This window comes from Clostridium beijerinckii, assembly GCF_018223745.1.
GTDB classification, from domain to species: Bacteria; Bacillota; Clostridia; order Clostridiales; family Clostridiaceae; genus Clostridium; species Clostridium beijerinckii.
In genome coordinates this window covers 4,390,001-4,447,671 of sequence record NZ_CP073653.1, presented here as the reverse complement: position 1 = coordinate 4,447,671, position 57,671 = coordinate 4,390,001, and the positions used below count along the sequence as shown (strand labels likewise).

The window sequence follows — 57,671 nt, the reverse complement described above, 5'->3', positions numbered from 1 at the left end:
AGAGAGTGAACAAGCTTGAAGATAGTGGTATTATAGAAGGCTATACAATTAGAATAAATAAGAAAAAGCTGGGATTATCAATTGATTGTATAATGAAGATTACAATGAAGAACGGAGAATATAACAAATTTAAAAATTTTATTAAAAATCATAAACGAAGTGAATGGGGATATAGGATAGCAGGGGATGGGTGTTTCTTAGTAAAATTATCTGTAAAGAATTTAGAAGAGATAGAAGAGTTTATAAATGATATATCAGAATATTCACTGACAACAACAATTATTGCATTTTCAGAAGTAGAAATAGATAATAACATAAATAAGTTTATGGAAGATATATAAATAAATAGTTATTAATAAATATGCATGAACTTACATATGAAGTTTTAATAATAGCTAGGAGATACAGTATGTATATAGCAAATAATAATATTATTCAAAAAGGGTTTAGTGGATTTTCTTTGAAGATAATCGCATTAGTATTAATGACAATGGATCATATGCATGAATTCTTAGCATCGACTGGAATTCCAATTTGGTTTAATTGGCTTGGGAGATTATCGGCTCCACTTTTTTTCTTTACAATGGCAGAAGGCTTTTTTTATACAGGGAATAGAAAAACTTATGTTAAAAGATTATATTTATTTTCAATAGTAATGTCTTTAGGAAAATTTATTTCATGGAAGATATCAGTTGATGATCCATCATATTTTCCAGTGAGTAATAATATATTCGAGACATTCTTTTTGATAGCATTAAATATATTACTAATTGAATATTTAAGAGATGAAAACAAAGATTTGTATAGGAAAATTTATATTATTTTTTTAGCGATAATGTTTGAAGTTGTATTACCAATAAGTACTTATTCAATATTTTCAAAAAACATAGCTGGAATTATTATATCCTTTTTACCCTGTCCATTGCTTTGTGAAGGAAGTGTTTCATTTGTTGCTCTCGGAATAATATTTTTTTATTTAAGAAATGACAGAAAAAAAATGATGATTGTTTATGCAATTTTTTCAGTATCGTTTTTTCCATTCGCTAGTTTTTCATTTAAGAATATATTTTATGGTTACAATCAGTGGATTATGATTTTCGCTATACCGCTAATGATGCTTTATAATGGAAAAAAGGGACGTGGATTAAAATATTTATTTTATTTTTATTATCCCGCCCATATATTCATATTATTTTTCTTGGGAGGAATTACACATATAAACTGAAGTTAAATAATGGCTTATGAAAATGCAAAATGGAGATCGTGTTCAAAAGAATAGGATCTTCATTTTGTTTTTTTTATATTTGTATAGTACATAAGCTAATATTTTTAAAAAGATATTTATTGATACTATGTGAAAAAGTTATTCAGGGCAATTAAAATACTCGTTAAAAAAAACACAAAGTATTCTTAATTTACTAAATATAAATTAAAGTTACTTAATATTTTAAATTTTCAGACAAAATGATATTATCTAGTTACACCAAACAACAGCAAAATATTAAATATCAAATGTAAATGTTTAAATATAGAGGGGATGTTTTAAATGAATTATTTTGAAGAAAGTTTAAAATTACATGAAGAAAAACAAGGAAAGATTTCAATCACATCTAAGGTTAAGGTTGAAACAAGAGATGATTTAAGTCTTGCATACACACCAGGAGTTGCAGAACCATGTAGAAAAATTCATGAAGACCAAGAAAACGTCTACAAATATACATCAAAAGGAAATCTGGTAGCAGTAGTAACAGATGGAAGTGCAGTGTTAGGACTAGGAGATATAGGGCCAATGGCAGGAATGCCTGTAATGGAAGGAAAGTCAATTTTATTTAAAGAATTTGCAGATGTTGATGCTTTCCCTGTATTAGTAGATTCTAACGATGTTGATGAGATAGTTAATACAGTTAGATTGATAGCGCCAACATTTGGTGGAATAAACTTAGAAGATATTGGAGCGCCAAGATGTTTTGAAGTTGAAGAAAAACTCAAAAAATTAATCGACATTCCAGTATTCCATGATGACCAACATGGAACTGCAATAGTTGTTCTTGCTGGTGTTATAAATGCACTTAAAGTAGTAGATAAGAAGCTTGAAGATATAAAAGTAGTAGTAAATGGAGCGGGGGCTGCAGGAACTGCAATAGCTAAGCTTTTATTATCATCAGGAGTAAAAAACTTAATTGCTTGCGATAAAGTAGGTATCTTATATAGAGGCATGGAAAAAATTGATGATGCTAAAGATGCTTTAGCGGAAATAACAAATCCAGATAATATAAAAGGCAACCTTGCAGATGCTTTAGTTGGTGCCGATGTATTTGTTGGAGTATCTGCTCCAGGAATATTGAAGCCTGAAATGGTTAGAGCAATGAATAAAGATGCAATAATCTTTGCAATGGCAAATCCAACACCGGAAATTATGCCAGATGAAGCAAAAGCAGCTGGAGCAAGAGTTATAGGAACAGGACGGTCAGATTTTCCAAATCAAGTGAACAATGTTCTAGCTTTCCCAGGTATTTTTAGAGGTGCCTTAGATGTTAGAGCAAAAGAAATAAATGAGGAAATGAAACTTGCTGCAGCATATGCCATAGCTGGATACATTAAAGATGAAGATTTAAATGAAAATAATGTAATTCCAAGTGCTTTAGATAAAAATGTTGCTACAAAGGTAGCAGAAGCAATTGCAAATGCGGCAAGAAAAAGTGGGGTCGCAAGAAAATAAGATAATTCAATTTGTACATGTTGCTAAAAGGTAAGAAATCAGAATTAATGCATTTGTGACATGTACAAATTATAAGTAAAACATAATTATAAATAATTGTATCCCACAAGATTATAAATTAGAGTTGTTTATATAAAAATTTATTATGAAAAATATGTAAATGTTTAAAAATAAAAAAACAAGATTTTAGGAGGTATATATATGCAAATCCCAATTAAGAAAACACTTGATAAAATACCAGGTGGTATGATGCTTGTTCCGCTTTTTTTAGGAGTACTAGTTAATACTTTTTGTCCGCAATTTCTTAAAATTGGTGGATATACAACAGCACTATTTAGTTCGACGGCATCATCAACAATTCTGGCTTGCTTTATGTTTTTAATTGGCTCACAAATTAATTTCAAATTAGCACCTAAAGCACTAAAAAAAGGTGCGCTATTAATATCTGGAAAATTTATAGTGGGTGCTGGTATCGGTATAATTGTAGGAAAAGTTTTTGGGCCAGCTGGTGTATTAGGTTTATCACCACTAGCGATTCTTTCAGCACTAACAAATTGCAACGGTGGGTTATATGCATCTCTAGCTTCACAATATGGGGATGAAACAGATGTAGGTGCTTATGCTTTATTATCTTTAAAAGATGGTCCATTTTTCACTTTGGTTGCATTAGGTGCATCAGGGCTTGCTCAAATTCCATTTATGTCGCTTGTTGCAGTGTTAATTCCAATAGGAATAGGAATGATTTTAGGAAACGCCGACCCTGATATGAGAAAGTTTCTTGGAAGCAGTAAGTTGTTATTAATTCCATTCTTCTCATTCCCATTAGGTGCAGGAATGAATCTTGATACAATTGTAAAAGCTGGAGGTCCTGGTATATTATTAGGAGTGATAGCTGCCTTTACTGGAATAGGAGCATATATACTTTTAAAATTATTTAGAGAAGAACCTATAATTGGACTTGCAACAGGATCAACAGCAGGAAATGCCGTAGCCACACCAGCAGCTGTTGCAGCGGCAGATCCAACATTGGCTGCAATAGCAACAATAGCAACAGCACAAGTTGCAGCGGCATGCGTAGTATCTGCTATTATTTGTCCATTCATTGTTTCTTATGTGTTTAAAATGCTTAGAGCAAATAAAGAAAAGAAATTAAGTAGAGAAGCAGTAGTACAATAAATAATTATTAGTATTGGGTTAAGAGCTTATAGTATGAATTAATAAAATTAATTTTAATATTGAAAAATACTTGCTAAAGCTGATACCTACAGAGTATAATTTAAAAACAGGTTTTGTATCTGTGTTGATAATAATAACAATAGATGCAAATACTATAATTAAATATAACGTAGGGGAGGAAAATGTGTGAGTCATAAATTATTAATTATAAACCCAGGTTCCACATCAACTAAAATAGCAGTATATGAAGGTGAAAAGGAAATTTTTGAGGAAACACTTAGACATTCATCAGAAGAGATAGGAAAGTTTAAGTACGTAGTTGATCAACAAAGCTTTAGAACAGATGTTATATTAAAAATACTAGAAGACAATAAAATAAATATAACTGAAATGGATGCAATAGTTGGAAGAGGTGGACTTTTAAAGCCTATAGTTAGTGGTACCTATAGTGTAAACGATAATATGTTAAAAGATTTAAAAGAAAATGTTCAAGGAGAGCATGCATCTAATCTTGGTGCTATAATTGCCAATGAAATTGCGAGGTCTATTAATAAACCTGCTTTTATAGTAGATCCAGTAGTTGTAGATGAAATGGAAGATATAGCAAGACTTTCAGGAGTGCCAGAACTTCCAAGAAAAAGTATATTTCATGCATTAAATCAAAAGGCAGTGGCTAAGAGGTATGCGCAAGAAAATATGAAGAGCTATGAAGATATAAATGTTATAGTTGCTCATATGGGAGGCGGTGTTTCGGTAGGCGCACATAAAAATGGAAGAATAATTGATGTAAATAATGCTCTTGATGGAGAAGGCGCATTTTCACCAGAAAGAAGTGGTGGTATACCATCTGGTGATTTAGCTAGAATGTGTTTTAGCGGAAAATATACTTTAGAAGAAATATTGAAGAAGATAACTGGAAAAGGCGGCTTTGTAGCATATCTTGATACAAACGATGGGAGAATAGTTAGACAGCTTGCATCAGAAGGAGACATGAAGGCAAAGTTAGTTTATGAAGCCATGGGATATCAAGTAGCAAAAGATATAGGTGCAGCAGCTGCGGTTTTATGCGGAAAAGTAGATGCGATAATTTTAACTGGAGGCATTGCCTACGAAAAAATGATGGTAGACATCATAAAAGAAAAAGTGGAATTTATTGCTCCAATAACTGTTTATCCAGGTGAAGATGAAATGCTTGCTTTAGCTCAAGGTGTACTAAGAGTTTTAAACGGACAAGAAGAAGTTAAAGAATATAAATAGACTTCTATATATACTAAAGATTAGAAAGTATTTGGAAAGATAGCATTTAGCATTACTATAATTATTGAGTATTGTTTACTGGCTTTAATAAATCATGAATTAAGAGCGGATTCCTAGGGATACGCTCTTAACTTTTTGTGGGAAATTGCTTTGATAAATAGCAAGTAAACGTATTACTAAAGAAGTTGTACCATTTTGTAATGAGGAATTATTTATATATAATGTAAGTAAACTAAAATTTAGAATTAGATAGAGGGGATAAAATGAAGCTAAAAGGAAAAATAATATCTCTTGTAATAGCTATCCTTGTAATTTCAATTGGAAGTATAACAATACTTTCTTTTATCGAAATGAAAAAGTTATTAAGAGATCAAATAGATAAAAATATGTTGAATATAGCGGATTCATTTGCATCAACCTATGAAGTTAAAGAATATTTGAAAGGAAATAAGGCAATTCCGATTGATCTGCTAAATAGTGAGATAGAGAAGGCCCGTATAAAGACAAATGTAGAGTTTATAGTAATTATGGATATGAATGGTATAAGATATTCTCACCCAGATAAAAGTAAAATAGGCGAAAGATTTGCTGGTGGAGATGAAGATAGGGTATTAAGCACAGGAGAGCAATATATATCAACAGGAAGCGGTACACTTGGTATTTCTGTAAGAGCATTTGCACCTATTTATGATGATAGTAATAAGCAGATAGGTGCAGTTGCTGTTGGTATGTTGTATAATAAATTTGATAACGAAGTCTATACGAAAATGTATAAATTTATTCCTATAATATTAATGGGATTAATATTGGGTATATCGGGAGCTATAGCTCTTTCTTATAATATAAAGAAGTCAATATTTGGACTTGAACCAGAAGAAATAGCCTTGGCTTTAAAGCAAAAAGAAACTGTAATTGAAAATATAAAGGAAGGTATAATAGCTTTAGATAATAATGGATGCATAACGCTATTTAACGGGCAAGCTAGTAAAATTTTACATTTGAAAGAAAATGATATAGGGAAGCCGATTACTGATTTTACTTACGAAAGTATGGCTCTAAAAGTTTTAAACAGCGGGAAATCTATGACTAATATTGAGATAAAAGTACGCCCTGGAGTAAACGTTATGTGTAAATACAGTATTATAAGAGGATTTAAAAAACAAATTCTTGGATTAGTTGTAACATTTGAAGATTTAAGTGAAGTTAGAAAAATGGCTGAGGAGTTAACTGGTATAAAGAAAATGGCATGGTCACTTAGAGCACAAAATCATGAATTTATGAATAAACTTCACACAATCTCAGGACTTATACAACTAGAAGAATATGATGAAGTAATTAAGTTTGTTAATGTAATAGTGGAAAGTAAAAAGAATATAACTACTATAATATCTGATAAAATAAAAAATGTATCTTTAGCAGCGTTAATACTATCTAAATACAGTAAGTGTGAAGAAGCTAGAATCAATTTCATAATAGATGATAGCTCAAGAGTAATTAAATTACCACAATATATGACATCAGAAGAGTTAGGATCTGTTGTAGGAAATCTAATAGAAAATTCTATTGATGCAGTTAAAAATGATGGGTCTGGTGAAATATATATGAAAATCTTTGAGGAAGATGATCAAATGAAAATTATGGTGAAGGATAATGGCTGTGGGATACCAGAGAATATCAGAAATTCTATTTACAACATTGGAATCACAAGTAAAGAAGGGGAACGAGGATTTGGAATGTATATAGTGAAAAAGATCATTGATGAAGCTAAAGGAGCTATTAAATTTAAAGTTGATGATGGTACTGAATGGGATATATCTATACCTATGAGGAGGAGTTGAATATATGATTAAAACTATGATTGTTGAAGATGATCCGATGGTAAGACAAATTAATTCTAAGTTTTTGAAAAAAATAGAGGGATTTTCACTGGAAAAAGCAGTTGCAAACCTTTCTGAAGCAAAAGAATTTTTGATGCAGAAGCAGGTGGATTTAATTTTATTAGATATTTTTCTTCCTAATGAAAATGGCATAGATTTGCTAAAGTGGTTAAGGCAAAATGAAATATTATCTGATGTTATATTAATTACTGCTGATAAGAGTGTAGAAAGAGTAAAGGATGCTTTTAGATATGGTGTTGTAGACTATTTGATAAAACCCTTTACATTTGAAAGGTTTAACGAATCTCTAAATATTTTTAGAGAAAGATTAAATAGCTTTAAAAATAACCAGACTATGGAACAAAGTGATTTAGATAAGTTTATTTTGAGTAATAAAAATAAGAAAACAAACGGTAGTGAAACAAAACCAAATCTAGAAAAGGGTTTGAATAAGTATACTTATAATTCAATTGCTAATGAGCTTAATAATACTAAAGAAGAGTATTTTACTACTGAAGACTTATCAGAAAAGTTAGGCATTGCAAAAGTTACTGTAAGGAAATACCTTGATTATATGAGCAAACAAGGCGAACTAGAGAAAATCATAGAGTATGGAAAGATTGGAAGACCATTGTATAAATATAAAATAAAAGGTCTATAATATTACGATTTATGAATTCACGGATACTCTAAAAATTAGTAATAGAGTATCCTTTCTATATTAAATTAAAAAAGGTTTTCTACTAGCTGCATTTATTTCAGAAATTGTTTGGTTTTTCCCATCATGTATGCAACTTTAATCATTGATTTTTCATCCTTAGTAAGTTCTCTATTATACATTTTTTCAAATTGTTTTAATAAAGCTTCAGTATCAATTACTTCTTTGGGTTCTGTAGTTCTTTTTGATGGCAAAGGAACGTAAGTTTCAGGTTTCATGTATTTGTTATAAATGCGCTTAAAAATTTCAGATGTATAGTAAGCATCATTAAGTGCATCATGGAATTCACCATAAATTGGTATATTTAAAATTTCAACGGCATTTCTTAAACCAATTCTAGAATTTTTAGGTGCTTTAAGGTATTTTGAAGCATACTTTTGAATGTCAATATATTTTGAAATATATGAAGTAGATAGATTATAAAATCCCAAGTTTCTATAGAGTTCTTTAATATCCCCAACTCCCCATACACAGAGTAGTACATCATCATTTCCAATGAATTCTAAAAAAGCTTTATGAACATTAATAAAGTTTTTGCAAGAAGAAACTTTATCGTAGGTTATTTTAGTTAAATTCTCAACATATGGATGGATGGTTTTATATAGAGTTGGTTTGACTAAGGAATTGAATGTAGATACTTCTTGAAAATTATTATCTAGTTTTATAGCGCCAATTTGAATTATTTCAAAAGGAATAATTGGTGTGTTAGTATCGTTATTAGATTCTGAAAGTTTAATAACATCCGAATTTTCAGAGGCACTACTTTTTTGATTAAATTCTAAATCATATATTACATAATACATACTTTCACCTGCTTTTTGGTTAAGAATAAGATACTATTTATATTATAGCCAATGAAGATGTGAATAATATAAACATAATAAAAAAGATTCAAAAATTTTTGAACCTTTTTAATATATTTATAATAATAATTTATATTTATCAAAGAATTTTATCTATTATTCCATAAGATAAAGCCTCTTCAGCAGACATAAAATAATCTCGTTCCATGTCTCTTTCGATTTTCTCTATTGGCTTTTTGGTTTTTTCACTATATATTTTATTTAGTTTATTTTTTGTTTTTAGCAGCCATTCAGTATGAATCCTAATATCTGTAGCTTGACCTTGAAAACCTCCATGTACAGATGGCTGATGGATTAAAATCTCACTATTTGGAAGAGCACATCGTTTTCCAGGTGCGCCTGCTGCAAGTAAAAACGAGCCCATACTTGCAGCTAATCCTAAACATATTGTTGATACGTCAGGCTTTATATATTGCATTGTATCATATATTGCCATTCCGGCTGTAATAGAACCACCGGGGCTATTTATATAAAAGTGAATATCAGCATCTGGATTTTCTGATTCAAGAAATAGTAATTGTGAAGTAATTATACTTGCGGTAGAATCGCTGACGTGATCGCTTAGCATAATGATTCTTTCTTTTAGCAATCTAGAATAGATATCATAAGAACGTTCGCCTCGACTTGTTTGTTCAATAACCATTGGTACATAGCTCATAAGATTCACTCCTTAAAAAATATTTTTGATGAATTCTAAGCAACCATAGAAAGGTAAGTTGTAGAATTCTTTCTTGAATGTATTGTTGTTAAATTTATTTTGTTTTTCCTAAATTCCTTAGGGGGGATTCCATAAAGCTTTTTAAAAGCCCTGGTAAATGACTCTTGATTACTAAATTGATATTTTAGCGCTATATCTATAATCTTATTTTCTGTAGTCAATAGTTCATTTGCAGCTTCCTCTAATCTTTTCTTACGTATATATTCAGCAACAGGTTCTCCAACCACTGAATGAAAAACCCTATGAAAGTGGTACTTTGATAAAAAGGCTTTATCTGCAAGTTCCTTTAGTTGTATTTTCTTATTTAGATTATTTTCTATATATTCAATAGACTTTTTTATACAAGCATCATAATTCATGTAAGAGAACCACCTCATTTAATCTTTTCCTATATTATATAGCAACATTTTATTTAAATCCTGTCTTTTTTTGCTCATTACATATGTAGGCAATGGAGCAAAATTGAGATTTCACGTTCACTTTTAAATAATGGTCTTCAACTGTTATGAAAAAATTAACTAATTAATAAACCAGATATAGTAATAATAAAAGAATATAAAAAGTAATTATAACTATAGAAATGAATAAAGTGGAGAAATATATGGGAAAGTCAAAAAAGGTTAATAGAATTGAAGGGGAAAACATCATACAAATAAATAAGAAAAAATGTATTGGATGTACGGCATGTGCTTTTACATGTGCTCAAGAAACTAAGATGGCTATATTAAAAGAAGTTGATTCGGGAAAGAAAACTGTGGAAACCAAAAATGGAAGCTTTGAGGATACGGGATGCTTATATTGTGGACAATGTACACTTGCTTGCCCGACAGAAGCTATAGACGTAAGGAATGACTTAGAATTAGTAAAAGATGCTTTGAATAGCGGAAAGTATTTAGTTTTAACAGCATCTCCGGCAGTAAAAGCAACATTAGGAGAAGAATTTAATCTTCCAATTGGCACTTATGTTGGAGGAAAAATTGCTCCATCTGCAAAGAGATTAGGGTTTCAAAAAGTATTTAATACTGATTTCGGAAATGATATGACGGTTGTAGAGGAGAGCAGTGAATTTATTAAGAGGATTGCAAATAAAGAAAAACTTCCTATGTTCACATCCTTTTGTCCTTCTTTTATACGTTATGCTGAGATGTTTCATCCAGAAATATTAGATAAAATATCTACGTCGAAATCTCCTCAACAGATGATGGGAGCGGGAATAAAAACATACTTTGCAGATGTATATAATATTTTACCTACCAATATAGTTATTGTATCTGTACAGCCATGTAGTGCTAAAAAATATGAATCTGAGAAAGAGGATATGGGGAGAGACGGTTATAAAGATATTGATATAGTCCTAACTGTGAGAGAATATGCAAATCTCTTAAAAGAGAAGGGAATAGATATAACTGCTATACCAGACGAAAAACCTGATGATTTTATGGGGGAATATACTGGGGCAGCAGCTCTTTTTGGTATGAGCCAAGGGGCAATGCAAGCAATTTTTAGAACTGTAATGAGTTATTTAAAGAGTGATATATCTGAGGCTGAAAATATGACATTAAAACCAGTAGAAGGGTATAAGGAAATAGAAGAAGCGTTGGTTACTTTAGGCAATAAAAATTGTAAAGTTGCAGTAATAAATGGTCTAAAAGAAATTGAAAAATTTTTAATCAGTAACAAATGGAAAGAATATTGTTTCATTGAAGTAGTGGCATGTAACGGCGGGTGCATAAATGGAGGAGGAACTCCTAGAATAGGTACAAAGTCTCAAATTAATGAAAATTTATGTATATCATGTGGTACTTGCATACAAAATTGCCCTGTTAATGCCATACAATATAATATTAGAGGAAGGGCAGAGGTTAAAGAAGAAGAGTGTGTTGGATGTAAATTGTGTAATAACGTCTGCAGAGCTAAAGCTGTACAGATAAAATATTATAGTAAAACCTCAAATGGGTTGTTAGGAAAAGATTATAAAATATTGAGAGCAGACACCCTAAGAAATATTGATAAAAAATCAATAAAAAGAGTGTCTGATGAAAATGAAAATCTTGAAAATATGTATAAAAGCTATATAGGAGATCCTAATGGTATAAAAGCAGAATCTTTATTTCATACTAGTTACGTTGATAAATCTAATGAATTTAGAAATAGTAATACAAAAAAGAGAAGAAGGCATTAACTGGATAAAGAAGAATGAATGTCGAAAAACAAATTAAGAAAAAATTAAAATATATGGCGTTTATTGTTGAAATATATTAATATATAGGTATACAAAAGATATAAACCCTCTCCCATTTATACCCACGGATAAGATAGATTATTCTTAAATGAGTAATCTATCTTATTTTTTTATAATATTTTATTTTATAGACAAGTTTTTGTTAGAAAATATTTAATGAATTTGTAAGTTGATTTTTTGGCTGAATTTTAATTCCATAATATATACTGTGATTGTTGAAATATGGGTTGAATTAATAATTAGTATATTACAGTTAGCCAATGCTATAAATAATACAAAGATAATAGAATGGCAAAATAAATATATAAAGTTAATGAAAGACATATGTATAATTTATGTTATAATTTATTAATTCAGATCAGGAATAATTTTGTTATTATATGTTTTTAGTAGGAGGGGAAAACAATGAATAGTGAAGAAGTCCAATATTGCATTAATAAAATATCTAAATTTCTAGCAGTTAGAGATATCAGTACGTTAGATTCTGAGGAATTAGAGAAAGTCTCTGGATTAAAAAGAGTTGATGTATTAATCTTATTAGGTAATTCTATCCCTTATACGGTACAGTGTGCTGCAAACGCATGGAAAAATAATATGTGTGATAAAATTTTAATTAGTGGTGGAATTGGCCATTCTACTCAATTACTAAGAGATGAGGTAAGGAAAAACTCGAAATTTAATTTGATTAGGGTTGATGATAGATCAGAAGCTGATATATTCTTTGATATAATTACTAAAATTTATGGTGTTAGCCCAGATAAAATTATCATAGAAAATAAATCTACGAATTGTGGAGATAATGCTAAAAAGACAATAGAGTTATTATGCAAATTAAACATAAAATATAGATCTTTAATTTTGATTCAAGATCCTACTATGCAGCTTAGAACTTTTGCTTCATTTTCTAAGTATACATATAGTGACAATGTCAAACTAGTAAACTATGCTCCATTCATTCCTAAGATTGATATAGATTTAAGATTAAGTAATGTTGGAACTAACGGAGTTTGGGATGAAAAAAGATATCTGGAACTTTTGATGGGAGAGATACCAAGATTAAGAGATGACGAAAATGGATATGGACCTAATGGAAAAGATTTTATAGTCCATGTAAATATACCAAGAGAAATAGAAGAAGCGTACAAGATTCTAAAGAGACAAATTAATGATGAAAATCTTTATAGTAGATGTGGATTATAGAAATTAAAATATAAAATATAGTAAATCATATATGGAAAGAGAGTTGTAAGTTTATGAATGATATTTTAAATGAGACCATGCTGCTTTGCCCTGTTTGTAAGGAAAAGTTAGTCAAGGATATTTCAAATAAGATGTACAGATGTAGTAACAAACATACATATGATATAGCAAAAGAAGGGTATGTAAATTTGTTAATAAGCAATCAGAAAAGAAGTAAGAATCCTGGTGATTCAAAAGAAATGGTTTTATCAAGAATAGATTTTTTATCTAGAGGATATTATAAAGCACTGTCTGATAAAATAAATGAAATAATAGTTGATGGGATGTCAGATAAAATCAGCAACAAATTGAATATTGTAGATCTAGGATGTGGCGAAGGGTATTACTTAACAAACCTAAAAGATTATATGAATAAGAAAAATATTGAAGCTAATTATTATGGCTTAGATGTTTCTAAAGAAGCTGTAAAATACGCAAGTAAACTAAACAAAGATTGTATTTGGGCGGTTGGAAACAATTTTAACATACCACTTGGGGATAAAACAGTGGATTGTATTATTTCAGTATTTAGTCCTATAGATATTGATGAGTGTAATAGAGTTTTAAAGGATGATGGAATATTTGTTAGAGTGTTACCTAGAACTAATCATTTAATACAACTTAGGAATATTATTTACTCTGAGGTTCATTTAAATGATAAAGTTTATAAAGCAAATGCAGAAGAAAATGATTATATAGAGGAAGCTAATGTAACATTCGATATAACATTAAATAAAGAAGAACTATTGAGCTTATTAAAGATGACACCCCATTATTGGAAGTCTACACCAGAGAATAAAGAGAAGTTAGAAGATTATGAATCCTTAGTTATAACTATAGATATGAGAATAGGTATATTTAAAAAGAAAATTTGATTGAGTAAAACTTAATCTAAATTTAATGTAAGCTTATATAGGCAGTGTTTGCCTTAGGAGTTTTATAACTAATATATTAAATTGATCCTTTTGTAGGCAAAGATATAGAAACTGTACAAAATAGGTATTATAATATATATTAATATGCATAATAATTTACTTATAATTCATAATTATTAGTTTTATTATGATGCATATTATTATTTGAAAATTAAAAAAGTAAATTTGATCACGGAGGAAACATGCCAGAAACAGTATTACTTACATTTTTTTTAGCAAAAATTAGAGGATACAAAATATGTCCGTTATTTAAATCATGGGCTATTTATCCGCTAATTGTATTTGAAATATTCACGTTTGTTGGACAAGTTGCTACTTTTTCTGGCAATTATGTGATTATAAGAACCATAGGGAGATTGACACCTATTTATTTAATTACATATTTGTTTTTAATATTAAAATATGAATTATACATAAGTTCGATAATTGGATCGCTTTTTATGATTTTAGGCGGCGCATTAAACGATATTGCAATAAAAACTAATTGTGGATTTATGCCAGTTTACCAATCATTATCACACCTTACAGGACGTTCATTAGAGAATTTTCACGGAATGAATGATATTCATATATTAGGAGATTCACAAACTAAATTAAAGATATTAACTGACTTTATAGACTTAGGATACACTATTCTTAGCGTAGGTGATATATTTATAAGAGTATTTGTGTTTATAGTAATTTATAGTGCTTTAAAGAAAATTAATAATCAAGGGAGAAAAGAAGATGTTGAGATTAACAGTATTTGAATTTATATTTAGGTTAGTTCCAGAAGCATTTGTATTGATACTAGCAATGATAGCGTTATCTAATGTAAAACTTAATTCAAAAAGATATATAATTTCGAGTTTATTATTAGCAGTATGCGAATATGGAATACGACTTCTGCCTATAAATTATGGAGTGCCAACCATACTTGATATATTTGTAATGATTATTATTATGTGGAGTATAAATAAAGCAGATATGGTTTTGTCTATAAAATCATCATTGATAACAACTATAGTTTTATTTATTATTGAAGGACTAAATATGTTACTATTAAGTTTTATTTTCAAGGATGAGTTAGGTGTAGCGATGTCAAATGTAGTAATAAAGATATTAGGTGGATTACCGTCGCTTATATGCTTTGCTGTAATTTCTATAATTTATTATTTAAGAAAGAAGAATGTTTAGAAAATGTTAAAGATAGGAAGTGTATGTACTAAAATTTCTAATTATATTGCCAAAGAATTAAATTTTGATGATGATAAAAAATCAGTAATAAATTATGGGATATTTGCATTTATTCATATGGGAATTTCCATAGCTTTAGTTATGGTGTTTGGATTGATCTTTAATGTGACTATTGAAGCACTCATAGTATCATTTACTATGAGTTTATTAAGAAAAAGTTCAGGGGGATCCCATTCAGGGTCTCCTGAACGATGTGCGGTCATAGGTACGGCCTCAAGCATCGGTATAGCGCTAATATGTAAATATATTAACATCAGTCTTAATGTAGCTGTATTGAGTGGATGCATTATTTTTGCATGGTCATATTATATTGTGAATAAGTTGGCACCTGTAGATAGTTTGGTAAAACCTATTAAAAGTATTGAAAAGAGAATAAGGTTTAGAAAAATCTCTATTAATATATTAAATATATATTTAATTATTGTAATAAGTAATATTTTATTCTATATGAATGTGGGGGATTTTAGATTATTGAACTATTCGCTATGTATTTATATGGGGGTATTATGGCAGGTTTTTTCTTTAACTAAAAGTGGACATTTTGTATTGGGAAAATTAGGTTAAGTTTTAGAGATTTTATTTTTTTAGATTTTAAGGAGGTGAGACTAATGAAAAATAGAATTTTAATGAGTATAGCAACATTAGCAACTGTTATTGCTTCAATAATGGCAACTTCAGCTTGTTATTGGGGACATTATCAGCCAGAAGAGCCAAAATGCTTAAGAGAAGATTAATTCAACGATGAGACCAATGCATTGGTCTCATCGCGACTATTATGAGGGATAGATAGTATGAAAAATGTAAAGAATAATAAACAAAAACAAATAAATGATATAGTATCTGTAGTGAAAATATCTATACTCTTACTTATAGGTATAATATTATTTCAAAATTTTATAAATAATAATTTGACGGTTTGGGTACCTGAAATGTATTATACAGTAATATGTTTATTCATACCATTAATGGTATCTGTTTTGATTTATTTAATATGGATTTTTTCGACTAAATATAGATTTAATAAAAGATATGTAGATATTATCAATAAAATCGAAATAGCAGTTTTTATAATAGTGTTTTCGATAATTATATTTATATGTGGAGTAAATGAAAGCCAATATAAATTTTTGTATTTGTTTATAATAATAACAACAACAATTCAATATGGAATGAAACAAGGTATTATAGTTTCCTGTATTTCATCTCTAATTATTTTAGCTATGGATATATTTATGGAACCTAATGTAATAGTAAATACATATTTTGAAAATGATTTAATCCTGGCAGGGGTATTTATTTTGACTGCATGGCCATTGGGATTCTATGTAAAGATAGAAGCAGAACATATTAAAAAGTTAGAAGAGTTAATAAATATTGATGGACTTACTGAACTTTATAATCATAGATATTTCTGTGACTCGTTAGCAGAGAAAGTTAAGAATGGAGATAGGAATAGCAAACCTGTATCCATGATTTTTATAGATATAGATTATTTTAAGCAATATAATGATACTCATGGCCATCAAAAAGGTGATTACGTCCTTAGAAAAATTGGTGAAATTATTAAAAGTAACATAGGAGAAGAAGATATTGCAGCAAGATATGGGGGTGAAGAATTCTCAATAATACTGCCTGGTGTAAATGAGGAAGAAGCAATTCAAGTGGCAGAAAATTTAAGAAAAAAAATAGAGTGTACACGTTTTTATGGGGAAGAAAGTCAGCCTAAGGGGAAAGTTACAGTTTCAATAGGTGTATCAGTTTATCCATATAAAGCGAGAAATGATATAGAATTAATAAAAAGCGCAGATGATGCACTATACAGAGCAAAATTTTTCAATAAGAATAGGGTCGAAGCATATACATCAATTCTAGATGAAATCAAAAAAAATATAGATGAAAAAGATATTGAACTTGTCGCTTCGATAAAAACCTTGATTAGTGTTATTAATGCTAAAGATAGATATACTTATGGTCATGTAGAAAGAGTTGTAGTGTATAGTAGAATGATTGCTGATAAACTCAAATTAAGCAAAAGAGAAAAAGAAATTTTAATTTATGGCGCTTACATGCATGATATTGGCAAGATTAACATCAATAAAGAAGTGTTAATGAAAAAAATGAGATTAACAGATGAAGAATGGGAATTATTAAAGCAACATCCTGCTAATGGAGTTGAAATTATAAAATCTGTAGATTCACTTAAAGATATCATACCTTTAATCATAAGCCATCATGAAAGGTATGATGGAAACGGATATCCTAATAAACTAAAGGGCAAAGAAATACCTTATCTAGCAAGAATTCTGACAGTTGTGGATAGTTTTGATGCAATGACATCAAATAGACCATATAATACTAGAAAAACTTATGAGGAAGCTGCAGAGGAACTTGAAAAATGCAGCGGGACACAATTTGATCCTGAGATTTCGGCAGCTTTCATTGAAATAGTGAGAAAGAATGATGGAGAGGCTTTTATAGAAGGCGTAAGCGATATAGGAGAAATACACATATAAATAAATCATAAATATCTATTTTAATCAAATTGCATGTTAATATTAGTTTTAGAAACTTAATAGTAGTAATTCACCTATTTGTTGTAAAAGAATAAGCTGTTTTTAGAAAGAAAGTTTATTGATGGAGGCAATTTTCATGGGTTACTATATTAAAGTAGAACCAGATGTTAAAGTTTATGTAGAAGATCTTAATGAAGAAGGAAGAAATACAATTGTATTTTTACATGGTTGGCCAGGAAGTCATAAATTATTTGAATACCAGTTTAATATCCTTCCTAAAATGGGATATAGGTGTATTGGGATAGATCAAAGAGGGTTTGGCGAATCAGATAAACCATGCAGGGGGTATGACTACGATAGATTAGCAGATGATGTTAGAAGAGTTGTGGAAGTGCTTAATTTAAAAAACTTTACATTGTTAGGTCATTCTACAGGTGGAGCAATCGCTATTAGATATATGTCAAGATATGATAATGACAAAGTTTCTAAGTTAGTTCTTTGTGCAGCAGCAGCACCAAGCCTTGTTCAAAGATCTTATTTTCCTCATGGGTTACAGAAACAAGCTGTTATTGATATAATTAAAGGAACATATAATGATCGGCCTAAAATGCTTCAAGATTTTGGAGATATTTTTTTCTATAAGCATATTACAGAGAGTTTTTCAAATTGGTTCTTTCAGCTTGGATTGCAGGCAGCAGGTTGGGCTACAGCAGAAGTTGCTAATACTTGGTTAGGTGAAGAAAGTTTGTTTTCGGATCTTGGAAAAATTAATGTTCAGACATTGATTCTTCATGGTATTCATGACCAAGTTTGTTTATTTGCTTTGGCTAAAGCTCAAAAGCAAATCATTAAGAATTCCAGAATTATACCATTCACTGATAGTGGACATGGATTATTCTACGATGAAAAAGAAAAATTTAATGAAGAGCTAACAAAATTCATTGAACAGTAATATTCATGAGAGGTAAGTGACTGTAATTAAGTGATATTTTGATTTTAAGTTGAAGATAGGAATATGATATAGAAATTATATTTTTTATAAGGTTACAAATTCTAAAGAATATATATTGTTTAGAATAGTACCTTATATTTTCTTTTATGATGATTAATATAACGTAAGTAAACTTGACTAATTCTTATTTTATTGGTAAGTTAAATAAATGGTTACTAAATTAATCTGTATATATATAGTAAAAGCAGAAATATTAATTATAATCTAGGAAGGATGATATGCTTTGGAAGAAAGTACTAAAATAGAAGAAAAAGGTAAGAAGAAAAGTAATTTTATTAAAGATTGGATAATACCAATATTTTGTGCTTTAGTAATAGCGTTTTTACTAAGACAGTTTGTATTTTTTAATGTATATGTGCCAACAGGATCAATGATTCCAACTATAAATTTAAATGATAAAATTTTAGTAACAAGAATACATAACTTTGATAATCTAAAAAGAGGAAACGTAATTGTATTTTATTCAGATGAACTTAAAGAAACTTTAGTAAAGAGATTAATAGGTTTGCCAGGAGATAAGATAGATATAAAAAATGGGATAGTATTTGTAAATGGAGAAAAATTGGAAGAAGATTATGTGAAAAATAAGGATGATTATAATGGATCGTTCGAAGTACCACAAGGAAAGTATTTTTTCTTAGGAGATAACAGACCTGTATCATTAGATGCAAGGTATTGGAAAGAACACTATATAGACAGCTCTAAAATAGAAGGAAAGGCTCAGTTTATATTTTATCCTTTTAAAGATTTTGGAATGCTAAAATAATTTAAGAAAACCACTCGAGAGAGTGGTTTTAACTTATACTTATAAAATTAGCAGCTATTTCTCCATTACCGATTATTGATACTATATCACCTTTAACCATAGGACCTAAGTTAATCGTTTCATTGACTGTATCGAATCTCTTAAAAAATTTTATATCTCCATCAGGATCTATAACAATTAAACTTGTAATGTTATTAGGAGTTATAAGTTTTGCAGTATAATTTTCCTTGCTGCTTTCAGAAATTTTATATATACCTTGCTTGTAAGTATTTGCTATTGTAATCGTTGCATTAGCATTGCTTATAGTAAAGATAAAAAATATTAAGAGAGTTGCTAAGAAGTTTTTTATTTTCATTATTTATACCTCGCTTTAATGCAGTTATAATTTTTTAAACGCAGCCAATAAAATACTGACTGCGTCTTTAATTAAGTTAATTAGAGGAATAGAGATTAATGCATTAAATATATTTTGCAAAATCGTTATTTATTATACTTAAATATTAAATTTATAAAAATATAATAAAAACAATAGAATATTTTGTCGGATTATGTTAATATATAAGTGTACAAAAGAGTATGTCTCAAATTATATAAAACCTTAATAATCTCATAATCTCATATAAATATAGATGCGGCTAAGTTGGGCCGCATCTTTTTTGGTACCTTCTTAATAAATACTAATGTCATGGTATAGTTTATAAGAAATTTTAATTTAACACTCACTAAAAATTATTTATATTATATTATCATAAGAAAAGTGGATTTTAAGGTCGGTATTTCATAATATGTGTTATAAAATAATATTGAAGGAAGTATATAATGTTAAAAGCAATTTTAAAGCCAGTGGAGAAGATTCTTACTAACAAATTTAATAAACCTGGATCGAAGGGGGAATTATCAAAACATCCAGATTATATTTCAAAAGCACGAGAAATTTGGGATATGATTGATGAGGATTTTGGAATTTCAAGTACAATTGAGAATGTTCTGAAATTAAAAATAGACAAGTTTGATAATACTTTAATATCTAAATTTCCAGAATTAAAAAAAGAGGATATTGAGGAATTAAAACAAAATATACTTGAGAATTTAAATCTAGGCAAAGATTTTACATTTGGTAATGCAAAAGTAATTAAGGAATTGAATGATATTAATTCTAAGTTACAAGAGGAAAATGAGAAACTAAAAAGTGAATTAAGGAAATTTGAATCACTACTTACTTCAAGTAGTAATTCGAATTTAAATGAAGCAGAAACAGCTGACAATAAAGATGAAAAATAATAAGTTTATAACTTAATTAAGAGTAGCCATTTGGCTACTCTTAATATCATATGAATGAGTGTATTAATAATTTCAAATTTATTCATTCTTTATATTCTCTGTAAGGCATTTCTACTACAAAGCCGGTTTCATTGAACTTATAGTTCGTATTACTAAGAGGTGGGCTATTATAAATTAAATTCATTCCAACTTTATAAAGAGCTTCTGCCATCTCAGATGGATCTTGGATAACAGTACCGAGCATAGAACCTTTTTTAATTAATTCTCTAGCCTCTGGTATTGCATCAGCACCAACAACTGGTATTGATTTATTACCTATATTATAACCATATTTTTGCAAAGCATTAATGGCTCCTATAGCTAAAGTATCATTATTTGCAATTATAGCTTCAATTTTATCACCATACTTTAGAAACGTCGACTCCATAATCATTTGAGCAGCTTCTTTAGTTCCTTCTGAAGATATTCTGGAAAGTTCCTCTGTTTTTATTCCAGATTTATTAATTGTTGATATAGAATACATTGTTCTTGCAGTAGTTAGTGTGTTATTGTTTTTATCTGTCAACATAATATATTGAAGAATATTGTCTTTGTTTTTATCCATAGCTGCTTTATTGCTTTTCCATGCATTAACGATTAAATCTCCTTGTAGAATTCCGGATTGTTCAGCTGATGTAGCTATTACAAGAGCTTTGGGATAGGATTTTATTGAAGTTGTTACAAATGGAACTATATTGAATAAAAGTACAGGAATATTTTTTGACTTTACTTTGTTAATAAATGAGTCTATATTATTTGCATCTAAATTAACTAAGTTAGCTAATAAAAGATCAAAATCTGTTGAAAGTGTTGAAGTTATAAGTTCGTTTTGTATGTCTGTATTATTCTTCCCATCAAGAAATATAAATTCTAGATTGTTAGCGTTTTCTTTTTGGATTCTTTCTAAGTTATCTTTAATCAAAGAAATATAAGCATCATTAAATGAAGAGAGAAGTACTACTATTTTTATAGTTTTTTCTGATTTAATTTGTGCGTTTGCATATATATTATTTTTTACTATATTTAATGATGTAACGATAAATAATGTTAATATAGTAGTAAAAATTATTATTTTTTTTAATACCTTCATTTGAAGCCTCCGGGTTCTTAATATAATTAATAGTTTTATGTTGTGTTTTAGTAAAAAAAATATACTCTATTTTGTTAATGCAATTTATTAGATATGATCTGTAAGAAGTGTATATGATAATAGTTATATAATTTTTATTTAATAAAAGAATTTTTGCTTTCTATAAAATATAAAAAAATTTCTGTAGGATCTAGGTTTAATTCTTTCGATAATTTTAAAATAAAATTAATATTAGGATTGCAAAGGGAGGGATGTTTTTCTAACTTAGATAAATAACTTTTGCTGATTCCTAATTTTTTTGCCAATTTCGACTGAGTTAAATTTAATTCTCTTCTTTTTCTCTTTAACATACTTATCACCTCATTTTATAGCTTCCGAAAAAAGTCGAAAGTTTCCTGGTAGTAAACAATATTTGTTATATAATGTAATTATTAATGGCTTTAAATACAATATATAGCTAAAAAGTATTTTATTGGAGGTACGGTATGGACAAAAAGAAAGAAATTGAAGAATTAAGGGATGAATTAAATAAAATAATTAGTGAAAGGCTGGACTATAATAAAATTTTAAAGTTAAGTCAGAAGTTGGATATTTATATAGTTGAAGCTATGAAAACAGATGTTGAAGGTATAGATAAAGAGTAGATAAAAATGAACTTAAATGGACAAACTAGATAAAAAGTCATTCCTCATAAGTGTATACAGATTTTGTTTTAGTGAGAAAAATAGTAGGGTTTAATTAATTGGAGAATGGAGAATATAAAATAAAATGAATTATTAATTGTTTATACTCTAACTTATTAAACAATATATGTTATAATGTTAATTAGTATTTAAAATAGTATTATATAGTAGTATACATACAATAAATTGGGAGGGAAACTATCAATATATGATTATAATATTAAATGTTATTATTGTAATTTTGCTTGTATTTATGAATGGTTTTTTTGTAGCAACAGAATTTGCAATGGTAAAGGTAAGAAAATCAAGGATAGAAACATTGGCAATGGAAGGGAACAGAAATGCAAAACATACATTAAAAGTTGTTAAAGATTTGAATTCGTATTTATCTGCATGTCAATTAGGAATAACTTTAGCGTCATTAGGACTTGGTTGGGTTGGAGAACCAGCATTTGCAGAGATGTTAAGACCTTTAATAAATCTATTTAATTTGCCGGAAATAACATTGCATTCAATTTCAGTGGTTTTAGGATTTTCAATTATAACTGGTCTTCATATTGTACTTGGAGAATTGGCACCTAAATCATTGGCAATTATAAACACGGAAAATATTGCAATGTATACAGCTTTGCCGCTTATAGCTTTTTATAGATTGACTTATCCGATAATGTGGACTTTTAACCATAGTACTAATTTGGTTTTAAAGATATTTGGAATTTCACAAATTAATGAGCAAGAAGCAGCTCATACGGATGAGGAAATAAAGCTTTTAGTTGAAGATAGCTATAAACATGGATTAATAGACCAAACGGAATTAACTTTTGTAGATAACATATTTGACTTTTCGGAAAAAACAGTAAGGGATATTATGATACCGCGTACTGATATGGCATGTATTTTTATTGAAGATACTTTTGATGAAATTATAAATTATGCTTTAGAGGAACAGCTGACTAGATATCCTGTATGTAGAGATAGTAAAGATAATGTAATTGGATTCATACATATTAAGGACTTATATAAACTTAAATTTGAAGGCAATGATAACATAGAAGGAATTATTAGAGAAATTAAATTTGTTCCCGAATCATTATCAATTAGTGAATTGTTTAAAACTTTCAAAAAGGAAAAAGCTCAAATGGCAATAATTATAGATGAGTTTGGTGGTACAGCAGGGCTTGTGACTACCGAAGATATCTTAGAAGAAATTGTTGGTGAAATTCAAGATGAATTTGATGATGACGGAGAAGAGGAAATAAGAGAGACTGATAATGGTAGCTATGTAGTTGATGGTAAAGTTTTAATCGGAGATATCAACGAACTTTTAGATACTAATATTGAAGCTGAAAATATTGATACTATTGGTGGATGGATTTACTCTCAATTGAAGTCATATCCAAAACCTAAAGAAAAGATAAATTATGACAAGTATGAATTTATAATTTTAAAATGCGATAGAAAAAGAATAAATCAAGTATTAATTAAAAATTTAAGTGAATAATTTAAAACAGTGCTTTTAGATATTTCTACATATCTGAGTGCTGTTTTTTTATTTGTTTGCTAAATTTTTCTTACATACGTTCAATAAGGAATAGGTATAAAAATATTCGTAACCAGAGCTGCATATCATCTTGTTTTCAAAGAATTAAAGCTATAAATTTATTTAAGGTTAAATTAAGAATTCAAGATGATTTTTATTCAGCAGTGAATAGGAAATGGTTAAATTTGTGAAAGAGTTTCAAGAAATAAATTGGATAAATATAATGTGTTCGAATCGTTTGGATATATTGAATGAAAGATAAAGACACCGCTAATGGTGCTTTATCTTTTATTGAATTATATTTTTGTGGATGATTTAAGAAAATCAGAATGCAATCGTTTTATATGACTTAAAAAGTATATATATGCAGTATCAAATATAAAACAGAAAATTCCTAAAGTAATGATTAATCCACTATGCAAAATAATGCTAGATGAGATTGTAGCTGCTAAGGTACCAATACATTTATTAATAGCTATAGTTAAACTTTGTCCCTTTATATCGGGTCTACCGACAAGCATTATTATGAATGATATAGACATTATGAGGTTTTGGATAAAAGCGGAATAGAATTTAGCTAAATCACCAAATTCTATGATAAAGAAATATTGGATAACAAAAGACATTATAAATATAATCAAAGTCCATGGCCAGAAGTATTCTTTATTTGTATGTTTTGGGAAATAGCGCTTCCCATATAATAGGTAAGTTAAGATGACTAAAATGTCTAAGCATAGCCAAATTAAAGTGATATAAGTTGTAATATTTAATATATTATCTTTTAAATCGAAATAAGAATTGACACTTTCCCAAGCAAAATTAAGAGCTAATGCAATAAATGGAATTCCGCAAGCTTTATATCTAAAACCTAAATGAATTAATTTTACATAAACAATCGACCAACAAAATCCACAAACTAATAACAAAAATAATACCATAAAATTGCTCCCCTATAATTATAAAAGTTAATTACATTGTTAATATATGATATTCAGAAGCTAAGAAAACTAGACTCGTATTTATTAATTTAAATTAGTAAATACGAGTCTAGTTTTCTCTTTTTAGATCTTCTATTGGCTGATATACATATAGCTCACAGTAATTGTCTTTGGACCTTGAATTGTCTATATATTCGAACCTGAAGGTGGCAGCAAATTTATAGCCGGACTTAAAAATCCATTTTCTATATAACTGGACTAATAAACGGCCTAAATGTCTTCCGTTAAGATCGTCAGGGCGAAAGAAACCAACAAAACGGAACACTACATATTTATGAGCTGGTATAGAAATACTAATCATTCCTTCAGGTATAGTATCTATATCAGAAACTTGGACACTTGGAATGTAATATATGAAGTCATCACTACCCCAATCTGTAAAACCAAAGTATTCATGTGGGTTTATCAAATTATTAATTTTATGCTTATGATTATAGAAGAAATCTCGACCATATGAATTTGCGCTTTTATCACCAGATTTGCTTAATATCTTATGCTTTATCCCAATCAAATTGAATTTTTGTTTAAAGACAAATTGAGGATTATATGTAATAGAATTACCTATGGATAAGATATCATTGCAATTAATTTTTTCTTTAAGTATTAAACTCAAAGAAATCTTATCGGATCTAATTTTAAGAGGCGTATGTCCAAAACATTTTTTAAATGCTCTAATATATGATTGTTCATAATCAAAACCGTACTCAAGAGCAATATCTATAATTCGCATAGTTGTATTAATTAATTCGTTAAGGCTAGATGTTAATTTTCGACCTTGAACATATTCCATAATAGATTCGCCGGTTAAAGATTTAAAGATTCTGTGTAGATAATATTTTGATATTCCTGTATGTAGTGAGATGTCAGCCAAAGAAATCTTATTATAGAGGTTATCTTCAATATAATCTACAGTTTCAATAATAGTTTCTTTTAAGTCTTTCATATTTTAAACACCTTTTCTAAAAAATAGTTATTGAGATAAATGAAAAATAATAAGGCAATAATTTTATGTAATATATTTGATGCTGAACAAAATTAAATATATCAATTTATTCATTTTGGAAATATATCGGACATTAAAAAAGCAATATCTGTTCATTTTAATTAACAATTTACATATAAAATCATATTGAAAGATGATTTTAAATTGTTTAGATTTATTATATCGATTAAAAGTTATAAAGTAAATACTTTGTAAATTAGAAAGAATTATACTGTATTGGTTACGGAAAGTAGGAGGTTTAGTATGAGTAGAAGAGTAGTTATTACAGGGATTGGAGCAGTTACATCACTTGGAATTGGAGCAGATAAGCTTTGGGACTCAATAAAGGATGGAAAGTCTGGAATTAGTATGATTGAGGGAATAGATGTTTCTGATTTACCTACCAAAGTTGCATCTCAAGTAAAAGATTTTGATCCAAGTAGCTTTATTGATAAAAAAGAAGTTAAAAGAATGGATAGATTTGCACAATTTGCTCTAGCATCAGCTCAAATGGCTATGGAAGATTCGGCACTTAATTTGGAAAAAATAAATAAAGAACGTATGGGAGTAATAATTGGTAGCGGCATAGGAGGAATTGGGACTTTAGAAAGTCAGTATGATGAATTGAAAGAAAGAGGTCCTAGAAGAGTAAGTCCGTTTTTAGTACCAATGATGATAGCTAATATGGCTTCAGGACTTGTTGCTATAAAATTTGGAGCTAAAGGTTATAATGAATGTACTGTTACAGCGTGTGCAACTTCAACAAATGCAGTTGGGAACGCATTTAAAGTAATTCAAAGAAATGATGCAGATATAATGATTGCTGGTGGAGCAGAGGCTTGTGTAACGAAACTAACTTTAGCGGGTTTTTGTGCAATTAAAGCTATGACAACAAATCATGATCCGGCTACTGCATCTAGGCCGTTTGATTCAGAAAGAAATGGATTTGTACTTGGAGAAGGTTCGGGTGTTCTTATACTTGAAGAATATGAGCATGCTTTAAATAGAGGAGCTAATATAATTGCCGAAATAGTTGGATATGGGTGCACTAATGATGCGTTCCATATAACTGCTCCGGCTGAAGGAGGGGAGGGGGCTGCAAGATGTATGAAAATTGCGCTTGGAGACGCAAAGATTACACCTTCCGATATAGGATATATAAACGCTCATGGAACATCAACAAAAGCAAATGACAAAAATGAAACTATGGCTGTAAAATCTGTTTTTGGGAAACATGCGTATGAACTTGCTATAAGCTCAACAAAATCAATGACGGGTCATCTGTTAGGAGCTTCAGGTGCTATAGAGGCGATTATAACAGCATGTGCTCTAAGAGAAGGATTTATCCCTCCAACAATAAATTACAAAAATCAAGATCCTGATTGTGATTTAAACTATGTACCTAATGAAGGAAAGAATCTGGAATTTACTTATGCTTTGAGTAATTCCTTCGGTTTTGGGGGACACAATGCAACTTTAGTTTTAAAGGCATTTAATTAGTTTAAGTGATATAACGGGTTGAGTTAGCTTGTCTTATTTAAAGAAGCTCTAGTAGCGACTTTTACATTAAAATTGTTGATAGTTCATTATTTTTGTGAGATTTTACAAATGCATAAGAAAATATGGATTATTTTGTTATAATATGATAATGTAGACATAAGCAAAACAATTCAAACATAATAATCTGAAAAACAGAATTAAAGATAGGTAGAGCGTTGCTCGACCTATCTTTAATTCTTTAAGAAAACTAGATTTAAGACTAGAGATATTAGGTCAGAGTTTTAAAGAACACAACCATATATGCTATAGTCTATAATGATATTATAGAGTATGGAGTTATACTGCTTTTTGAGTGACATGCTATGATTAAGCTAATTTTAGATAGCTATATATTTAAACTCGGATGATTGGAAAATTTTCTGTGAGCGTAAATTGCAAATATGCTTAAAAAAATTAACCCTAATAATCCTTCCCCATTAATAATTTTTACATTACCAATAATAAATCCATAAGAAACATTATTATAAGAGTAGCCAAGTGTGGCTATGTTTATATTATTCCATAATATGTGCATTATACTTGGTAAAATTACATTTGGTGACATTGTATAAAGATAAGTAAAGCAATAGTTCAACGCAAAAATAGCTGCACATTGCAAAACTACATATGTAACTGCGTTAGGTAAACCAAAATGCATATTTAGAATAAAGAATGCTGGAACATAGTATAATGACCAAATGATACCCATTATAAAATTTGTTCTTTTAATACTATATCTTTTTAAAAGACGAGGTAAAAGGTAACCTCTCCAACCATACTCTTCAAATAATCCAGCTATAAAAAGTGTTAAAGAGATCAAAGTAATCTTTATAGAATCGAGAAATATGTACGATATATTTTCTGATAATACACCTTGTTTAGTTAAATATGCAGATGACCCGCATAGAAAGATCACAATTAATGGAAATGCAATAGCGAAAATTAAGCCCTTCAATGTGATTTTGTAAGTAAAGGGATTTAGTAATACTTTTAATGACCTTGATTCCATTAATATCGAAATTATAGCAGCGAAAGCTGGAATAACCATTATAATAGTTAAGGCTCCAATAAAACCTTTCGGTAAAAGTATTATACTTATAAAATAAGTTAATAAAAAAGTGATTGATAGGAATATTTTTTCGTATTTCATTTTTAAGCTCCTTTTAAAAACATAATTGTTTTAGTTCTTCGATATAATTATATTTTGTTTCGTAAAATAAATAACTTTGATTAATTATTATATCATATAGTTTAGAATATTATGTGGCAATGTTGGAATATTATATGAAAAACATGAAATGTTGCATTAGAAACTATATTTTTTGAGTTTTATTATTAAGAAGCAAAAATTTTTTATAGTCAATGCACTAATGGTTATTGAATATATATGATAAAAAGGGTATATTTAACAATTAAGTGGATAGTGTTATTATAAATATGGGATCATAAAAGAAGTCATTCTAAAGATGTACCATATTAGTCCGTGTGAATTGGACATTATAAAAAGGAGAGAGCTATGAAGAAAAAAGTGATAATAATAAATGGAACTATGGGGGTTGGAAAAAGTGCAACCTGTAGAGAGTTAAATAAAAAGTTAAAAAATTCAGTATGGCTTGATGGGGATTGGTGCTGGATGATAAATCCTTTCGTAGTTAATGAGGAAAATAAGAAAATGGTTATAAATAATATAAATTATTTACTGAGAAGCTTTCTTACTAATTCATCATTAGAATATATTATTTTTAATTGGGTTATACATATGGAAGAAATTTTTGATGATATATTAGAACCGTTAAATGATTTGAATTTTGAGATTATCAAGATAACTTTAATTTGTGATGAAGATGCTCTAAAGAAGAGAATTTTAGGAGATGTAAAGTTAAAGTTAAGGGATGAAGAGTGCGTAAGTAGAAGTGTTGAACGTCTTGATTTATATAAAGAAATGTCAACTAAAAAGATTGATACAAGCAACATTTCTGTATTGGAAACTGTAGATAAAATAATGAAAATTATTTAAAAATAAATATTATTTATTTTTGATGACATGGAATATATTTAGGGAAAAAAATGTATACTGTGTAGATACCCCATTAACTAATACTTAACTTTCTTATATTAATATTTTATAGGTGGATTATCCACCTATATTTTTTTGTAAAACTATAAAATTTAAATATAGATAAATAATGTTAAAATTATTATAATAATTATGAATAAAATGTAAAAAACAAGGCTTTTGATTAACAATGTTTTTAATAATATTATGATATTTCGAAAAAATATATAGGGGGTAGTCCTTTGTAGAGTCAAGGTTTAGAGCATATAAGGGCGGACGGTAGAGTAAAAATAAGTAAAACAGAGGAAGTTACAGCTATTTTCTTTTTAAAGAGAATCTCTAAGGGAAAACATGTTGAATAATGTCGAAAAGATGATAGTATTAAGGCATGGACTTCGTTGAAAGAGTAAACAAGTGAAGCAATTAATAAAGAAAATGTTTACTTTAAAAATTCAGAAGACAAATAAAAAAACAAAGGAGAAAAACTAATGAAGAAAGCTTTTTTAAGAAAGATAGTGACGGCTGTTATTGCTGCTACAACAATGACTAGTATTGCACCATTAGGAGTATCTGCAGCGACTACTAATTCAATGTTTAACAATTATTACAATGTATTCTCTAATGGAGGATTACAAACTGGTTGGGTTAATAACAATGGTCAATGGTCATACTTTGATAATAGTGGAGCAATGCAAACTGGTGTTATTAAAGTTAATGGTGAGACTTATTGCCTAAATCAGAATGGTATAATGGAGATTGGAAAGGTTTTAATAAACAATAGAATATATACAACTTCTCAAAGTGGACAAGTTATAGGGACTAAAGCTCCATCAAGTGATAAGGTATTCGATTCTGGAAATAACGTAGTACAAGATAATAATAAAACATCTACAGTAAAACCTTCAAATACGACAAGTACAACAGGAGGTACAACTGGAACTGTAACAACAACTAAACCCGCAACAGGAAGTACGACTGGTACTGTAACTACAAAACCTACAACAGGAAATACAAATAGTACTGGCACAACAACAACTGGAAATACAACAAATTCAGGAAGTACAACAAATACTTCTACAAGTACAAGCTCGCTAGATGTTCAGGGGTTACCTAAGTTACCAGCTAATTATTCTGTAACTGTACAAGCTGCTGCTGAACAAAAGATTCTTGAATTAATGAATGCAAAAAGAACAGAAGCGGGTTTAAAACCGTTAACATTAGATAATACTTTATTACAAGTAGCTAGATATAAGAGTAATGATATGATCCAAAATAATTTCTTCGACCATACAAATCCAGATGGAACAAAGTGGACAAATTGGTTGCAAGCAGTAGGCTATAGATACACTACAACAGGTGAAAATATAGCATACAACACATATGATGCTGTTGAATTATTTACTCAATGGTGGAACTCACCAGGTCATAGAGCAAACATGATGAATTCTTCATATACTAAAGTTGGTGTAGGAGTTCTTTATGGAAATGGTAAATACATGGGAACACAAGAATTCTCAAACTAGTAAGCCATAATAATTACATGTGGCTTATCGAAATAAAGGACAATTATTTTTATGAAAGTCCTTTATTTCTAGTTTTTGATATTTGGTTTAATCATAGAGCTTAATTTAATTATACATAATCAATGGAATTGAAATGAGGAGAATATACCCTAAAAGGTAATGTCTAAAAGACTGTGCCGTTTAGGGTATATTTTTTATCTTAATTAGTACATATGTATATAATTTTAGGTTATCCTTATTATATAATGTGATTATAATATCTAGTAAAAAGTGCGATGTTTATGGCTAATTTCGAAAGAATTTTAGCATAATATTTTAATGAATTTTTGTAATTAAATAGGGAATTTATTTGGGATTTTTCGAGAAATTAAAATATGTATTATATAAGAAGTATTTTTAAGCTTTTTATAATCATTAATTTTATTTCTCGTATAAGTATTGTAATAATAAATCTATATTTAGAATTGAAGTAAATTAAATATTAAAATAAAATTAGAGTGTAGAAATTTGATTACGCTATGGTTATATAAAAAAATAAAATGTAAGGAGGAAGTTTTATGGCTTTTGGTAAAGATTTTTTATGGGGTGGTGCTGTTGCAGCTCATCAAGTTGAAGGTGGTTGGAATAAAGGAGGGAAAGGTCCCAGTGTTGCAGATGTAATGACCGCAGGAGCTCATGGAGTACCAAGAAGGATAACAGATGGAGTGATTAAGGGAGAAAATTATCCTAACCATGAAGCTATTGATTTTTATGGACATTATAAAGAAGATATTGCACTCTTTGCAGAAATCGGTTTTAAATGCTTTAGAACAAGTATTGCGTGGACGAGGATTTTCCCTAAAGGTGATGAATTTGAGCCTAATGAAGAAGGTTTGAAATTTTATGACAATATGTTTGATGAATTATTGAAGTATGGAATCCAACCCGTTATTACGTTAAGTCACTTTGAAATGCCTTATCATTTGGTCAAGAAGTATGGAGGGTGGAGTAATCGAGAAGTTATTGGATTTTTTGTACGTTATGCAACTACTGTAATGGAGCGCTATAAGAACAAAGTTAAGTATTGGATGACTTTTAATGAAATTAATAATCAGAAAAATACTATAAATTCTATATTTGCATGGACTTGTTCAGGGATCCAGTTTAAAGAAGGTGAAAATAGAGAAGAGGTAATGTATCAGGCTGTTCATCATGAATTAGTTGCTAGTGCATTAGTAGTTAAGAAAGGGCACGAAATAAATCCTGACTTTCAAATTGGATGTATGTGTTCATTTGTTCCTATATATCCTTTCTCCTGCAATCCAGATGATATGATGCTTCAAGTTGAATCGATGCATGATCGTTATTTGTTTGCTGATGTACATTGCAGAGGTCATTATCCTTCTTATGCATTAAAAGAATGGAGTAGAAAAGGGTATGATATCAAGATGGAACTAGAAGATGCTAAAATTTTAGCTGAGGGGACTGTAGATTATTTAGGATTTAGTTATTATATGTCTGATGTAGTTAAATCAGGAGTTAATGAAGTTAATAAGGATTCGGTAAATGGAGGATCAAGTGCAAGTGTTAGGAATCCACATGTAAAAGCCTCAGATTGGGGATGGCAAATTGATCCTGTTGGTTTAAGATATTCTTTAAATTTATTATATGAAAGATATGAACTTCCATTATTTATAGTGGAAAATGGATTTGGTGCTATTGATGTTAAGGCGGCAGATGGTTCATGTAATGATAATTATAGAATAGATTATTTAAGAGAACATATAAAAGAAATGAAAAAAGCCATTGAATTAGATGGTGTTGATTTGCTTGGATACACTCCGTGGGGATGTATTGATTGTATTTCATTTACTACAGGAGAAATGAAGAAACGTTATGGATTTATATATGTGGATAAAGATAATGAAGGAAATGGAACGTTAGAGAGATCGAAGAAGAAATCATTTGATTGGTATAAGAAAGTAATTTCATCTAATGGCGAAGAAGTTTAAATAATGGACAGAGGTAGGAAGGATTAAGTTTAAAATACTGAGATCATATTAATGGTGCAATTAGAAGAACAACTGTAATTACTTAGATTAGTTAACAGAAGAAAAATATTTTTATGGTTTATATTAATAATCCATATATGATATCCTTTATAAATTTCCTATAATAAGACATTTGCAAAAATATAAATGAATTAAGAAGATTTACTTTATTGGGAATTTAAACTTATTCTTAGAATGAAATATAACGAAAGAATAATGCAGAAAAATTCAAAATAATTTAAATTAAGAAAATTTAGGAGTAGAAATATACAAAATACTGTGGTAAAATATTACTTATTTTGTTGCATATGCTAATGATAATGGATAGCTTAGGAGGATACTATTATGGAAGATAGAAGGTACCTTGAGTGCATAGAAGAGATTTCTTATATATTATTAAAAAATCATAAGGTTTTTAAGGTGAGTCAACAGTTTGCAGAAATTACGGAATATACAACTGCTGACTTGCTTGGAAAAAGTATCGCAGAGATATTTAAAATTCTAAGAGTCGGCCCAAGCGTTGATATAAAAAACATCGCTGAAAAGGCCGACTATTTTTTATTTACTAAATCTCTTGAATTTAGATCAATTTCAATAGAAATAATTAAGGAAGAAGGTAGTCAATTATTTATTATTAGAGAAAAACCAAATTCAAGACTTGAAGCTAAACATACATATTTATCGGAATTATGTAAATCAAACTTCGTGGGAGTAGCTGTTTATAGTGTTCCTGATATGATACTTATCAAGGCGAATCAGCAATATTTAGATTTCTTAGAACCTCCGTTTAATAAATCATATTATAGTATAGGAAAAAATATAGATAAGATTATATTAGGATGGAGCGGAAGTAAGGTAGAAAAGTTTTGGAAGGAAGCTATACTTACAGGAAAAGCAGTTCAAGTAAAAGAATATGAACATATTGGATATGAAAGAGGAATTACATATTGGGATTCAATAATTATTCCAGTTACAGAAGGTGAAAGTATAAAATATGTGGTAAGTAATACATATGAAGTTACAGAAAAGGTACTTAATAGAAAGAAAGTTGAAGAACAAATTGATGCCATTAACCTTCAAAACAAAGAAATGGAGGCTGTATTTGAAAGTATTCCAAATGGAGTATTCGTTAGATCAAAAGAAGGAGATATACTTCAGCAAAATGAGATATCGAGAAAATTGATTGAACACTCTAATGAGTCAAAGACTTCATATGGAAAAAATAGTGAAGCTAAATACTTTAATGAATCAGGAAAAGAAATTGATATTGAAGACATGCCATCGTTTCGCGCTTTAAAAGGTGAGAAAATTAAAAATCAACGTATTACAGTTGTAGATAACGGTAAAGAAAGTGTTTTAGATATGAGTTCTTCACCTATTTATGATAAAGAAAATACTGTGTTAATGTCAGTTACCGCCTTTGATGATATTACAGAACTTGTAAGTAATGAGAAAAAAATTAGAAATAATAGAGAGCAATTAAAAGCAATTATTGATAACATGTCTGATGGAGTTGTAGCTATAGGAAAATGCGGCAATCTGGTTATGCTTAATAAAGCAGCAGAGAAACATTTTAATGTTATAAAAATAATTGAAGGAAGAAATAAAAATGATAGTGAAATAGAATATTTTGATGTTAATATGAAGGAATTGAGGGAGGGGAGTCTTCCGTCAGATAGAATTTTAAGAGGAGAAATAATTACTGAGTATAGAATAATTATAAAGAGATATAGCGAAAATATATATATGTGTATAAGTGGTAGTCCTGTATATGATGATAGTGGTAATTTCTTATTTGGAATGATGTGTATGAAAGATATAACGGAAAAAGTTAAGCAGGAAAGGATCATAAAATCTCAACATGATTCAGTTTTGCAGGCGGAATTTGAAAGGAATGAAGCATTAGAAAAAACAATAGCTATGAAGGATGAATTTCTTTCCATAATATCTCATGAATTCAGAACACCACTAAATGTAATTAATTCAGCAGTACAAGCTATGGAGTATATTTGTTTTAATGAGTTATCAAATAATACTAAAAAATATTTGGGGATGATAAAACTTAATACATTTAGACAATTAAGGCTAGTAAACAATATTCTTGATATAACTAGTTCAAATTTGAAGAGTACTAAGATAAATAAAAAGAATATAGATATTGTTTTTTTTATAGATGCGATTGTTGAGTCTGTAAGATCATATGCTAATAAAAAAGAAATTGATTTGATATTAGAAACATCATATAAAGAATTTGTGGTCGCTATTGATAGTGAAAAATTCGAAAGGATACTTTTAAATCTTCTCTCTAATGCCATTAAATTTACTTCTAATAATAAGAAAATAACTGTACGCTTTAATACTTTAAAAGAAAATATATTTATAGAAGTAAGTGATGAAGGTATAGGTATTCCAAGTGATAAAATAGATACAATTTTTGAGCAGTTTGGGCAGGTAGATAGTTCTCTATCTCGTCAAGTGGAGGGAACAGGATTAGGATTATCATTAGTTAAGAAATTTGTTGAGGATCTAGGTGGGAGAATTTTTGTAAATAGTAAAGTTAGCAAAGGGAGCGCTTTTATAGTAATGCTACCAAATGAAAAGGTTACCGAAACATATGAGTACAGATCATCAAAGGAGTTTTTTTATAATCACATTTTAGAATCAACTAGGGTGGAATTCTCTGATATTTATCTATGATCATAAAAGAATTGCAGTAAAATTAATGGAGGAGATTTTTATGTTTATGTATGCATTTTCTATTATAATTGTTGTTGTATCAAATATGATTTATCATATTTGCTCAAAATCAGTTCCGGAGAAGGCTAACCCTTTCTCTTCTTTATTCATTACTTATTTAACTGGAGTAATTGTAGCCGCTATAGCATTTAGATTTTATAAATCAGATAAAGGATTTTTCGAATCCTTTGATGATCTGAATTGGGCAAGTATATTACTAGGGTTCGCTATTGTTGGTCTTGAATTTGGATATATAATGGTATATAGGTCCGGCTGGGATATAAGTATAGGATCTCTAGTATCTAATATTCTTCTTGCACTCATACTAATTCCAGTAGGTATAATTTTTTATAAGGAAGGTTTTAATATAAATAAATTACTAGGAATAATATTATGCATTATTGGACTAATATTTATAAATAAAAAGTAAAAATCAATCACTACAATCTTGTAGTGATTGATTTTTTTGTACTGATTAATATTTGTATAAATAGGATGGTCTAATTGTAGTGCTTATTCACATTAAAATTCATAAATATATTTTATATATACGTTGCAAAAACAATTCTTCATCATAATTCTAAAAAGATTACAAGGATTTTAGCCGCAATTGTGAATTTTGAAATGTGCATTGTGAATTGCAATATATATTTGATAAAAATTTTAATGTGCTAAGGTTATAATTTAAAAAAAGTAATCATATTAAAATACTATGAATTGAAATTTGAAAAATATATTCCTAGAATTTGCGTTGGAAAGTATTTTAATAAAATCAATACCTTAAGTTATACGAATCAAAATGAAGTTATGAAAGAGAGGAATATTTATGTTTCTGAGAAAAAATAAAATATTAGCTGGTATGCTCTCGATGTTACTATCTATATTGCTATTAAACGGTTGTGGAAGTACATCTGCAGAAATACCAACTAATTCATCAGCAGATAATCAATCATCAAGTGGTGAATCTGTATTAAGATATGCTGTAGAATCTTCACCTAAAGGTTTGTTTAGCCCATTATTATCAAATACAACGTATGATAATAATGTAAATAGCTTGGTATATTCACCATTGATTTTATTGGATGAGAATAATGATTTTAAGTCTGGACTTGCAGATAAATATGAATTTTCAGGTGATAATCTTACTGTGACATTCAATTTAAGAAAAGATGTGAAATGGCATGATGGAGAAGATTTTACAGCAGATGATGTTGCATTTACATTTACTAGTATGGCTGATCCAAAGTATACAGGATCAAGATTCAATGAAATTTCCAAAATAGTTGGTGCGCAGGATTATCACGATGGTAAAGCAGATTCTATAAGTGGAATTAAGGTTATTGATAAATATACCATAAGCTTTACATATTCTAAAGTTTATGCACCAGCATTATCAAATTTTTCACAGCGTGGAATAATTCCGAAGCATATTTGGAGTAAAGTAAATGTTGCTGATTGGGACAAACAAAGTGATTTACTTAACAAGCCTGTAGGAACCGGACCATATAAGCTTATAGATTTTAAACCAGACCAATATGTTGAATTAGCTAAAAACGATAGTTATTTTGGAGGGGCTCCTAAAATAGATAAATTTATTTTTAAGGTTGCTAATACAGAAACAGAGCTTTCAGAGTTAGCAAAGGGGGATCTTGATATTGTTGAACTTTCAAGCACAAAAGAAGAAGATTTAAAGATGTTAAAAGATGCAGGTATAAAAATAGAGGAGAAACCAAGTGCTAATTATCAATTTATGACTATGAATGGCAATAGAGATTTCTTTAAAGATAAAAGAGTACGTCAAGCAATCACTTATGCGATAAACAGAAAAGGCATAGTTGATAGTTTACTAGGTGAACATGGACAAGTAATAAATGCACCTATATCTCTAGCTGGATGGGCTTATCCTAAGTCAGGACTTAATACCTATGATTATAATGCGGATAAGGCTAAAGAATTACTAAAAGAAGCTGGATGGATTGAAAATAATGGAGTTCTTGAAAAGGATGGTAAGAAATTTGAAGTGGATTTAATGGTTCCGACAGGAAATAAGGTTCGTGAACAAAGTGCTCCAATTATTCAGCAAAATTTAAAGGATGTAGGTATCATAGTAAATATCAGCACTATGGATGTTGCTTCTGCTATGGCAAAAACTAAAGGACAAGGAGATTATGACATGGGATTATTAGGATTCACCTTAGAAGTTGATCCAGGTGATGCCGATCGTTATTGGTCTTCAAGCATTGCAAATAATTCTCAATTTAATTTTTCTAATTTTATAAATGCTAAAAGTGATGAATTTATAGAAAAGGCTGCAACTACTATTGATCGTAATGAACGTAAAGAAGTTTATGCAAAATGGGGACAATTATTGAATGATGAAGCACCATATGTATTTTTATATTCACAAAATGCTATTCGTGCTCATAATCCTAAATTGCAAGGATATAAGTACTCAGCATATTCTGTATTTCCAGACATACAAAACTGGACGATTTCAAAATAGGAAGTTACTGCGCAAGAGAAGAGCGATATAGAAGTGAAAGATAAAAATTAAAAATTTGATGTATTGGTTAGGGTAAAAGTCCTAACCGATATAATTTTATAGGGGGAGGTGATCGTTCTGAAAAAATATGTATTTAGGCGTTTAATACAAACAATACCTGTATTAATTGGAATTTCTATAATTGTTTTTATGCTTGTAAAGCTACAACCAGGAGATCCATTTTCATCTATGATGGATCCTAATCTTTCACAAGAAATGAAAGAAAAAATGTTGGAACAATTGGGATACAATGATCCCATATTAATTCAGTATTTTAAGTGGCTAATGCAAGCTTTACAAGGAAATCTTGGATATTCTATTCAATTTAAACAGCCAGTTCTAAATGTTATAGGCAGCAGGCTGGGCAATACAGTTATCTTATCTATATGTTCAATGATTCTTAGTATTTTGATAGCGATTCCATGTGGAGTTATAAGCGCCACAAAACAGTTTACTAAAACTGACTACATTGTTACAGTATTTGCATTTATAGGATTATCTATTCCATCCTTTTTCTTTGGTATGATTTTGATTAAAGTGTTTTCTGTAAATCTAGGATGGCTTCCTATATCGGGTATGGTGACTACAGGCGTTAATTTAACTGGCTTGGCATTCGTAATAGATGTTGCAAAGCATATGTTATTGCCGATGATAGTTCTTGCACTAATGAATACGGCTAGTTTAATGCGTTATACACGTTCTGATATGATTGAAATTCTAAAAACAGATTATATACGTACAGCACGTTCAAAAGGAGTTAGGAAGAGGAATGTTATATACCAGCATGCCTTAAAAAATGAACTACTGACTTTAATTACAGTAGTAACTATGCAGATACCATCATTATTATCAGGCGCTCTTCTTACAGAGACAATTTTTGTTTGGCCAGGGATTGGAAGGCTGAATTACAATGCTGTTATTAGCAGGGATTATCCACTTATTATGGGCATAGTTATGATGGTTGCAATAATAAGTTTATTTACGAATTTATTGGCAGATATACTTTATGCAGCTGTAGATAAACGTATAGAATTTGATTAAAGGAGGGAAAGTGTGCTAAAACATGTAATTTTAACGAGGTTTCTAAAGAATAAGCTGGCCGCAATTGGCTTTTGTCTTTTAAGTATATTTGTATTAGCAGCGATTTTTGCACCCTTTTTGTCAAGTTATGGGAGAGACTCGATAGATTTATTGAATATAGAAAGTCAACCAAGTTTAAGGCATTTATTTGGAACAGATGAACTTGGAAGAGATGTATTTACTAGATTATTATATGGTGGACGTATTTCATTGGGGATTGCAGTAAGTGCAACTGTTTTGCAGCTGCTAATAGGAGTTACGTTAGGATGCATTAGCGGATTTTATGGAGGCTGGATTGATAATGCAATCATGCGTATAGTCGATACAATTATGTGTTTTCCTTTCTTTGTGATAGCAATTACAGTTGCTGCGCTAGCTGGACCTAGTGTTTGGAACGTAATTTTGATTATAGGTCTTTTACAATGGACGGGAGTTGCTAGAATTGTAAGAGCTGAAATTCTTTCTATTAAACAAAGTGAATTTATTGAAGCTGCACGAGCTATGGGGCTTAACAGTTTTGAGATTATTATTAATCATTTGTTACCAAATACATTATCACCAGTTATAGTGAATGCTACGTTGGCTGTTGCACAAGGGATTTTAATGGAAGCTGGTTTAAGCTTCCTAGGATTAGGAGTAAAACAGCCCGAGCCAAGCTGGGGGAATATATTATCAGCAGCTCAAAGTATGCGTGTATTGCAATATGAATGGTGGCTTTGGATTCCCGCAGGAGTATTGGTATTCTTATCAGTTCTATCAATTAATTTTGTAGGGGATGGACTTAGGGATGCTCTTGATCCCAAAATGAATATATAGGAGGGGGGGCAAATATGGATAAACAAATTCTCTGTATTAATAATCTATCTGTTAGTTTCGGGGAAGGAAAAGATAAAGTAATAGCTGTAGATGATGTAAGCTTTGCTTTTGAAAATGGCAGAATACTAGGAATTATAGGGGAATCTGGTTGTGGTAAGAGTACTTTAGCTTTATCTATCATGGGATTGTTACCAGATAAGATAAGTAATATTGAAAATGGAGAAATATTATTTAATGGAAATGATTTAAGTAAGTTTACAGAAAAACAATTTGAATATATTCGTGGAAATGAAATTTCTATGATATTTCAGGAACCAATGACTTCACTAAATCCAGTATTTAAAATAGGAAGGCAAATAGCAGAGCCGCTAAAGATACATAAAAGTTTGTATGGGAGAGCGCTTAAGGAGAAGGTAATTGAGATTCTTAGAGCAGTCCATATTCCAAATCCAGAAAAAGTTTATAATTCTTATCCACACAACTTGAGTGGAGGGATGCGTCAGAGAGTAATGATTGCAATGGCTCTAAGCTGTGAACCAGAAATATTAATCGCAGATGAACCTACAACAGCGCTAGATGTAACTATTCAGGCTCAAATTCTATTTCTATTAAAAGAATTAAATAATAAAGTTAAAACATCTATTTTGTTTATTACCCATGATTTATCGGTAGTTGCTGAAGTCTGTGATGAAGTTATGGTATTGTACGGAGGAAAGGTGGTTGAGCAATGTAATGTATATGAGTTGTTCGATAATGCTAAACATCCTTATACTCTTGGATTATTGGATTCGCAACCACATAGATGTGAAAGTGGAAAACCTCTAAAAAGTATTGAAGGAATAGTGCCATCTTTATCAGATATGCCCTCAGGGTGCCGATTTAGTAATAGATGCTCTAAAAAGTTTTGCATAAAATGCGAAAGCGATATTCCACCATTATTTAATATTAGAGATAATCATAAAGTAGCATGTTGGTTATATGAGGAGGGAAAGGATTTTGATTGACACTATTTTAGAAGTAGATCGGATTAGAAAGAAATATGTAATTGAAAAAAGCTTTTTGGGAAGAGAAAAGATTGTTTTAGATGCGGTAAATGATATTTCATTCTCAATAAAAAAGGGAGAATGTTTTGCTTTGGTAGGAGAATCAGGATGTGGAAAGTCTACAACAGCCAGAACTATATTGAAATTAATAGATGCTGATGGTGGAAAAGTAATATTTGAAGATAAGACTTTATTTGATGTCGAAAATAAGAAATCAATTAGTAACAAGGAAATGTGTAGATTAAGAAAAGATATGCAGATTATTTTTCAAGATCCATTTGCTAGTTTAGATAAAAGAATGAAAGTTGGACAAATTATAGCAGAAGGAATTAAGAAACATAGATTGATACATGGGAAAGATGCATTTAATATAGCAGAAGAATACTTAAGGATTTGCGGTATGGATAAAGAAGCTATAAATCGATATCCTCATGAATTTAGTGGTGGTCAACGTCAACGAATAGGAATTGCTAGAGCTTTGGCTGTTCAGCCTAAATTTGTGGTTGCAGACGAACCAGTAGCTTCATTAGATGTTTCTATTCAAGCACAGATTATAAATTTACTGAATGAATTAAAAACACGATATCTACTAACTTTTCTGTTTATATCTCATGACTTAGGCGTTGTAAAATATTTCTGTGATAGAATTGCAGTTATGTATTTAGGGAACATTGTTGAGCTGGCTGAAAAAAAAGATTTATTTGATAATCCAATGCATCCATATACAAAAATGTTACTTGAATCTATGCCGGTTAGTCATCCAAAATTGAGGAAGCAGAGGCTTAGTATAAAAGAATCAGAGATGACATTGAAAGATAGAGAAAATGGGTGTAAATTTTGTAATCGCTGCCTATATGCATATGAGCGATGCAAAAATGAAATTCCTGTTTTTAAAGAAATTGAAGGTGATCATTTTATTGCATGCCATTTATATGATTGATTGGTAAACTTAATATATTAATCCATTAATTTTATGAATTATTACACCATTTGAAATAGAGGAATTTGAATATTTTTGTGGAAATATAGAATTTATGAAATATATTAAATTTAAAGAAAAAGTTTTTTATACTAATATGCTGAATTTTCTTGGTTTACAGAATGAAAACGCTGCTTAAACATAAAAATTAGCAATAATATATTCAGATTATTATACAAGAGAGTGAGGTGTAAAATAGGAAGATACAAGCTAAATCATAAGTATCTATCCTATTAAGTGAATGAGTGAAACAGGTATATGTGGTTGGTTATCAAGAGATGGAAACTTTTATGAATGTGGTGAATCTAAACATAATCTTTTAGCATCCAGGTTAGAAAAAGAATTGGGATTAGAAATGTTTGATGAAGAGAAATCAATTTATCTTCATGATACAGCATTGCTAGAGACTCTTGGGTTTATTAAATTTACTCAATCTACCTATGGATTAGTAGGAGATAATTATGACAATCAATTTATGTTATTCTTTGGAAAAAGATTTTCTTATGAACAGCGAAAATGGATGGAAGAAAATATATTAAAGATGTCATCATATCAAAGATCAGAGTGCAGGCAAAGATTAATTTTGGGGTACTAAAATAATCATATAACTATGTACATATTCTTAATGTGCATATGAATGTTATAGAAATTATATATTGGGAATTTGAAATGCATAATTTTTAACTATGCGTGGTTTATTTAAACACTCGGGATATATCTAAAAATAAATAAACATAAAAATAGAGCTAGTATCATAGATGTTAGAATACTGGCTCTATTTTCTAATTAACATTATTTAATTGCAATTTTAGAATATTGAAAAATAAACATTTAAACATGTATAGTAAAATATAGATACAATGACTAGATTTTTTGTGTAAAACTGTTTTGTAGCATATTTGAAAAAAAGATGAAGTAATATACAATTATGTTATAAGTATTGAAGGGAGGAATAAAATGAAAAGTCTAAGATTAAGAAATATTATTATTTGTACATTGGTTGCAGCTTCGATTACAGTGCTAACTCCAATAGGAGTTTCGGCAGAGTGGAAGTCTAATTATAAAGGCTGGTGGTATACAGAAGGTAATTCGTATGCCACTGGATGGAGAAAGATAGATGGCTTTTGGTATTATTTCTACCAAAATGGATATATGGCACAGAACACTACTATTGATGGATATTACTTGAATTCCAGAGGAGTGTGGATTGACTCTGTAAATACATTAATAGGACAAGAAATATTAAAGAATGTCAGTATTCAAAATCCATCATTTTATATAGAGTGTCCAAGTAGTGGTGTGGATATTAGCAACCTAGAAAATATTATTAAAGATGATATAAGCAAGCTAAAAATAACTAACTCTTATGAAATGTTTAATGTATCTGATTACGATGTAACCATGACAAGTGATGGATCAGATACTATTGGAATACAGATTAAATGCAATTATAAAATTACTGCAGGAATGGAAGCAGATTTGGATTCGAAAGTGAGATCCATAGTCGCACAGATTGCTCCAGATAGCATGAGTCAGCCAGAGAAAGAACGTGCGATACATGATTGGATAATAAATAATACAAAATATGATCAATCTTTAACTATATATGATCCTTATAATACTTTAATTAAACATACTGGAGTCTGCGAGGGATATTCTCTTTTGGCTCAAAAAATGTTTACTATTGCAGGAATTAAATCAATGGTTGTAGAGGGTACTGCTGATGGACAGGCTCATGCATGGAACTTGGTTTATATAAATAACAAATGGCGTCATGTGGACTGTACGTGGGATGATCCTGTATCTAATTACGGTGATGTTATACAATATGACTATTATAACTTAACAGACCAAGAAATAAGTGCAGATCATTCATGGGACACCTCGGTTTATCCAAATGCTAATTAGGTATACAATTCAATTTAAATGAAAATATATATTATGCAATATAAAATACTAAATGTTTATGGTAGTCCTGGTTTAGGTAGTTTATTTTTGCATAATATATTTTAAACAATCTAAAAATCATTAAGTGAATAAGTAAATTCTTGATCTTTGATAATTTCTGAAAATACAAGGCTTCAATCTTTTTGTCAAAAAAAGTAGTGCGAGATTAAAGTCATTAATAATGAATTTACTCTTGCAATCAAGAAGTTAGTTTTTCATTTTACAAAAATCTAAAAATGTAATATTGACTTAAAGTTAACTTTAAGTGTTAAAGTAAAGTTATAAAAACAAAGGAGTTGAGAGAATGAAATATCAAGCATCAAAAAATAGATATAATGAGATGAAGTATAGTAAATGTGGGGAAAGTGGTTTAAAGCTTCCTATGATATCCTTTGGCCTTTGGCATAATTTTGGGAGCAATGCAGATTATAATAACATGAAAGAATTATGTTTTACTGCTTTTGATAATGGAATAACTCATTTTGATTTAGCAAATAACTATGGGCCAGTTCCAGGAAGTGCAGAAGAAAATTTTGGGCGTATTTTAAGAGAGGAATTAGCATTATATCGTGATGAATTATTGATTAGCACAAAAGCAGGTTATAAGATGTGGGAAGGGCCTTATGGAGACTTTGGAAGCCGTAAATATATATTAGCGAGTTTGGATCAGAGCTTAAAGCGTATGGGATTGGAATATGTAGATATATTCTATCACCATCGAATGGATCCTGATACTCCATTAGAAGAATCTATGATGGCTCTTGATACAGCTGTAAAAAGTGGAAAAGCACTTTACGCAGGAATTTCAAATTATAATGGAGAGACAATGGAAAAGGCAGCTGCGATTTTAAATGAATTAAAATGTCCATTTGTAATTAATCAAAATAGATATTCTATATTTGATAGAACTATTGAAAATAATGGACTTAAAAGAGCAGCAAAAGAAAACGGAAAAGGAATTATAGCGTTTAGTCCATTAGCCCAAGGGACATTAACAGATAAGTATTTAAATGGAATTCCAGACGATAGCCGGATAAAGGTGGATGGAAGATTTTTAAAGCAAGATATATTGACAGAGAAGAAGTTAGAGCAAATTAGGAGATTAAACAATATTGCTTTAAATAGAGGGCAAACTCTTGCTCAAATGGCGCTTAGCTGGGTACTAAAAGATTCAGAAGTAACAAGTGTACTTATTGGAGCATCAAAACCGTCTCAAATTATTGAAAATGTGGGAATAGTTCATAAGATTGGATTCACAGATGAAGAGTTAAGGATGATTGATGAAATAAGTGCTAACTAGGCTAGGGATAAAAAATTAAGTTTTATGTATACATTTTCTTTTTCTTTCTATTCTAAAAATAGTAATTTTGGCGTATAATGTATCTTAGAAATTTCTAGTATAAGGAGAGAAACTATGAAATATTCTATACAAGAAGCAGCTAGAATTACAGGACTAACAGCATCTACCTTAAGATATTATGAATCTGAAGGATTATTGCCTAATATTAAAAGGGCTGAAAATAGACATAGATATTATGATGAGTCAAATCTAGAGTGGATAGCAGTAATTAATTGTCTAAAGAACACGAATATGCCCATTGAGCAGATAAAAGAATTCGTTGTTTTAAATAGCCAAGGTGATGGTACATTATATAAAAGGTTGGAGTTAATATTAAAGCACAGGGAAAATGTTCAAAAAAAGATAGATGAATTAAATAAATACATGGAACATATTAATTACAAGGTTGACTATTTCACCATGGCGTGTGAATTAGAGACTGAAAAGGAGCTTAAAAAAGAGCGATATCCAAATCATTTCTATATAGAAGAAGATGAATAATGAGAGTTAAGAAAAAATATTTAGTGATACATAAAATATCAAATTAGCGTTTATATAAGTGAAAATATTTAAAAAGTTTAGTATTTTTTTATACTAGACTTTTTGTTATATAATTTCTAAATTCAATGGAAAATAAAAATTGATTTTGTGTAGTTAGTTATATAAAAATAGTAGAATTTAAGGTGATCATCAATATGAAATATAAACTAAATGTATGCAAATAGCTTGATAAGAAACGGAGAGTAAGGGTAGTGAAATCTTATTAAGAAACAAGAAACTCTTATGTATCGAAAATAAAAAAGCGTATTTCAGAAAGAAGCAGCAACAAAGGAATTGATGGATAAAATAATAAAAAAGCAAATGGGTAAATAATTAGGAACTCTAGAAATAGGGTTCTTTTTGTGGCTGTTTTAAAATTATGATAAAAATACTTAAGAATTCTGATTAAAATGAAAAAAATGTTGCAACTTTATTAAAAATGTATTACTATATAACAGTAAAATCTAAAAGTTCAGATGAAGATAGCGGGAGAGTAATGGCTATGGTCATTCACCGAAGAAGTAAATCTTTCAGGTACCTATTTAATTAGAGATGACCGCTATTGGATGAAACCTTGGAGAGACTCGAAAAGAGCACCGAAGGAGAAAGCTGTAAAGGCGAAACTCTCAGGTAAAAGGACAGGGGACAGATAACATATCTTATCAAAGTAATATATTATAGATTACTTCATTTAGATCTTATCTATTCCCATTTATATCTCAAATCACAAAATATTTATATTAGTAAAGGGCTTTTTAGTACATGCCTTTTAACTAAGATGGAGGGATAAAATGGATCAATTAAAATCAGAAAATCAAAACTTATCAAGAGGACTAAAAAATCGTCATGTCCAATTACTCGCAATTGGAGGAGCAATCGGTACTGGATTATTCCTTGGTTCAGGAAGGTCTATTCACTTAGCGGGACCATCTATATTGTTTGCGTATATGATAACAGGAATAATTTGTTTTTTTATTATGCGTGCCCTTGGGGAATTATTACTTTCTAATTTAAACTATCATTCATTTGTAGACTTTGTATATGATTATTTAGGAGAGAGAGCAGCATTTATTACTGGATGGACCTACTGGTTCTGTTGGATTTCACTTGCGATGGCAGATGTAACTGCTGCAGGTCTTTATATACAATACTGGTTCCCGAATGTAGCTCAATGGGTTCCAAGTCTTATAATTCTTATAGTTTTATTGATTATGAACCTTACAGCAGTAAAGTTATTCGGCGAAATGGAGTTCTGGTTTGCTTTAATTAAAGTTGTTGCAATTTTAGCGCTAATTATAATCGGTATATTTATGGTTATTAAAGGATTTTCTACAGATGCTGGCGCAGCTAGCTTCACAAATCTTTGGAGTCATGGAGGATTGTTCCCGAAGGGTGCAACTGGATTTATTCTTTCATTCCAAATGGTTGTATTTGCTTTTACCGGAATCGAGTTAGTAGGACTTACGGCTGGTGAAACAGAAGATCCAGAACGAGTTATTCCAAGGGCTATTAATAATATTCCAATTAGAATTATTATTTTCTATGTTGGAGCACTGTTTATTATTATGAGCATATATCCATGGACTTCAATTAATCCAGATAAAAGTCCATTTGTACAAGTGTTTTCAGCAGTAGGAATTGCAGCGGCAGCGAGTATTGTAAATTTCGTTGTATTAACATCAGCTGCTTCTGCATGTAACAGCGGTATTTTTAGCACAAGCCGTATGGTTTACTCTCTTGCAAAAGAAGGTAATGCACCAGAGTCAATGAATAAATTAACGTCTAATCAAGTACCTGCTAATGCTACAATCTTCTCAGCAATTATTATCTTGATTTCAGTTATTTTAAATTATATTATGCCAGAAGGAGTATTTGTTCTAATTACAAGTATATCAACATTTTGTTTTATCTTTATTTGGGCAATTATTGTTGTTTGCCATTTGAAATATCGTAAAACTAATCCAGAACTTGCAGCTTCGAACAAATTCAAGATGCCACTTTACCCAATGATGAATTATATAATTCTAGCGTTTTTAGCTTTTGTTATAATTACATTAGCATTTAATAATGAAACTCGTGTGGCTCTATTTGTAACGCCAGTATGGTTTATTATGCTTTGGTTGATCCATAAGGGGATTAAATCAAAAGCGGAAACAAAAGAAGTTGTTAAAAGAAATTTAGCATAAGATTTTAACACTCAAATAACTCTGTTAAATGATTGCAGATTTTGATGTGATGAATGTTTTTAATACGTATGCTCACATTTTTAAAGTATGAATTTAAGAAATATTTAAGATAAAAGATAATAAACCACTTTATTCTAGATTAATCAGAATAAAGTGGTTTATTATATTGTTAACAATATATCTAAGTATTAATTAGTCTTGATACTGAGATAATTGTTGGCATGCAGAATTAAGAGAATTTATTGCTTGTTGAATTTTATTTTTATTATCTTGTTTTTCTGCAGAGCTAAGAGCTTGTTGTAATGAGCTAATAGTATCTTTGCATGAAGATACGCTTTGATCAACATATTGTTTAGCTTTTCCTGGCATATTTAGCACCTCCTATATAAATCATTCAAAGTTAGTATGAGCATAACTTAATTAAATATACGAAATTAAGAGAAGGAATTTGTATTGTAAATATTGGATATTTTGATTATGTAATACAAAGGGGAATAGTTTTTTATTAATCTTAAGCTGCTTCTAAAATATAAACTTTAGTTATTAAAAGTAATCTGAATTATCTTAGCGTATTCAGTTATATAATTTTTATATTATTTAGAACTGAAAAAGTATAAAAAAGTATACAAAAGTATAATATACAACACATGAAAATAACTTTAGAATAATAAATGTAACTTAATACATAGGGGGATAAAAATGTTAAAAAGTATATTAAGAACATTAGCCGCTTTAACTATATTTACTATTATTCCAGTTATTTCATATGCTAATGACTCAACAAATGCATCGGAAATAAATTGGATTGAAGGGCCAAAGACTGTTGATGTAGGAACTGACTTAGCAAAGTTAGATTTGCCTAGTGAATACGTTTTTGCGAATGGAAAAGATGCAAAGGAATTAATGAAAGAAATGGATAATTCAGTTACCGGCATGGAACAGGGAATAGTTTTATCAAAAGATAATAATGAAAATTGGTATGTTTTATTTGAATTTGATAATATGGGATATGTCAAAGACAATGATGCAGGAAAAATAAATGCTGATCAGTTATTGTCCGATATAAAAAATGGAACTGAAGAGGATAATAAGGAAAGAATGAAGAATGGAAAATCTACATTAGATATAATTGGATGGGATGAAAAACCACATTATGATCCAAATACCAATAATTTAGTATGGTCAGTATTATGTAATAGTAGTGGCGAACAGATAGTTAATTATAATGTAAGAGTTTTAGGGCGTGGTGGAGTGACTGAAGTCACACTGGTTGCAAGTAAGGACGAAATGTTGGCGGTTAAACCTAAACTGGAAAATATTCTTAAGAATTATGCTTATAAAGAAGGAAAAAGATACTCAGATTACATGAAAGGCGATAAGGTAGCAGAAGCAGGATTAGCAGCACTAATTGTTGGAGGCACAGCATCTAAGATAGGTTTGCTTGCTAAAATACTAATAATATTTAAGAAGGTATGGATATTTGTTTTGGCTGCTATAGGAGGTCTATTTGGTAAAGTAATAAAGGTATTTAAGAAAAAGCCATATAGATATGATGAAACTGAATTGAATTCAAATAAAATTGTATTTAAAGAAAATTCTGAGGCAGATATAAAAAGCTGATATATTTTTTAAAATAATTTGTATGAGCTTTATTAGTTGCAAATATTCCAATATAAACTAAAGGTACATGTGAAAGCTTAATAAAAGCAACTTCCTCACATGTACATTTTTGTTGTATATGGAAAAAATTTATTGTAGTTATTCAGAATATAAATAAGGATTTGTTATAGGAAATGAGTAGAAATAAAAGCCATAAGTAAATTTATGTAAATTCACTTATGGCCATTAAATAAAGAATATAGCAGTATAACTCACACTAATATAGATAACTTAGTATCTAATTATAATCTTTCGACCATAATTAAACAGTGCAATACCTATATTAATATTTTGTTCGACTAAATAAGATACTTACACGACCATATATAATCTTTTGACTATATATGATTATTACACTACCAAATATAATCTTAGCTTGACTTTATAAGATAAGTTGGAATCCTATTATAATAAAATTAATCTACTATAATAAAACTTTTCCTAACCATATAAAATCTCATCTAATGTTAATACAAGTCTTTTGACTTGTATTAAATTCTGATAAACAAATATATTGTTTTTTGAACATATTTGCTTGCTTAACTGTTATATCCTTTATGATGTTAGCATATCCTAAAGGAAGTATTTGATACTATGAAATTCATGGTAGTGCTATATAAACTTTCATTGATAAAATAATTAACTAGTAATTTTAAAAAAATTTCTAGTGATATAGTGATTAGTTAAAAGTTTTTGCGTGCAATATGTAGACTTAATGACTACAAAATTGTAGTCATTAAGAATTGAAATTTAAATGTAAAATTATAAGGCGTTTTTATAATTTTATATTTAATACTATTTTTTATTATGTTCTTGTAAACTAGTTAAAGGCACTTCGCGTGAATTTTTTGGATTTTTAAAAAAATGGATATTAGCAGTTTCTGTATTAGTATTCACGCTTTCGATGTAAATTGGAGTTCCATTAAGTGTTACATTTGCCATTACTGATGATGAAACAATTTCCTGTGCTCTTTCTTTATCCATAATAAATCTCTCCTTTATGATTTTATGATTAGCTATATATTTGACATGGGAAAATTATAATATTCAATAAAAAATGAAAGTTCACAGTTTCTTAACAAGTTTTAATAAATTTTATTTTTACATCAAAAGATTGTGTAAAAAATATTTTATTAGATAAAATACGCTTATTATAAAAAATATAATATGGTATTATGGGAGTAGATGAAATAATTAGTAGAAAAGTAGAAGGTGATAGACTTGATAGATTTTGATTATAGAGGATTAACGGGAGATATCATTACAAAAGAGGAATTTAGTTATGAAGAAGAACGAAAAGCTTGGAATAGGGCTATAGAAAAATATCCATTAGCAATTGTATATTGCCATACTAATGATGATATCATCAATGCAATAATTTGGGCCAAATTGCATTCAGTAGAAATTAGAATAAGGTCAGGCAGACATCACTATGAGGGATATTCAACAGGGAATGATGTTTTGGTTATTGATATTAGCAAAATGAATGCAATTAGTGTAGATGAAGAAATAGGAATAGTAAAGATACAAGGCGGAGTTAGGAATAGGGAACTTTACGAGGTTTTGGGAGAACTGGGCTATCCATTTCCAGGAGGAGGATGTCCAACTGTTGGAGTTTCGGGACTAACTTTAGGTGGCGGATGGGGTTATTCAAATAGATTGCTTGGATTAGCCTCTGATAACTTACTTGAAATTGAATTGATAGACTATAAGGGGGAAAGAATAGTTGCTACAGATAAATCTAATACAGACTTGTTTTGGGCTTTAAGAGGTGCTGGTGGAGGAAATTTTGGAGTAGTTACTAGCATGATATTTAAACTTCCTGAAAAAATTAAGATGGCGACTTTAATAGATATCGATTATATAGGTGCTGATGATCATGAGATATTAGATATATTTGAGATTTGGACACATTTATATATGAATTTAGATAAAAGAGTTAATTTAAAGATGGGGATATATAATTCAGAAATAAAAGGAAGAGGAGTCAGAATTACAGGAATAGTATATGGTTCCAGAGAAGAGGCAGAAGTAATTTTAGGCGACTTTAAGAATATTTCTAAAAAGGGAGTATTTGATTTTAACTATATTTCAGTTTTAGATGTAAATAGAAGGATTCAAGATGGTCATCCTCCATATGAAAAATATAAATCAGCAGGAAGATTCGTATATAAGGATTATAGTAGAAGTGAAATGAAAAAAATTATAGAACTTGTTGAAGAGAGGGCTAAAGGTGCAGTATATGCAGCTGTTTCCCTATATGGATTAGGTGGAGCAATTATGGAAAAAGATAAAAATGATACAGCTTTTTACTATAGAGATGCGAAATTTATAATGGGGTTTCAATCTGTTTGGGAAGAGGCTGAGTATGCGCCTATGAATATAGAATGGGTTAAAGAAAAGCTTAAATACATAAATAGTATCACAACAGGTTCATATATTAATTTTCCGTGCGAAGATATTGATGAGTATGAAAAAGAGTACTATGGAGAAAATTTAGAGAAATTAAGAGAAGTTAAATTGAAATATGATCCGTATGAGGTGTTTAAATTTCCTCAAGGAATACGAATTGGAAACGGGCAAAATTTAAATTAAGGAGATTATTTATAATAAAATATTATATTGGAAGCGAAAAAAGGCTATGTATAAGAGATAATTGTTTTAAACTTATACATAGTCTTAAGTTTTTTATATTACTTTTAAAATGAAGATATTCAATAATTTTATGTACGCTTAAAAATATTTTAGAAAATATTTTGCCAGTAAGACTTTATATTGAATTATATTACATAATTTGCTAAGATTTATACATAGAAATAAATCAAATTTTAAATACAAATGTAAAGTTATTCTGGTTTTAATGGGAAGATATTACTGTTTGAACATTAGTGTATTATTGTGTAATATTTTAGGAGGTAATTATTTGGTTAATTTTGAGATGGAGATTAAAAAAATAAATCCAATCAATATAAAGGAAATGGAATTGAATAGATATAAGATCGATAATGACATTAAGAAATCCATTATTCTATATAATTCAGCAATAGGAGAAATAAAAAAGAGCAACTTTGAGTTGGCTGTAAATGATTTGAAAAAAGCTTTATCCTATAATAAGGGGTTTTCAGATGCAATTAAGCTTATTGGATTGTGCTATGTTAGTATGAAGCAATATAGAAATGCAGAAAAGATCTTTAAGAAACTCAAAAAATACGCGATATATGATAGTTTAGCAAATGATTATATACAAAGTCTAAAAATAGAATCATCCAGAGGAAGAAATGTAAATAATATGGATGTTATAAATCATATTAATAGTGATATATGGAATGAGTACTCTAAAAAAACAAAGCGCTCGACAGGGAAAATAATTATGGTTATATTAAGTACAGTAATCATTATGGGTGGTATTGTAATGAATTATTTTTATCCAAAGTTTATTCAGGTGGCAATAGCGAAGGTTCCTATCGAAACTCAAGAATTTTTACATAAGCTTAGTATAAATAATAAACTAATAGTAAAGCAAGAGGAAGTCGATAACGATCAGAACAAAGTAGATGATTTGTTAGAAGAGAACATGGTAAATATTGAAAATAGTGAGAAAGCTAAAATAGATTCAGAAGATCAGAAAGTAAAAAGCGATAGCTATAAAAATAATATTTTGAGCATGTTAGATGAGGCTGAGAAATCAATTAGAGACGGAAAATATGAAATTGCTGTTGAGGATTTAATAAATGTGAAGAATGAAAATCTCGATGATGATATGAAAGTGAAGTTTGATAAATTATGGCAAGATTTAAAAATAAGAGGAATCTGGCCTATATACAATGATGGAAATAAGCTATATAAACAAAAAAAATATGCGGAAGCACTTCCTAAATTAAAAATGGCTTCACAAATCGATTCTGATATAGATATTATGCCTTGGTTGATGTATCAAATAGGGACATGCTATAAAGAGACAAATGATTATTCAAATGCTCTTATATATTTTAGGCAAGTAAAAGATAAATATCCTAAAACTGAGTATGCTTCATATGCAGATTATAGTATGAAGGAAATGGGAAATTAGAAATGTTTCTTTCTGAAAAAATAGCTATATTTATGTAATTAATTTTAAAAAATTTAATAAGAATAATTATAATTGAAACGTGCTGCATTAGATTAAATAGTCTATACAGCACGTTTTATCACTGTCTTTAAAGAATAATAAATAAAGATTACACAAAAGTGGGATAATTGTATATAATTATATAATATTGTATTATATAGGTAGAGGCATTTTGATAATCTATTAAAAAATAAGATTAAGGGAAATTAGCCTTTAAACCTCATGATTATATAAGACAGTATTATTGACATATTTTTTAGATTGTATATGGATTGGAGAGTGGTACTTTTGTATTCTATTATTATAGTAGAGGATGATTCTATACAAAGAGACATTTTAAAGAGAATGATATTATCTGTATGTGACTTTGTAAAAATTTATGAGGCTGATAGCGAAATGTCAGCATTAGAAATAATTTTAAATAATGATATTAATATGTTTTTAATAGACATTAGTTTAAAACAATCTTCAGGATTGGATCTTGCTATGAAGATTAGAAGTATATCTAAATACGAATTTAGGCAAATCATTTTTTTAACAACACACATGGAATATATAACTCAAGCATTTAAACAAACTCATTGCTATGATTATATTGTAAAACCATATGATAAAAATGATGTACAAGCTATGCTGAATAAGATTATTCTTAATGAAACAAGTGACTTGAATAACAAAGCTGATAATTATAGTGAGGAGAAAGACAAAGAAGTTGTAATCACTTTAAAAAATGGCGTGTACGTTGGAATAAAGGTAAATGATATTATATTTATAGAAGTTGATGGTAAAAACTGTGATATTAATACTTACAATGGCGTTTATACTGCATATAACATAAGTTTAAAAAAAATATTGCAGCTAGTTGACTGCAATTATATAGTTCAAAGCCATAGAGCTTTTGCAATAAACACGAATTATATATACAAGATAGAAAAACTAGACGTTAAACTTAGTGAAGTATATTTTAATGAATGCAGCAAGACAGCATTTTTAGGATACAAATTTAAAAATAGCATTATGTCTGAATTTAAAAAAGGAAAAGTGATAATATGTTAAGTTCAGCGATTATAAATGGAATGAATACATTTAATATAATTTATTTATGGGCAACATTAACCAAGAAAAATAATGATATATTGAAATTGGCTTTAAGTGTATTGATTGCTTCAATATTAGTTACAGGTATTGAAGTATTACAATTAAACTTTATGTTAGAATATATAGCAGTTATTATAAGCATTAAAATTATATATAAGGCAGATTTTAAACAAGTTATACTAGGATTTTTTTTAGTGTTGATTGCAGTAATGAGTTTAGAATTAATATTCGCGGCCCTTATTGATAAGTTTATCTACGATAATATAGTCACGGAAATTTGTGTGGAAGGAATAATATTGGTAGGAGAAATTATATTCTCAAAGATAAATTTATTAAATGAAAATTTTATTTTTGAGAATAAGGATAATATAGTTTTCATTTATTCTATTCTAATATGCAGTATATATGCTATGCTTTTTAAAATTAGTTGGTATTATGATAACATAGTAATTTTAAACAATTTATTTCTTTCATCTTTAATATTTGGCATATTGGCTTTATCTCAAGTTTTGATATACTTGTATTTTATTAAGGTGACAAGAGAAAAAGAATCATTAAAAATTTCAAATGAGTATAATGCTGTTATCGATGAAATAGTTCAAGAAATAAAACAAAGACAGCATGATTTTGTTAATTATAAAAATTCAATAAGAGGAATGGTGGAAGTTTTAAGTGAAAAAGATTTAAAGGAAGCTATTAGAACTTATATGAAAGACGAAGATATATATGATAGTAAAATAAATGAACTTATATATATTGATAATGTAGTTGTTAGATCTATAATATATAGAAACATGTGCAGGGCAAAAAAGCATAATATTGTTTTTAAATATGAAATAGAAAATAATGTTTTAGATAATATATTAAGCTATAATGAATTTTCTAATATATTAAATAATTTGCTAAATAATGCTTTTGATGAGGTGACAAAAAAAGATTGTTCAATAAAATGTATTGAAATAAAGATTTTTAATGAAAATAAAGAATCTCATCTAATAGTCAAGAATCAAGTGGTAAATCCTAGTGACATTAACTTAGATGAGATTTTTACAAGAGGCTATTCTACTAAAAATACAGATACAAGAGGTTATGGTTTATATAATGTACAACAAATAGTTAATTTACATAAGGGATACATTAAAATTAATATCCAATGTAATGAAATTATTTTTGATATTTATTTTAATAATTCTTCAGGATAATCTGGTTCACCCCATACGCCTGCACAGCTTGATTTAGATGCTAAGTTAAATAACTTAAGAAGTATAGCTGAAAAAATGTTTATAGATTTTTGCATTTGAAACCACTCCTTTCGTATTAATAATAATTATTTGAAGTATTTGCAAGAATATACTTATAAATATGCAATTACATAATTGCATATTTGATAGATTAAAGAATACTACAATCCAAAAAGCTAGCGATATTAAAGAAATTATTTTTAATGTCGCTTTATTTTTTACAGGTCTCTTTAAATTACGGCATGGCGCATAAGCTGCAACTATAATAAAAGATATTGTAAAAAAAATTATATAAAAGCTATTGCTTAGCTTGGGAGTCAGTGTCGTAAAAAGCAGTACTATTACGAAGTACATTATAGTAACAAGCAAACATGAAATAAAAGTTTTACAATGAGTACCTCCCATAAAAGGCCTGATTGAAATTAAAATAACATAAGATAGTAAAAGTATAGGGACTTCATTCAAGCCTAGAAATATTAAGAATATAACTACAAAATCAAATAAATTACCTAAAATAACCTCTAATGTATATTGGATTTTTAGTAAATCTGTTTTAATTAAAGAAGGATTATTTTTTTCTAAGTATCTTGTTATAAAAGTTGATATTAATTTTATCATTTTAACCTCTCTAGATTATTTAGTGAACAATATCTTTATAAAGTATATTGGATAAAATTTCAATATTATTGGAATAAAACGTACAAATTTTGGAATGAAAAGAATAATTGCTTAATAATTAAGCAATTATTTATTGAATTGCTTTTAATGCTTTATATTGTATGTTTAGAAGAAATACTATTTATTTAAGTTTAGTAATATGAGAATATATAAATGTGGTAAAGAGTGTTATTAACAATTGTATTAAGCTGATGGTGATGTTAATAATACTAGTAATTAAGAGGGGAGAGGTGAGATGAAAAAACAACTTAGAAAAGTGATGATTTTGGCTGTATCATTATTAATGCTTTTGGGACAAACTCCTAACATTGTTTTTGCTGCAACTTCACCAAACATATCAAGTAGTGCTTATAACAGTGAAAACATATTTACGCAGAGTGGTTACAAAGGACAATGTACATGGTTTGTATGGGGGCGTGCATATGAGAAATTAGGAATAAAGTTAAACTCTCAGTTTTATGGCAATGCAAAACAATGGTGGAATGAAACTACTTATTCGAAAGGGCAAACACCAGCCGCTAATTCTATAGCTGTATTCGGGAATGGTAGCGCGGGGCATGTTGTATTTATTGAAAGTGTTTCTGGTGACACAATATACTTTAACGAAGCTAACTATCATGTGAGTAAGGCATATGATGGCGCAGAGG

55 protein-coding genes and 1 riboswitch (2 of these 56 running past the window's edge) are annotated in these 57,671 nt (G+C 29.1%); of the genes, 42 read left to right on the top strand and 13 right to left on the bottom strand.

The features are described from left to right. The 7 genes from KEC93_RS20190 to KEC93_RS20160 form a co-directional block, all read left to right on the top strand. Window positions 1-341, top strand: the 3' portion of a protein-coding gene (locus tag KEC93_RS20190; protein WP_077868425.1) for an Lrp/AsnC family transcriptional regulator. It extends 112 nt beyond the left edge of the window; only the last 341 of its 453 coding nucleotides appear in the window; its start codon lies beyond the left edge, outside the window; it ends in the stop codon at window positions 339-341. Between the two features lie 68 nt (window positions 342-409). Further along, complete coding sequence (locus tag KEC93_RS20185; RefSeq protein ID WP_077868426.1) at window positions 410-1,225, top strand: TraX family protein; 816 nt, start codon at window positions 410-412, stop codon at window positions 1,223-1,225. A 321-nt stretch (window positions 1,226-1,546) separates the two neighbouring features. Further along, complete coding sequence (locus tag KEC93_RS20180; protein WP_077868427.1) at window positions 1,547-2,719, top strand: NAD(P)-dependent malic enzyme; 1,173 nt, start codon at window positions 1,547-1,549, stop codon at window positions 2,717-2,719. Between the two features lie 201 nt (window positions 2,720-2,920). Then, window positions 2,921-3,895: a 2-keto-3-deoxygluconate permease gene (locus KEC93_RS20175; protein ID WP_077838764.1), complete on the top strand. Its 975-nt coding sequence runs from the start codon at window positions 2,921-2,923 to the stop codon at window positions 3,893-3,895. A 186-nt stretch (window positions 3,896-4,081) separates the two neighbouring features. Beyond that, window positions 4,082-5,152: a butyrate kinase gene (buk, locus tag KEC93_RS20170; protein WP_077868428.1), complete on the top strand. Its 1,071-nt coding sequence runs from the start codon at window positions 4,082-4,084 to the stop codon at window positions 5,150-5,152. Between the two features lie 263 nt (window positions 5,153-5,415). Then, complete coding sequence (locus KEC93_RS20165; RefSeq protein ID WP_077868429.1) at window positions 5,416-6,990, top strand: ATP-binding protein; 1,575 nt, start codon at window positions 5,416-5,418, stop codon at window positions 6,988-6,990. A gap of 4 nt (window positions 6,991-6,994) precedes the next feature. Beyond that, complete coding sequence (locus KEC93_RS20160) at window positions 6,995-7,690, top strand: response regulator (RefSeq protein ID WP_077868430.1); 696 nt, start codon at window positions 6,995-6,997, stop codon at window positions 7,688-7,690. Window positions 7,691-7,782: 92 nt separating this feature from the next. Here KEC93_RS20160 and KEC93_RS20155 read toward each other — a convergent pair whose 3' ends face one another. The 3 genes from KEC93_RS20155 to KEC93_RS20145 all read right to left on the bottom strand — a co-directional run bounded on the left by KEC93_RS20155 (window position 7,783) and on the right by KEC93_RS20145 (window position 9,687). Next, window positions 7,783-8,550: a 3'-5' exonuclease gene (locus KEC93_RS20155; RefSeq protein ID WP_077868431.1), complete on the bottom strand. Its 768-nt coding sequence runs from the start codon at window positions 8,548-8,550 to the stop codon at window positions 7,783-7,785. A gap of 139 nt (window positions 8,551-8,689) precedes the next feature. Next, the gene (gene clpP, locus KEC93_RS20150; protein ID WP_077868432.1) at window positions 8,690-9,268 is read right to left on the bottom strand and encodes an ATP-dependent Clp endopeptidase proteolytic subunit ClpP; all 579 of its coding nucleotides are present in this window, start codon (window positions 9,266-9,268) and stop codon (window positions 8,690-8,692) included. Window positions 9,269-9,303: 35 nt separating this feature from the next. Beyond that, complete coding sequence (locus KEC93_RS20145; RefSeq protein WP_077868433.1) at window positions 9,304-9,687, bottom strand: helix-turn-helix transcriptional regulator; 384 nt, start codon at window positions 9,685-9,687, stop codon at window positions 9,304-9,306. A 242-nt stretch (window positions 9,688-9,929) separates the two neighbouring features. Here KEC93_RS20145 and KEC93_RS20140 point away from each other — a divergent pair, with 242 nt between their 5' ends. From KEC93_RS20140 to lepB, 10 genes are all read left to right on the top strand, one after another. Further along, window positions 9,930-11,510 carry a [Fe-Fe] hydrogenase large subunit C-terminal domain-containing protein gene (locus KEC93_RS20140; protein WP_238892687.1) on the top strand — a complete coding sequence of 527 codons (1,581 nt, stop codon included), beginning with the start codon at window positions 9,930-9,932 and terminating at the stop codon, window positions 11,508-11,510. 465 nt (window positions 11,511-11,975) lie between these two features. Beyond that, complete coding sequence (locus KEC93_RS20135) at window positions 11,976-12,770, top strand: YdcF family protein (protein ID WP_077868435.1); 795 nt, start codon at window positions 11,976-11,978, stop codon at window positions 12,768-12,770. A 53-nt stretch (window positions 12,771-12,823) separates the two neighbouring features. Continuing rightward, entirely contained in the window at window positions 12,824-13,684 is an 861-nt protein-coding gene (locus KEC93_RS20130; protein WP_023973023.1) for a putative RNA methyltransferase, read from the top strand. Window positions 13,685-13,926: 242 nt separating this feature from the next. Continuing rightward, complete coding sequence (locus KEC93_RS20125; RefSeq protein ID WP_077868436.1) at window positions 13,927-14,493, top strand: DUF5317 family protein; 567 nt, start codon at window positions 13,927-13,929, stop codon at window positions 14,491-14,493. After that, window positions 14,471-14,920, top strand: coding sequence for a hypothetical protein (locus KEC93_RS20120; protein WP_077308845.1), 450 nt, complete (start codon window positions 14,471-14,473; stop codon window positions 14,918-14,920). Before KEC93_RS20125 ends, KEC93_RS20120 begins: the two co-directional genes overlap by 23 nt. A 3-nt stretch (window positions 14,921-14,923) precedes the next feature. Beyond that, complete coding sequence (locus KEC93_RS20115; RefSeq protein ID WP_077308843.1) at window positions 14,924-15,544, top strand: accessory gene regulator ArgB-like protein; 621 nt, start codon at window positions 14,924-14,926, stop codon at window positions 15,542-15,544. Window positions 15,545-15,588: 44 nt separating this feature from the next. Beyond that, entirely contained in the window at window positions 15,589-15,714 is a 126-nt protein-coding gene (locus KEC93_RS20110) for a cyclic lactone autoinducer peptide (RefSeq protein ID WP_034850288.1), read from the top strand. Window positions 15,715-15,771: 57 nt separating this feature from the next. After that, window positions 15,772-17,493 (top strand): bifunctional diguanylate cyclase/phosphohydrolase, encoded by a 1,722-nt coding sequence (locus tag KEC93_RS20105; RefSeq protein WP_111944662.1) that lies wholly within the window; start codon window positions 15,772-15,774, stop codon window positions 17,491-17,493. Window positions 17,494-17,629: 136 nt separating this feature from the next. Next, a complete protein-coding gene (locus KEC93_RS20100; protein WP_077868809.1) occupies window positions 17,630-18,445 on the top strand; it encodes an alpha/beta fold hydrolase in 816 nt (271 codons plus the stop codon). Between the two features lie 283 nt (window positions 18,446-18,728). Then, window positions 18,729-19,271 (top strand): signal peptidase I, encoded by a 543-nt coding sequence (gene lepB, locus KEC93_RS20095; protein ID WP_017208987.1) that lies wholly within the window; start codon window positions 18,729-18,731, stop codon window positions 19,269-19,271. A gap of 28 nt (window positions 19,272-19,299) precedes the next feature. On the opposite strand, the gene KEC93_RS20090 is transcribed toward lepB, so the two are convergent. Next, window positions 19,300-19,626, bottom strand: coding sequence for a hypothetical protein (locus KEC93_RS20090; protein WP_023973015.1), 327 nt, complete (start codon window positions 19,624-19,626; stop codon window positions 19,300-19,302). A gap of 464 nt (window positions 19,627-20,090) precedes the next feature. Here KEC93_RS20090 and KEC93_RS20085 point away from each other — a divergent pair, with 464 nt between their 5' ends. Then, a complete protein-coding gene (locus KEC93_RS20085; protein ID WP_077868808.1) occupies window positions 20,091-20,552 on the top strand; it encodes a hypothetical protein in 462 nt (153 codons plus the stop codon). A gap of 82 nt (window positions 20,553-20,634) precedes the next feature. Here the strand turns inward: KEC93_RS20085 and KEC93_RS20080 are convergent, their stop codons facing one another. Continuing rightward, entirely contained in the window at window positions 20,635-21,681 is a 1,047-nt protein-coding gene (locus KEC93_RS20080; protein WP_077868807.1) for a substrate-binding domain-containing protein, read from the bottom strand. Between the two features lie 134 nt (window positions 21,682-21,815). Continuing rightward, window positions 21,816-22,031 (bottom strand): type II toxin-antitoxin system RelB family anti-toxin, encoded by a 216-nt coding sequence (locus KEC93_RS20075; RefSeq protein ID WP_023973012.1) that lies wholly within the window; start codon window positions 22,029-22,031, stop codon window positions 21,816-21,818. Window positions 22,032-22,166: 135 nt separating this feature from the next. Between KEC93_RS20075 and KEC93_RS20070 the strand changes: the two genes are divergently transcribed. Both KEC93_RS20070 and KEC93_RS20065 read left to right on the top strand, forming a co-directional pair. Further along, window positions 22,167-22,325 carry an aspartyl-phosphate phosphatase Spo0E family protein gene (locus tag KEC93_RS20070; protein WP_017208982.1) on the top strand — a complete coding sequence of 53 codons (159 nt, stop codon included), beginning with the start codon at window positions 22,167-22,169 and terminating at the stop codon, window positions 22,323-22,325. A gap of 247 nt (window positions 22,326-22,572) precedes the next feature. Further along, window positions 22,573-23,865 (top strand): hemolysin family protein, encoded by a 1,293-nt coding sequence (locus KEC93_RS20065; RefSeq protein WP_017208981.1) that lies wholly within the window; start codon window positions 22,573-22,575, stop codon window positions 23,863-23,865. A gap of 335 nt (window positions 23,866-24,200) precedes the next feature. Here KEC93_RS20065 and KEC93_RS20060 read toward each other — a convergent pair whose 3' ends face one another. Both KEC93_RS20060 and KEC93_RS20055 read right to left on the bottom strand, forming a co-directional pair. Beyond that, the gene (locus KEC93_RS20060; protein ID WP_012060148.1) at window positions 24,201-24,842 is read right to left on the bottom strand and encodes a transmembrane-type terpene cyclase; all 642 of its coding nucleotides are present in this window, start codon (window positions 24,840-24,842) and stop codon (window positions 24,201-24,203) included. Between the two features lie 109 nt (window positions 24,843-24,951). Continuing rightward, complete coding sequence (locus KEC93_RS20055; protein ID WP_017208979.1) at window positions 24,952-25,845, bottom strand: AraC family transcriptional regulator; 894 nt, start codon at window positions 25,843-25,845, stop codon at window positions 24,952-24,954. Between the two features lie 303 nt (window positions 25,846-26,148). On the opposite strand from KEC93_RS20055, the gene fabF reads away from it, so the two are divergent. Next, entirely contained in the window at window positions 26,149-27,384 is a 1,236-nt protein-coding gene (gene fabF, locus KEC93_RS20050; protein WP_039772842.1) for a beta-ketoacyl-ACP synthase II, read from the top strand. Between the two features lie 385 nt (window positions 27,385-27,769). Here fabF and KEC93_RS20045 read toward each other — a convergent pair whose 3' ends face one another. Further along, window positions 27,770-28,573 carry a CPBP family intramembrane glutamic endopeptidase gene (locus tag KEC93_RS20045; protein ID WP_039772841.1) on the bottom strand — a complete coding sequence of 268 codons (804 nt, stop codon included), beginning with the start codon at window positions 28,571-28,573 and terminating at the stop codon, window positions 27,770-27,772. Window positions 28,574-28,939: 366 nt separating this feature from the next. Between KEC93_RS20045 and KEC93_RS20040 the strand changes: the two genes are divergently transcribed. The 15 genes from KEC93_RS20040 (at window position 28,940) to KEC93_RS19970 (ending at window position 48,240) form a co-directional block, all read left to right on the top strand. Next, entirely contained in the window at window positions 28,940-29,440 is a 501-nt protein-coding gene (locus KEC93_RS20040) for an ATP-binding protein (RefSeq protein WP_012060144.1), read from the top strand. Window positions 29,441-29,967: 527 nt separating this feature from the next. After that, a complete protein-coding gene (locus KEC93_RS20035; RefSeq protein WP_023973008.1) occupies window positions 29,968-31,002 on the top strand; it encodes a CAP domain-containing protein in 1,035 nt (344 codons plus the stop codon). 557 nt (window positions 31,003-31,559) lie between these two features. Beyond that, window positions 31,560-32,993, top strand: coding sequence for a 6-phospho-beta-glucosidase (locus KEC93_RS20030; protein WP_077868806.1), 1,434 nt, complete (start codon window positions 31,560-31,562; stop codon window positions 32,991-32,993). 384 nt (window positions 32,994-33,377) lie between these two features. Beyond that, the gene (locus tag KEC93_RS20025; RefSeq protein ID WP_077868805.1) at window positions 33,378-35,729 is read left to right on the top strand and encodes a sensor histidine kinase; all 2,352 of its coding nucleotides are present in this window, start codon (window positions 33,378-33,380) and stop codon (window positions 35,727-35,729) included. Between the two features lie 40 nt (window positions 35,730-35,769). Further along, entirely contained in the window at window positions 35,770-36,198 is a 429-nt protein-coding gene (locus tag KEC93_RS20020) for an EamA family transporter (protein ID WP_041899076.1), read from the top strand. 396 nt (window positions 36,199-36,594) lie between these two features. Beyond that, complete coding sequence (locus tag KEC93_RS20015; RefSeq protein WP_077868804.1) at window positions 36,595-38,271, top strand: peptide-binding protein; 1,677 nt, start codon at window positions 36,595-36,597, stop codon at window positions 38,269-38,271. 108 nt (window positions 38,272-38,379) lie between these two features. Further along, window positions 38,380-39,351, top strand: coding sequence for an ABC transporter permease (locus KEC93_RS20010; protein ID WP_041899072.1), 972 nt, complete (start codon window positions 38,380-38,382; stop codon window positions 39,349-39,351). 12 nt (window positions 39,352-39,363) lie between these two features. Then, complete coding sequence (opp4C, locus tag KEC93_RS20005; protein ID WP_077843955.1) at window positions 39,364-40,206, top strand: oligopeptide ABC transporter permease; 843 nt, start codon at window positions 39,364-39,366, stop codon at window positions 40,204-40,206. Between the two features lie 14 nt (window positions 40,207-40,220). Next, window positions 40,221-41,210: an ABC transporter ATP-binding protein gene (locus KEC93_RS20000; protein ID WP_023973002.1), complete on the top strand. Its 990-nt coding sequence runs from the start codon at window positions 40,221-40,223 to the stop codon at window positions 41,208-41,210. Continuing rightward, the gene (locus tag KEC93_RS19995) at window positions 41,203-42,189 is read left to right on the top strand and encodes an ABC transporter ATP-binding protein (RefSeq protein WP_039771334.1); all 987 of its coding nucleotides are present in this window, start codon (window positions 41,203-41,205) and stop codon (window positions 42,187-42,189) included. The genes KEC93_RS20000 and KEC93_RS19995 overlap by 8 nt, the downstream gene beginning before the upstream one ends. Window positions 42,190-42,469: 280 nt before the next feature. Then, on the top strand, window positions 42,470-42,823 hold the full coding sequence (locus KEC93_RS19990) for a hypothetical protein (RefSeq protein ID WP_023973001.1): 354 nt from the start codon (window positions 42,470-42,472) through the stop codon (window positions 42,821-42,823). A gap of 362 nt (window positions 42,824-43,185) precedes the next feature. Beyond that, the gene (locus KEC93_RS19985) at window positions 43,186-44,136 is read left to right on the top strand and encodes a transglutaminase domain-containing protein (RefSeq protein ID WP_077868803.1); all 951 of its coding nucleotides are present in this window, start codon (window positions 43,186-43,188) and stop codon (window positions 44,134-44,136) included. Between the two features lie 343 nt (window positions 44,137-44,479). After that, window positions 44,480-45,475 carry an L-glyceraldehyde 3-phosphate reductase gene (gene mgrA, locus KEC93_RS19980; protein WP_023972999.1) on the top strand — a complete coding sequence of 332 codons (996 nt, stop codon included), beginning with the start codon at window positions 44,480-44,482 and terminating at the stop codon, window positions 45,473-45,475. 114 nt (window positions 45,476-45,589) lie between these two features. Continuing rightward, window positions 45,590-46,015 carry a MerR family transcriptional regulator gene (locus KEC93_RS19975; protein ID WP_077868802.1) on the top strand — a complete coding sequence of 142 codons (426 nt, stop codon included), beginning with the start codon at window positions 45,590-45,592 and terminating at the stop codon, window positions 46,013-46,015. 603 nt (window positions 46,016-46,618) lie between these two features. Next, window positions 46,619-46,706: riboswitch (glycine riboswitch) on the top strand. A 139-nt stretch (window positions 46,707-46,845) separates the two neighbouring features. After that, window positions 46,846-48,240 (top strand): amino acid permease, encoded by a 1,395-nt coding sequence (locus KEC93_RS19970; protein WP_023972997.1) that lies wholly within the window; start codon window positions 46,846-46,848, stop codon window positions 48,238-48,240. 192 nt (window positions 48,241-48,432) lie between these two features. On the opposite strand, the gene KEC93_RS19965 is transcribed toward KEC93_RS19970, so the two are convergent. Further along, complete coding sequence (locus tag KEC93_RS19965; protein WP_023972996.1) at window positions 48,433-48,609, bottom strand: hypothetical protein; 177 nt, start codon at window positions 48,607-48,609, stop codon at window positions 48,433-48,435. A 330-nt stretch (window positions 48,610-48,939) separates the two neighbouring features. Between KEC93_RS19965 and KEC93_RS19960 the strand changes: the two genes are divergently transcribed. Next, a complete protein-coding gene (locus tag KEC93_RS19960; protein WP_031275500.1) occupies window positions 48,940-49,860 on the top strand; it encodes a DUF2167 domain-containing protein in 921 nt (306 codons plus the stop codon). Between the two features lie 834 nt (window positions 49,861-50,694). On the opposite strand, the gene KEC93_RS19955 is transcribed toward KEC93_RS19960, so the two are convergent. After that, window positions 50,695-50,883 carry an H-type small acid-soluble spore protein gene (locus tag KEC93_RS19955; RefSeq protein ID WP_017208958.1) on the bottom strand — a complete coding sequence of 63 codons (189 nt, stop codon included), beginning with the start codon at window positions 50,881-50,883 and terminating at the stop codon, window positions 50,695-50,697. A gap of 237 nt (window positions 50,884-51,120) precedes the next feature. Between KEC93_RS19955 and KEC93_RS19950 the strand changes: the two genes are divergently transcribed. From KEC93_RS19950 to KEC93_RS19935, 4 genes are all read left to right on the top strand, one after another. Continuing rightward, window positions 51,121-52,494, top strand: coding sequence for an FAD-binding oxidoreductase (locus KEC93_RS19950; protein WP_077868801.1), 1,374 nt, complete (start codon window positions 51,121-51,123; stop codon window positions 52,492-52,494). Window positions 52,495-52,822: 328 nt separating this feature from the next. Next, entirely contained in the window at window positions 52,823-53,968 is a 1,146-nt protein-coding gene (locus KEC93_RS19945; protein WP_238892685.1) for a tetratricopeptide repeat protein, read from the top strand. Between the two features lie 327 nt (window positions 53,969-54,295). After that, complete coding sequence (locus tag KEC93_RS19940; protein WP_023972992.1) at window positions 54,296-55,063, top strand: LytR/AlgR family response regulator transcription factor; 768 nt, start codon at window positions 54,296-54,298, stop codon at window positions 55,061-55,063. After that, window positions 55,057-56,307 carry a sensor histidine kinase gene (locus KEC93_RS19935; RefSeq protein ID WP_039771326.1) on the top strand — a complete coding sequence of 417 codons (1,251 nt, stop codon included), beginning with the start codon at window positions 55,057-55,059 and terminating at the stop codon, window positions 56,305-56,307. Before KEC93_RS19940 ends, KEC93_RS19935 begins: the two co-directional genes overlap by 7 nt. Here KEC93_RS19935 and KEC93_RS19930 read toward each other — a convergent pair. Continuing rightward, on the bottom strand, window positions 56,283-56,402 hold the full coding sequence (locus KEC93_RS19930; protein WP_085953365.1) for an AgrD family cyclic lactone autoinducer peptide: 120 nt from the start codon (window positions 56,400-56,402) through the stop codon (window positions 56,283-56,285). The two genes, KEC93_RS19935 and KEC93_RS19930, sit on opposite strands and share 25 nt — an antisense overlap. Further along, entirely contained in the window at window positions 56,362-56,964 is a 603-nt protein-coding gene (locus KEC93_RS19925) for an accessory gene regulator B family protein (RefSeq protein WP_039771324.1), read from the bottom strand. The genes KEC93_RS19930 and KEC93_RS19925 overlap by 41 nt, the downstream gene beginning before the upstream one ends. 295 nt (window positions 56,965-57,259) lie before the next feature. On the opposite strand from KEC93_RS19925, the gene KEC93_RS19920 reads away from it, so the two are divergent. Continuing rightward, window positions 57,260-57,671: the 5' portion of a CHAP domain-containing protein gene (locus tag KEC93_RS19920; protein WP_039771322.1), read on the top strand. 524 nt of this gene lie beyond the right edge of the window; 412 of the gene's 936 nt are visible here — the first part of the coding sequence; it begins with the start codon at window positions 57,260-57,262; the stop codon falls past the right edge of the window.

Coding starts and splice junctions, on each gene's coding strand:
- KEC93_RS20185 (WP_077868426.1), top strand. CDS start 410: ATGTATATAGCAAATAATAATATTATTCAAAAAGGGTTTAGTGGATTT.
- KEC93_RS20180 (WP_077868427.1), top strand. CDS start 1,547: ATGAATTATTTTGAAGAAAGTTTAAAATTACATGAAGAAAAACAAGGA.
- KEC93_RS20175 (WP_077838764.1), top strand. CDS start 2,921: ATGCAAATCCCAATTAAGAAAACACTTGATAAAATACCAGGTGGTATG.
- KEC93_RS20165 (WP_077868429.1), top strand. CDS start 5,416: ATGAAGCTAAAAGGAAAAATAATATCTCTTGTAATAGCTATCCTTGTA.
- KEC93_RS20160 (WP_077868430.1), top strand. CDS start 6,995: ATGATTAAAACTATGATTGTTGAAGATGATCCGATGGTAAGACAAATT.
- KEC93_RS20155 (WP_077868431.1), bottom strand. CDS start 8,550: ATGTATTATGTAATATATGATTTAGAATTTAATCAAAAAAGTAGTGCC.
- clpP (WP_077868432.1), bottom strand. CDS start 9,268: ATGAGCTATGTACCAATGGTTATTGAACAAACAAGTCGAGGCGAACGT.
- KEC93_RS20145 (WP_077868433.1), bottom strand. CDS start 9,687: ATGAATTATGATGCTTGTATAAAAAAGTCTATTGAATATATAGAAAAT.
- KEC93_RS20140 (WP_238892687.1), top strand. CDS start 9,930: ATGGGAAAGTCAAAAAAGGTTAATAGAATTGAAGGGGAAAACATCATA.
- KEC93_RS20135 (WP_077868435.1), top strand. CDS start 11,976: ATGAATAGTGAAGAAGTCCAATATTGCATTAATAAAATATCTAAATTT.
- KEC93_RS20130 (WP_023973023.1), top strand. CDS start 12,824: ATGAATGATATTTTAAATGAGACCATGCTGCTTTGCCCTGTTTGTAAG.
- KEC93_RS20125 (WP_077868436.1), top strand. CDS start 13,927: ATGCCAGAAACAGTATTACTTACATTTTTTTTAGCAAAAATTAGAGGA.
- KEC93_RS20120 (WP_077308845.1), top strand. CDS start 14,471: ATGTTGAGATTAACAGTATTTGAATTTATATTTAGGTTAGTTCCAGAA.
- KEC93_RS20115 (WP_077308843.1), top strand. CDS start 14,924: ATGTTAAAGATAGGAAGTGTATGTACTAAAATTTCTAATTATATTGCC.
- KEC93_RS20110 (WP_034850288.1), top strand. CDS start 15,589: ATGAAAAATAGAATTTTAATGAGTATAGCAACATTAGCAACTGTTATT.
- KEC93_RS20105 (WP_111944662.1), top strand. CDS start 15,772: ATGAAAAATGTAAAGAATAATAAACAAAAACAAATAAATGATATAGTA.
- KEC93_RS20100 (WP_077868809.1), top strand. CDS start 17,630: ATGGGTTACTATATTAAAGTAGAACCAGATGTTAAAGTTTATGTAGAA.
- KEC93_RS20090 (WP_023973015.1), bottom strand. CDS start 19,626: ATGAAAATAAAAAACTTCTTAGCAACTCTCTTAATATTTTTTATCTTT.
- KEC93_RS20085 (WP_077868808.1), top strand. CDS start 20,091: ATGTTAAAAGCAATTTTAAAGCCAGTGGAGAAGATTCTTACTAACAAA.
- KEC93_RS20080 (WP_077868807.1), bottom strand. CDS start 21,681: ATGAAGGTATTAAAAAAAATAATAATTTTTACTACTATATTAACATTA.
- KEC93_RS20075 (WP_023973012.1), bottom strand. CDS start 22,031: ATGTTAAAGAGAAAAAGAAGAGAATTAAATTTAACTCAGTCGAAATTG.
- KEC93_RS20070 (WP_017208982.1), top strand. CDS start 22,167: ATGGACAAAAAGAAAGAAATTGAAGAATTAAGGGATGAATTAAATAAA.
- KEC93_RS20065 (WP_017208981.1), top strand. CDS start 22,573: ATGATTATAATATTAAATGTTATTATTGTAATTTTGCTTGTATTTATG.
- KEC93_RS20060 (WP_012060148.1), bottom strand. CDS start 24,842: ATGGTATTATTTTTGTTATTAGTTTGTGGATTTTGTTGGTCGATTGTT.
- KEC93_RS20055 (WP_017208979.1), bottom strand. CDS start 25,845: ATGAAAGACTTAAAAGAAACTATTATTGAAACTGTAGATTATATTGAA.
- fabF (WP_039772842.1), top strand. CDS start 26,149: ATGAGTAGAAGAGTAGTTATTACAGGGATTGGAGCAGTTACATCACTT.
- KEC93_RS20045 (WP_039772841.1), bottom strand. CDS start 28,573: ATGAAATACGAAAAAATATTCCTATCAATCACTTTTTTATTAACTTAT.
- KEC93_RS20040 (WP_012060144.1), top strand. CDS start 28,940: ATGAAGAAAAAAGTGATAATAATAAATGGAACTATGGGGGTTGGAAAA.
- KEC93_RS20035 (WP_023973008.1), top strand. CDS start 29,968: ATGAAGAAAGCTTTTTTAAGAAAGATAGTGACGGCTGTTATTGCTGCT.
- KEC93_RS20030 (WP_077868806.1), top strand. CDS start 31,560: ATGGCTTTTGGTAAAGATTTTTTATGGGGTGGTGCTGTTGCAGCTCAT.
- KEC93_RS20025 (WP_077868805.1), top strand. CDS start 33,378: ATGGAAGATAGAAGGTACCTTGAGTGCATAGAAGAGATTTCTTATATA.
- KEC93_RS20020 (WP_041899076.1), top strand. CDS start 35,770: ATGTTTATGTATGCATTTTCTATTATAATTGTTGTTGTATCAAATATG.
- KEC93_RS20015 (WP_077868804.1), top strand. CDS start 36,595: ATGTTTCTGAGAAAAAATAAAATATTAGCTGGTATGCTCTCGATGTTA.
- KEC93_RS20000 (WP_023973002.1), top strand. CDS start 40,221: ATGGATAAACAAATTCTCTGTATTAATAATCTATCTGTTAGTTTCGGG.
- KEC93_RS19990 (WP_023973001.1), top strand. CDS start 42,470: ATGAGTGAAACAGGTATATGTGGTTGGTTATCAAGAGATGGAAACTTT.
- KEC93_RS19985 (WP_077868803.1), top strand. CDS start 43,186: ATGAAAAGTCTAAGATTAAGAAATATTATTATTTGTACATTGGTTGCA.
- mgrA (WP_023972999.1), top strand. CDS start 44,480: ATGAAATATCAAGCATCAAAAAATAGATATAATGAGATGAAGTATAGT.
- KEC93_RS19975 (WP_077868802.1), top strand. CDS start 45,590: ATGAAATATTCTATACAAGAAGCAGCTAGAATTACAGGACTAACAGCA.
- KEC93_RS19970 (WP_023972997.1), top strand. CDS start 46,846: ATGGATCAATTAAAATCAGAAAATCAAAACTTATCAAGAGGACTAAAA.
- KEC93_RS19965 (WP_023972996.1), bottom strand. CDS start 48,609: ATGCCAGGAAAAGCTAAACAATATGTTGATCAAAGCGTATCTTCATGC.
- KEC93_RS19960 (WP_031275500.1), top strand. CDS start 48,940: ATGTTAAAAAGTATATTAAGAACATTAGCCGCTTTAACTATATTTACT.
- KEC93_RS19955 (WP_017208958.1), bottom strand. CDS start 50,883: ATGGATAAAGAAAGAGCACAGGAAATTGTTTCATCATCAGTAATGGCA.
- KEC93_RS19935 (WP_039771326.1), top strand. CDS start 55,057: ATGTTAAGTTCAGCGATTATAAATGGAATGAATACATTTAATATAATT.
- KEC93_RS19930 (WP_085953365.1), bottom strand. CDS start 56,402: ATGCAAAAATCTATAAACATTTTTTCAGCTATACTTCTTAAGTTATTT.
- KEC93_RS19925 (WP_039771324.1), bottom strand. CDS start 56,964: ATGATAAAATTAATATCAACTTTTATAACAAGATACTTAGAAAAAAAT.